Source organism: Pseudomonas sp. NPDC087690, from assembly GCF_044743175.1.
Taxonomy (GTDB): Bacteria; Pseudomonadota; Gammaproteobacteria; order Pseudomonadales; family Pseudomonadaceae; genus Aquipseudomonas.
Window position 1 is genome coordinate 628,057 of record NZ_JBIUVX010000001.1, and the last position, 57,671, is coordinate 685,727.

At 57.8% G+C, this 57,671-nt stretch carries 48 protein-coding genes, 1 tRNA gene and 2 pseudogenes (2 of these 51 only partly in view); 25 read left to right on the plus strand and 26 right to left on the minus strand.

All coding sequences use genetic code 11. The features are described 5' to 3' along the window. The 3 genes from ACIPIZ_RS02850 to ACIPIZ_RS02860 all read right to left on the minus strand — a co-directional run. A protein-coding gene (locus tag ACIPIZ_RS02850; RefSeq protein WP_122660637.1) for a TonB-dependent receptor crosses the window boundary here: on the minus strand, positions 1 to 52 show its beginning. 2,870 nt of this gene lie to the left of the window's left edge; the window shows 52 of its 2,922 coding nt (coding positions 1-52); it begins with the start codon at positions 50 to 52; its stop codon lies off the left edge, out of view. Between the two features lie 139 nt (positions 53 to 191). Next, positions 192 to 1,148 (minus strand): FecR family protein, encoded by a 957-nt coding sequence (locus tag ACIPIZ_RS02855; RefSeq protein ID WP_236430683.1) that lies wholly within the window; start codon positions 1,146 to 1,148, stop codon positions 192 to 194. Then, positions 1,145 to 1,651 (minus strand): sigma-70 family RNA polymerase sigma factor, encoded by a 507-nt coding sequence (locus tag ACIPIZ_RS02860; protein ID WP_064390295.1) that lies wholly within the window; start codon positions 1,649 to 1,651, stop codon positions 1,145 to 1,147. Before ACIPIZ_RS02860 ends, ACIPIZ_RS02855 begins: the two co-directional genes overlap by 4 nt. 297 nt (positions 1,652 to 1,948) lie before the next feature. On the opposite strand from ACIPIZ_RS02860, the gene ACIPIZ_RS02865 reads away from it, so the two are divergent. Beyond that, positions 1,949 to 3,667 (plus strand): hydrogenase maturation protein, encoded by a 1,719-nt coding sequence (locus ACIPIZ_RS02865; protein ID WP_401163846.1) that lies wholly within the window; start codon positions 1,949 to 1,951, stop codon positions 3,665 to 3,667. 112 nt (positions 3,668 to 3,779) lie between these two features. Here the strand turns inward: ACIPIZ_RS02865 and ACIPIZ_RS02870 are convergent. Both ACIPIZ_RS02870 and ACIPIZ_RS02875 read right to left on the minus strand, forming a co-directional pair. Beyond that, a tRNA-Gln gene (locus ACIPIZ_RS02870) sits at positions 3,780 to 3,854 on the minus strand. A gap of 174 nt (positions 3,855 to 4,028) precedes the next feature. Then, on the minus strand, positions 4,029 to 4,481 hold the full coding sequence (locus tag ACIPIZ_RS02875; protein WP_150648215.1) for a hypothetical protein: 453 nt from the start codon (positions 4,479 to 4,481) through the stop codon (positions 4,029 to 4,031). Between the two features lie 52 nt (positions 4,482 to 4,533). Between ACIPIZ_RS02875 and ACIPIZ_RS02880 the strand changes: the two are divergent. Then, positions 4,534 to 4,629 (plus strand): annotated as a pseudogene (locus tag ACIPIZ_RS02880) (AraC family transcriptional regulator); the annotation flags it as partial. A 44-nt stretch (positions 4,630 to 4,673) separates the two neighbouring features. On the opposite strand, the gene ACIPIZ_RS02885 reads toward ACIPIZ_RS02880, so the two are convergent. Further along, the gene (locus tag ACIPIZ_RS02885; RefSeq protein WP_401163848.1) at positions 4,674 to 6,872 is read right to left on the minus strand and encodes an OsmC domain/YcaO domain-containing protein; all 2,199 of its coding nucleotides are present in this window, start codon (positions 6,870 to 6,872) and stop codon (positions 4,674 to 4,676) included. Between the two features lie 221 nt (positions 6,873 to 7,093). On the opposite strand from ACIPIZ_RS02885, the gene ACIPIZ_RS02890 reads away from it, so the two are divergent. Beyond that, the gene (locus tag ACIPIZ_RS02890; protein ID WP_401163851.1) at positions 7,094 to 9,706 is read left to right on the plus strand and encodes an EAL domain-containing protein; all 2,613 of its coding nucleotides are present in this window, start codon (positions 7,094 to 7,096) and stop codon (positions 9,704 to 9,706) included. Positions 9,707 to 9,711: 5 nt separating this feature from the next. On the opposite strand, the gene ACIPIZ_RS02895 is transcribed toward ACIPIZ_RS02890, so the two are convergent. Both ACIPIZ_RS02895 and ppk2 read right to left on the minus strand, forming a co-directional pair. Next, entirely contained in the window at positions 9,712 to 9,927 is a 216-nt protein-coding gene (locus ACIPIZ_RS02895) for a hypothetical protein (protein WP_064390300.1), read from the minus strand. A gap of 264 nt (positions 9,928 to 10,191) precedes the next feature. After that, the gene (gene ppk2 / locus ACIPIZ_RS02900) at positions 10,192 to 11,007 is read right to left on the minus strand and encodes a polyphosphate kinase 2 (protein ID WP_105708953.1); all 816 of its coding nucleotides are present in this window, start codon (positions 11,005 to 11,007) and stop codon (positions 10,192 to 10,194) included. A gap of 190 nt (positions 11,008 to 11,197) precedes the next feature. Between ppk2 and ACIPIZ_RS02905 the strand changes: the two genes are divergently transcribed. The 14 genes from ACIPIZ_RS02905 to ACIPIZ_RS02970 all read left to right on the plus strand — a co-directional run bounded on the left by ACIPIZ_RS02905 (position 11,198) and on the right by ACIPIZ_RS02970 (position 22,432). Then, complete coding sequence (locus ACIPIZ_RS02905) at positions 11,198 to 13,324, plus strand: TonB-dependent receptor domain-containing protein (protein ID WP_105708952.1); 2,127 nt, start codon at positions 11,198 to 11,200, stop codon at positions 13,322 to 13,324. Between the two features lie 24 nt (positions 13,325 to 13,348). Continuing rightward, positions 13,349 to 13,567, plus strand: a complete 219-nt coding sequence (locus tag ACIPIZ_RS02910; protein ID WP_401163855.1) for a hypothetical protein — start codon at positions 13,349 to 13,351, stop codon at positions 13,565 to 13,567. A gap of 29 nt (positions 13,568 to 13,596) precedes the next feature. Then, positions 13,597 to 13,914, plus strand: coding sequence for a DUF6966 domain-containing protein (locus ACIPIZ_RS02915; RefSeq protein ID WP_401163858.1), 318 nt, complete (start codon positions 13,597 to 13,599; stop codon positions 13,912 to 13,914). Positions 13,915 to 13,998: 84 nt separating this feature from the next. Beyond that, positions 13,999 to 14,337 carry a hypothetical protein gene (locus ACIPIZ_RS02920; protein ID WP_150648218.1) on the plus strand — a complete coding sequence of 113 codons (339 nt, stop codon included), beginning with the start codon at positions 13,999 to 14,001 and terminating at the stop codon, positions 14,335 to 14,337. Positions 14,338 to 14,639: 302 nt separating this feature from the next. After that, the gene (locus ACIPIZ_RS02925; protein ID WP_401163860.1) at positions 14,640 to 15,170 is read left to right on the plus strand and encodes a glyoxalase superfamily protein; all 531 of its coding nucleotides are present in this window, start codon (positions 14,640 to 14,642) and stop codon (positions 15,168 to 15,170) included. A 71-nt stretch (positions 15,171 to 15,241) separates the two neighbouring features. Continuing rightward, positions 15,242 to 15,553, plus strand: coding sequence for a hypothetical protein (locus tag ACIPIZ_RS02930; protein WP_401163862.1), 312 nt, complete (start codon positions 15,242 to 15,244; stop codon positions 15,551 to 15,553). 66 nt (positions 15,554 to 15,619) lie between these two features. Further along, entirely contained in the window at positions 15,620 to 16,135 is a 516-nt protein-coding gene (locus ACIPIZ_RS02935; RefSeq protein ID WP_401163864.1) for a hypothetical protein, read from the plus strand. Between the two features lie 51 nt (positions 16,136 to 16,186). Then, positions 16,187 to 16,564 (plus strand): c-type cytochrome, encoded by a 378-nt coding sequence (locus ACIPIZ_RS02940; RefSeq protein WP_401163865.1) that lies wholly within the window; start codon positions 16,187 to 16,189, stop codon positions 16,562 to 16,564. Positions 16,565 to 16,649: 85 nt separating this feature from the next. Next, positions 16,650 to 17,363 (plus strand): DUF695 domain-containing protein, encoded by a 714-nt coding sequence (locus ACIPIZ_RS02945; protein ID WP_401163867.1) that lies wholly within the window; start codon positions 16,650 to 16,652, stop codon positions 17,361 to 17,363. Between the two features lie 319 nt (positions 17,364 to 17,682). After that, a complete protein-coding gene (locus ACIPIZ_RS02950; protein ID WP_401163868.1) occupies positions 17,683 to 19,287 on the plus strand; it encodes a GIY-YIG nuclease family protein in 1,605 nt (534 codons plus the stop codon). Between the two features lie 16 nt (positions 19,288 to 19,303). After that, positions 19,304 to 20,389, plus strand: a complete 1,086-nt coding sequence (locus tag ACIPIZ_RS02955) for a hypothetical protein (RefSeq protein WP_146117571.1) — start codon at positions 19,304 to 19,306, stop codon at positions 20,387 to 20,389. 92 nt (positions 20,390 to 20,481) lie between these two features. Beyond that, complete coding sequence (locus tag ACIPIZ_RS02960; RefSeq protein WP_401163871.1) at positions 20,482 to 21,543, plus strand: alpha/beta hydrolase family protein; 1,062 nt, start codon at positions 20,482 to 20,484, stop codon at positions 21,541 to 21,543. A 156-nt stretch (positions 21,544 to 21,699) separates the two neighbouring features. After that, the gene (locus ACIPIZ_RS02965; RefSeq protein ID WP_105708946.1) at positions 21,700 to 21,921 is read left to right on the plus strand and encodes a hypothetical protein; all 222 of its coding nucleotides are present in this window, start codon (positions 21,700 to 21,702) and stop codon (positions 21,919 to 21,921) included. A 37-nt stretch (positions 21,922 to 21,958) separates the two neighbouring features. Next, a complete protein-coding gene (locus tag ACIPIZ_RS02970) occupies positions 21,959 to 22,432 on the plus strand; it encodes a hypothetical protein (protein WP_401163873.1) in 474 nt (157 codons plus the stop codon). A gap of 211 nt (positions 22,433 to 22,643) precedes the next feature. Here ACIPIZ_RS02970 and ACIPIZ_RS02975 read toward each other — a convergent pair whose 3' ends face one another. Next, a complete protein-coding gene (locus tag ACIPIZ_RS02975) occupies positions 22,644 to 23,861 on the minus strand; it encodes an MFS transporter (protein WP_064390314.1) in 1,218 nt (405 codons plus the stop codon). Positions 23,862 to 23,992: 131 nt separating this feature from the next. On the opposite strand from ACIPIZ_RS02975, the gene ACIPIZ_RS02980 reads away from it, so the two are divergent. Next, positions 23,993 to 24,607 (plus strand): TetR/AcrR family transcriptional regulator, encoded by a 615-nt coding sequence (locus ACIPIZ_RS02980; RefSeq protein WP_401163876.1) that lies wholly within the window; start codon positions 23,993 to 23,995, stop codon positions 24,605 to 24,607. Positions 24,608 to 24,747: 140 nt separating this feature from the next. On the opposite strand, the gene ACIPIZ_RS02985 is transcribed toward ACIPIZ_RS02980, so the two are convergent. Then, positions 24,748 to 25,029, minus strand: coding sequence for a hypothetical protein (locus ACIPIZ_RS02985; protein WP_401163878.1), 282 nt, complete (start codon positions 25,027 to 25,029; stop codon positions 24,748 to 24,750). 63 nt (positions 25,030 to 25,092) lie between these two features. After that, positions 25,093 to 25,458, minus strand: coding sequence for a hypothetical protein (locus ACIPIZ_RS02990; RefSeq protein WP_401163879.1), 366 nt, complete (start codon positions 25,456 to 25,458; stop codon positions 25,093 to 25,095). 190 nt (positions 25,459 to 25,648) lie between these two features. Here ACIPIZ_RS02990 and ACIPIZ_RS02995 point away from each other — a divergent pair. Beyond that, a pseudogene (locus ACIPIZ_RS02995) lies at positions 25,649 to 25,993 on the plus strand (hypothetical protein); the annotation flags it as partial. Between the two features lie 112 nt (positions 25,994 to 26,105). Here the strand turns inward: ACIPIZ_RS02995 and ACIPIZ_RS03000 are convergent. The 6 genes from ACIPIZ_RS03000 to ACIPIZ_RS03025 all read right to left on the minus strand — a co-directional run bounded on the left by ACIPIZ_RS03000 (position 26,106) and on the right by ACIPIZ_RS03025 (position 35,907). After that, positions 26,106 to 26,471 (minus strand): DUF6124 family protein, encoded by a 366-nt coding sequence (locus tag ACIPIZ_RS03000; RefSeq protein ID WP_401163882.1) that lies wholly within the window; start codon positions 26,469 to 26,471, stop codon positions 26,106 to 26,108. A 178-nt stretch (positions 26,472 to 26,649) separates the two neighbouring features. Further along, the gene (locus tag ACIPIZ_RS03005) at positions 26,650 to 27,015 is read right to left on the minus strand and encodes a DUF6124 family protein (RefSeq protein WP_105709488.1); all 366 of its coding nucleotides are present in this window, start codon (positions 27,013 to 27,015) and stop codon (positions 26,650 to 26,652) included. A gap of 428 nt (positions 27,016 to 27,443) precedes the next feature. Next, positions 27,444 to 27,788, minus strand: coding sequence for a hypothetical protein (locus ACIPIZ_RS03010; protein ID WP_401164234.1), 345 nt, complete (start codon positions 27,786 to 27,788; stop codon positions 27,444 to 27,446). Between the two features lie 331 nt (positions 27,789 to 28,119). After that, complete coding sequence (locus ACIPIZ_RS03015) at positions 28,120 to 29,124, minus strand: hypothetical protein (protein ID WP_401163884.1); 1,005 nt, start codon at positions 29,122 to 29,124, stop codon at positions 28,120 to 28,122. A 147-nt stretch (positions 29,125 to 29,271) separates the two neighbouring features. After that, positions 29,272 to 34,416: a hypothetical protein gene (locus tag ACIPIZ_RS03020; RefSeq protein ID WP_401163887.1), complete on the minus strand. Its 5,145-nt coding sequence runs from the start codon at positions 34,414 to 34,416 to the stop codon at positions 29,272 to 29,274. Positions 34,417 to 35,103: 687 nt separating this feature from the next. Continuing rightward, positions 35,104 to 35,907: a 2OG-Fe(II) oxygenase gene (locus tag ACIPIZ_RS03025; RefSeq protein WP_401163889.1), complete on the minus strand. Its 804-nt coding sequence runs from the start codon at positions 35,905 to 35,907 to the stop codon at positions 35,104 to 35,106. Positions 35,908 to 36,174: 267 nt separating this feature from the next. Here ACIPIZ_RS03025 and ACIPIZ_RS03030 point away from each other — a divergent pair, with 267 nt between their 5' ends. After that, the gene (locus ACIPIZ_RS03030; protein ID WP_401163890.1) at positions 36,175 to 37,146 is read left to right on the plus strand and encodes a helix-turn-helix domain-containing protein; all 972 of its coding nucleotides are present in this window, start codon (positions 36,175 to 36,177) and stop codon (positions 37,144 to 37,146) included. Between the two features lie 664 nt (positions 37,147 to 37,810). Here ACIPIZ_RS03030 and ACIPIZ_RS03035 read toward each other — a convergent pair. Further along, complete coding sequence (locus ACIPIZ_RS03035) at positions 37,811 to 39,730, minus strand: tyrosine-protein phosphatase (RefSeq protein WP_401163892.1); 1,920 nt, start codon at positions 39,728 to 39,730, stop codon at positions 37,811 to 37,813. Positions 39,731 to 39,990: 260 nt separating this feature from the next. On the opposite strand from ACIPIZ_RS03035, the gene ACIPIZ_RS03040 reads away from it, so the two are divergent. Together ACIPIZ_RS03040 and ACIPIZ_RS03045 are read left to right on the plus strand one after the other, a co-directional pair. Next, positions 39,991 to 40,242 carry a hypothetical protein gene (locus ACIPIZ_RS03040; RefSeq protein WP_401163895.1) on the plus strand — a complete coding sequence of 84 codons (252 nt, stop codon included), beginning with the start codon at positions 39,991 to 39,993 and terminating at the stop codon, positions 40,240 to 40,242. Between the two features lie 173 nt (positions 40,243 to 40,415). Next, positions 40,416 to 41,924, plus strand: a complete 1,509-nt coding sequence (locus ACIPIZ_RS03045; protein WP_401163898.1) for an EAL domain-containing protein — start codon at positions 40,416 to 40,418, stop codon at positions 41,922 to 41,924. On the opposite strand, the gene ACIPIZ_RS03050 is transcribed toward ACIPIZ_RS03045, so the two are convergent. Both ACIPIZ_RS03050 and ACIPIZ_RS03055 read right to left on the minus strand, forming a co-directional pair. Further along, entirely contained in the window at positions 41,925 to 42,320 is a 396-nt protein-coding gene (locus ACIPIZ_RS03050; protein ID WP_122660613.1) for a hypothetical protein, read from the minus strand. Between the two features lie 80 nt (positions 42,321 to 42,400). Next, positions 42,401 to 42,637 carry a hypothetical protein gene (locus ACIPIZ_RS03055; RefSeq protein ID WP_401163900.1) on the minus strand — a complete coding sequence of 79 codons (237 nt, stop codon included), beginning with the start codon at positions 42,635 to 42,637 and terminating at the stop codon, positions 42,401 to 42,403. Between the two features lie 173 nt (positions 42,638 to 42,810). On the opposite strand from ACIPIZ_RS03055, the gene ACIPIZ_RS03060 reads away from it, so the two are divergent. Both ACIPIZ_RS03060 and ACIPIZ_RS03065 read left to right on the plus strand, forming a co-directional pair. Continuing rightward, positions 42,811 to 43,251 carry a TspO/MBR family protein gene (locus ACIPIZ_RS03060; protein ID WP_064390328.1) on the plus strand — a complete coding sequence of 147 codons (441 nt, stop codon included), beginning with the start codon at positions 42,811 to 42,813 and terminating at the stop codon, positions 43,249 to 43,251. Next, on the plus strand, positions 43,251 to 44,237 hold the full coding sequence (locus tag ACIPIZ_RS03065; protein WP_401163902.1) for an alpha/beta hydrolase: 987 nt from the start codon (positions 43,251 to 43,253) through the stop codon (positions 44,235 to 44,237). The genes ACIPIZ_RS03060 and ACIPIZ_RS03065 overlap by 1 nt, the downstream gene beginning before the upstream one ends. 10 nt (positions 44,238 to 44,247) lie before the next feature. Here the strand turns inward: ACIPIZ_RS03065 and ACIPIZ_RS03070 are convergent, their stop codons facing one another. The 4 genes from ACIPIZ_RS03070 to ACIPIZ_RS03085 all read right to left on the minus strand — a co-directional run bounded on the left by ACIPIZ_RS03070 (position 44,248) and on the right by ACIPIZ_RS03085 (position 50,887). Next, positions 44,248 to 44,442 (minus strand): hypothetical protein, encoded by a 195-nt coding sequence (locus ACIPIZ_RS03070; RefSeq protein ID WP_064390330.1) that lies wholly within the window; start codon positions 44,440 to 44,442, stop codon positions 44,248 to 44,250. Positions 44,443 to 44,628: 186 nt separating this feature from the next. After that, positions 44,629 to 49,008 (minus strand): response regulator, encoded by a 4,380-nt coding sequence (locus ACIPIZ_RS03075; protein WP_401163905.1) that lies wholly within the window; start codon positions 49,006 to 49,008, stop codon positions 44,629 to 44,631. Between the two features lie 43 nt (positions 49,009 to 49,051). Beyond that, the gene (locus tag ACIPIZ_RS03080) at positions 49,052 to 50,209 is read right to left on the minus strand and encodes an HD-GYP domain-containing protein (RefSeq protein ID WP_401163907.1); all 1,158 of its coding nucleotides are present in this window, start codon (positions 50,207 to 50,209) and stop codon (positions 49,052 to 49,054) included. A 264-nt stretch (positions 50,210 to 50,473) separates the two neighbouring features. Beyond that, positions 50,474 to 50,887, minus strand: coding sequence for a PaaI family thioesterase (locus ACIPIZ_RS03085; RefSeq protein WP_236431212.1), 414 nt, complete (start codon positions 50,885 to 50,887; stop codon positions 50,474 to 50,476). 200 nt (positions 50,888 to 51,087) lie between these two features. On the opposite strand from ACIPIZ_RS03085, the gene ACIPIZ_RS03090 reads away from it, so the two are divergent. Next, the gene (locus tag ACIPIZ_RS03090) at positions 51,088 to 51,651 is read left to right on the plus strand and encodes an adenylate kinase (RefSeq protein WP_401163909.1); all 564 of its coding nucleotides are present in this window, start codon (positions 51,088 to 51,090) and stop codon (positions 51,649 to 51,651) included. Between the two features lie 12 nt (positions 51,652 to 51,663). Here ACIPIZ_RS03090 and gabP read toward each other — a convergent pair whose 3' ends face one another. After that, the gene (gene gabP / locus ACIPIZ_RS03095) at positions 51,664 to 53,064 is read right to left on the minus strand and encodes a GABA permease (RefSeq protein ID WP_401163911.1); all 1,401 of its coding nucleotides are present in this window, start codon (positions 53,062 to 53,064) and stop codon (positions 51,664 to 51,666) included. 317 nt (positions 53,065 to 53,381) lie between these two features. Then, positions 53,382 to 57,671: the 3' portion of an AAA family ATPase gene (locus ACIPIZ_RS03100; RefSeq protein WP_401163913.1), read on the minus strand. 1,206 nt of this gene lie beyond the right edge of the window; the window shows 4,290 of its 5,496 coding nt (coding positions 1,207-5,496); its start codon lies beyond the right edge, outside the window; it ends in the stop codon at positions 53,382 to 53,384.

Sequence of the window (57,671 nt, forward strand, 5' to 3'; positions counted from 1 at the left end):
CCAGTGCAGCGGCGAGGGTCAGTCGAGGTAATTGTTGTTTGAATGAGAACATCGAGGGGCTTCCCTGTTGAAGGCATCTGCAGGGAATGAGCAGCGGGCCGGCGCTTTTTATAGGCCGGCATTTAGGCCAAGAAGTCATATCCCTATAACCGAATAGAACGCACCGCGCTGCCGCAGATCTTGAAAGCTGCTTACAGGGGGTTGGCGCGGGGGGCGATGGAGACCCAATAGGGGTTGTGCCAGGTCACGCGGATCGGCAGCGAACGTTCGAGCAATTGCAACGTGCGGTCACTGTCATCCAGCGGATAGAGACCGCTCAGGCGCAGATCGGCGACCTGCGGACTGACATGCAAAATGCCCCGCCGATAGCGACGCAGGCTGTCGATGACTTCACTGAGCGGACGGTCGCGTACCTCCAGCCGACCTTGCGTCCAGGCGCCTTCGTAGCCTCTGCTGCGCTCCATGGACAGCACGCCAGCCGCGTTGAAAGTCAGACTCTCACCCGCACCGACCACCTGCCGCGCGCCACCCGCCGTGAGCACTTCGACCTGCGAATGGAGCATCACCAGACGCGTGGAATCGTCGCCCTGCTGCACCAGAAACTTCGTCCCCAACGCGCGCATGCGACCGTGTTCGGTCTCGACCACAAACGGTCGCGACGGATCCTTGGCGACGTCGACCAGCAACTCACCACTGCGCAGTGCCAGCAACCGCTGAGTGCTGTCGAACAAAGGCACCACCCGGCTGCGCGCATTGAGGGTCAACGCGCTGCCATCCTGCAGGGTGAAATCGCGCCGCTCTCCGGTGCCGGTCGACAGCTCACCCGCTTCGGGCAGCCAGCCGTAACGCCGACCGAGCAAACCGGCCAACACGGCAACACCGAGCACGCTCAAACTGCCGCTGATAAAACGCCGACGACTCGACGGCGCATTCAGACTGTGCAGCAGACTGTTGCGTGGCAATCCACTCAGGCTCGGATTGCGCAACAGTTTCAACCCACCGCCCATTTGCTCGATGATCTGCTGATGCCGTGGATCGGCCGTGCGCCAGGCATCGAACGCCGCCCGCTCGCCGAGGCTGACGTCGCCCGACTGCAACAACGCCATCCATTGCGCCGCCTCATCGACCAGCGTTTCGTCGGGCCTCATGCCTGCATCGCCTGATAGCAACGCTTGAACGCTTCAACCATGTATTGCTGCACGCGACTGGTCGACACGCCGAGACGCTGGCCGATCTCGCTGTAAGTCAAACCGTCGAGCTGGTGATAGAGAAACGCCGCTTTGGCTTTGGCCGACAGACCGTTGAGCAGGCGATCCACCGCCAGCAACGCCTCGATCACCAGCGCGCGTTCTTCTGGCGATGGATGCACCGGTTGCGGCGCCAGTGCCAGACTTTCCAGATAGGCACGTTCGAGATCCTGGCGACGCCAGCCTTCATAGACCAAGCGCCGGGCAATGGTGGTCAACAGTGCGCGCGGCTCAAGAATGGCCGTTGGATCAGGCAGCGCCAGAACCCGCAGAAACGTTTCCGATGCAATGTCCTGCGCACCGTGCGGGCAACCCAACGTGCGGCCGACAGCCGCGCACAGCCAGCGATAGTCCTTTTGGAACATTTGCCCAATGATCTGGTAATGCGGGTTATGCCCACCCATGCCTTGCTCCCTGAAACGGGGTCCACCCGCTGCGAAAAATCATCGTTCTGCCGGGATCGTCCGGCTCTGATCAGGCGCGACTGTGCAATAGCGTCGAAAACATTTGAAGGAATAAAAAATCATCATAAACAAACTATTTTGCATAACACCTTTCATCACCGCAGAAATGCTGGCCAACACAACGTTGACCCTGGTCACGAGTGCACGCCTGGACACTGATTAATCTTCCGGCTCCATCGAAGGCCAGGGACGGCTCACTGGGAGCCCGCGGCTGATCCCATTCAAGGAAGAACATTCATGCGACCACTCAACATCATCCTGCTGTCGTCGGCGTTCAACGGCCTGACGCAACGCGCCTGGCTGGAATTGCGTCAGGCCGGGCACTCGCCCAGCGTCGTCCTGTTCACCGACGAAACCGCGGTATGCGAACAGATTGAACACAGCGGTGCGGACCTGGTGATCTGCCCGTTCCTCAAGGATCGCGTACCGCAAGCGTTATGGCGCAACACGCAACGTCCGGTGGTGATCATTCATCCAGGCATCGTCGGCGATCGTGGTGCCAACGCGCTGGACTGGGCGATCAGCAACGAACTGTCACGCTGGGGTGTCACCGCCCTGCAAGCGGTGGAGGAAATGGACGCTGGCCCGGTCTGGGCGACGTGCGAATTCAATCTGCCGTCGGGGCTGCGCAAATCTGAGCTGTACAACGGTCGGGTCAGCGATGCGGCGATTCGTTGCATTCGCGAGGTGGTGGAGAAATTCGTCGACGGCTTTGTGCCGGTGCCGCTGGATTACGCTAATCCGACCGTCCGCGGCCGCCTGCAACCGAACATGAAACAGGTGGATCGCAGCTTCAGCTGGCACGACTGCGCCCGCTTCATCAAACGCAGCATCGATGCTGCCGATGGCCAGCCGGGGGTGTTGGCAAGCCTCGCCGGCGGCCAGTATTACGTGTACGACGCACATCTGGATACGCGCAGCGGCCTGCCCGGCGAGATTCTCGCTGTGCACGACGATGCGGTACTGGTGGCGGCAGGCGATCACAGCGTGTGGCTCGGTTCGCTACGGCGCAAACCACAACCGGGTGAAGAAACCTTTAAGCAACCGGCGCGGCATGTGCTCGCCGGGCAATTGGCCGATGTGCCGAGACTGGACTGGTCGATCGCCAGCCAGCCGTTCAGCGACGAGGCGTATCAACCGCTGCGTTATCGGGAGTCGGGGCATGTCGGCGAGCTGACCTTCGAGTTCTACAACGGCGCGATGAGCACCGAGCAGTGCCAGCGCATGGTCGAAGCGTTGCGTTGGGCCAAGTCGCGCGACACGCGTGTGCTACTGATCAAGGGCGGGCGTGGCAGCTTTTCCAATGGCGTGCATCTGAATGTGATTCAGGCGGCGCAAGATCCCGGCGCCGAGGCCTGGGCGAATATTCAGGCGATCGATGATGTCTGCGTAGAGCTGTTGAGTGCGCGGCAACTGGTGGTCAGTGGCGTGACCGGTAATGCCGGCGCCGGCGGTGTGATGCTCGCGTTGGCGGCTGATATTGTCTTCGCGCGGGCCGACATCGTGCTCAACCCGCACTACAAGAGCATGGGTTTGTATGGCTCGGAATACTGGACGTACAGCCTGCCCCGCGCAGTCGGACCGGCAATGGCCGAGCAATTGACCCAGGCGTGCCTGCCGGTCAGCGCCCATCAGGCGCTGCAATTGGGCATGGTTCAGGAAGTCGGCCCGCGCTGCCCGGATGAGTTTGCCCTATGGCTGCTGCAACGCGCCAATGCCGTGCTTAGCGATCCGACCTACGCCGCCGTGCGCGAGCGCAAGTCGCGCATTGATCAAGTGCTGATTGAGCAATGCCGCGACAGCGAGCTGCAAGAAATGCAGGAAGACATGCTCTACAACCGCAGCGGGTTTGCCGAGAAATGCCACCACTTCGTCTACAAGCGCAAGGTGTGCGGGACACCGGCGCGGCTGGTGGCGGATTGGGCGCGGGGGCAGAAAGTCGAGTTGGCAGGTTGAATCGACGGTGAATGGGCTGGATCGGCTCGCGATGGCCTCGGCAGATCCAGCATTTAACACATCGCAGGCATAAAAAAACGCCAGTTCTCGCGAACTGGCGTTTTCTTGAATATGGCAGGGGCGGCTGGATTCGAACCAACGCATGGCAGGATCAAAACCTGCTGCCTTACCGCTTGGCGACGCCCCTGTATCTCACACCGTGTAACTGTCTGTGTGCGAATGCGCGGCAATTTACCAACATTCGTTGCATCTGTGAAGCAAAAAATGAAAAAAATTTGTTTTAAAACAGCCAGTTATTATTTTTCAGGGGCTAGAAGGCGCTCTTGGGGCCATTTCGCCCGCCAGGTGATCGCCAAATCTGTCACTGATTTCGATGCATTCCCCGCTTGAGCACCGCCAACGAAACACGCGGCACGATCATCTTTTCGATCAGCGCAACCACTTCCTTCGCGCCAAAACAACGAAACATCACGCACCCGGCATCGGTATCCAGGCGGATGATCCGAGTGATGAAACCGCCGTCGATACACACGCCCTTGATCATTCCGATCGGAATCTCGATGTCCAGCGTGCCGTCCTGCACCAAGCGGTTCATGGCGTTGGCGTTGAGGTGCAGTGCGGTTTTGGTCAATCGCATTCTGCCGCCGACCCACAGGCCACCATAGGCTTGCTGGAACGATTGCATCACCCCGGCCAGCACGTTCACATTGCCGGCGCCGACGCTGTCGTAGAAATTGCCGACCTCTTCGTAATTCACTTCAACGTCGGCCACCAGAAAGTTGACCAGTTTGGATTTGACGATTTTTTCAGGCATTCAGGGATCTCCATGACCTAAGGGTTATTCCATGCACTGCAAACCCAGCGCACTCAGAGATCAGCCGCTGTTTTTCTGTTACCAGAGCGGCTATCCCGAGACGCTTCAAGAGCAATGGCAAACGGACATCTACGTGCCGTTGCAGTGAACGCAAAACCCGTGGTGAAGGCATTCCTCACCACGGGTTTTCATTTACCGGGCGGTAAAACTGGCCCGCGCCGTGTGCAGCTTCTTGTAACTCTCGATCAGGCGCAGATGCCGATCCAGACCTTCCAGCTTCAGGCTGGTCGGCGTCAGGCCGTAGAAGCGCACGCTGCCATTGACCGAACCAATCGCCGCGTCCATGCGCTCGTTGCCGAACATGCGGCGGAAGTTGGCTTCGTAGTCTTCCAGTTGCAGATCCTCGTCCAGTTCCATCTCCAGCACCACGTTGACCGCTTGATAGAACAAGCCGCGCTCGACGGTGTTGTCGTTGTATTGCAGGAAGGCTTCGACGAGGTCTTTGGCCTGATCGTACTTCTGCAAGGCGAGGCAGATCAGCAGGCGCAGTTCCAGAATGGTCAGCTTGCCCCACGGCGTGTTGTCATCGAACTCGATGCCGATCAGCGTAGTGATCTCGGTGTAATCGTCCTGCTCGCTGTTTTCCAGGCCTTGGGCAAGATTGCGCAGGCCGACCTTGCTCAGGTTGTGCAGGTTGAGGATATCGGCACGAAATTGCAGGGCTTTGTTGGTGTTGTCCCAGATCAGGTCTTCGACCGGGTAGATCTCCGAGTAATCCGGCACCAGAATCCGGCAGGCCTTGGCACCGATGTGCTCGTAGACCGCCATGTAGACTTCCTTGCCCATGTCTTCGAGGATGCCGAACAACGTCGCGGCTTCTTCGGCGTTGGAGTTTTCGCCCTGGCCCGAGAAGTCCCACTCGACGAATTCGAAATCAGGTTTGTCACTGAAGAAACGCCACGACACCACACCGCTGGAATCGATGAAGTGCTCAACGAAGTTGTTCGGCTCGGTAACGGCCTGACCGGAGAAGGTCGGCTGCGGCAAGTCATTCAGGCCTTCGAAACTGCGGCCCTGGAGCAATTCAGTGAGGCTGCGTTCCAGCGCCACTTCCAGGCTCGGGTGCGCGCCGAACGAGGCGAACACGCCGCCAGTGCGCGGGTTCATCAGGGTCACGCACATCACCGGGAATTCGCCGCCCAGCGATGCATCCTTGACCAGCACCGGGAAGCCCTGCTCTTCCAGGCCTTTGATGCCGGCGAGGATGCTCGGGTACTTCTCCAGCACTTCTTGCGGCACGTCCGGCAAAGCCATTTCGCCTTCGAGGATTTCGCGTTTGACCGCGCGCTCGAAGATCTCCGACAGACACTGCACCTGCGCTTCGGCGAGGGTGTTGCCAGCGCTCATGCCGTTGCTCAGGTAGAGGTTTTCGATCAGGTTGGACGGGAAGTACACCACTTGATTGTCCGACTGGCGCACGAACGGCAGCGAGCAAATGCCGCGCTGAGTGTTGCCGGAGTTGGTGTCGAACAGGTTCGAGCCGCGTAGCTCGCCATCGCGGTTGTAAATCTTCTGGGTGTACTCGTCGAGGATTTCCGTCGGCAACTCATCTTTCGGGCCAGGCTTGAACCATTGCTCGTCCGGGTAATGCACGAACTCGGCGTTGGCGATCTCTTCGCCCCAGAACTGATCGTTGTAGAAGAAGTTGCAGTTCAGGCGCTCGATGAATTCGCCCAGTGCCGAGGCCAGCGCGCCTTCTTTGGTCGCGCCCTTGCCGTTGGTGAAGCACATCGGCGAATGCGCATCGCGAATGTGCAGCGACCAGACGTTGGGCACGATGTTGCGCCACGAGGCAATTTCAATCTTCATGCCCAGGTCAGCCAGAATCCCCGACATGTTGGCGATGGTCTGCTCCACCGGCAGATCCTTGCCGGCAATGAAAGTACCAGCGTCCGAACCTGCAACCGGCATCAACAGCGCCTGGGCATCGGCGTCGAGGTTGTCGACTTCTTCGATGATGAACTCAGGGCCGGTCTGCACGACCTTCTTCACCGTGCAGCGATCGATCGAGCGCAGGATGCCCAAACGATCTTTCTCGGAAATGTCCGCCGGCAACTCGACCTGAATCTTGAAGATCTGGTTGTAGCGGTTTTCCGGGTCGACGATGTTGTTCTGCGACAGGCGAATATTTTCCGTGGGGATGTTGCGCGTGTCGCAGTACAACTTCACAAAGTAAGCCGCACACAACGCCGACGACGCCAGAAAGTAGTCGAACGGCCCCGGTGCCGAACCATCGCCCTTGTAGCGGATGGGCTGATCGGCGATCACCGTGAAGTCGTCGAACTTGGCTTCAAGTCGAAGGTTGTCGAGAAAGTTGACCTTGATTTCCATGCGGGATTACCAGAATACGGCTAAACGAATGGCCGCCATTATCCGGTTTTTGCGCGGGAAGTCTTGCCCTTTCGGGATTGGCCGCTGATCGGCGTCCTGCACTTGGGGAGGCAATTCGCGCGGGTTTCACTACGCTTTCAGTGCAGTCGCCCAGAAGAATCTGAACATTGCGCCCGTGCCAGGGTTCTAGATTCAGAAGACAGCGGATCAAGGACGAGCACATGGACATTTCCAGCTATGCAGCCCCGCTTCCACCGCGCCAGAGCGCCGTCACTCGCCGCCTGGCCTTCGCGGTCGGAGCGCTGTTCGTCAGTGGCGTGATTGCGGCGGCGGTCGCTTTGCTGGGTATCGCCGAGCGCCTGGACAGCGAAGAGATCAACAAAACCCGCTTTTACTCGGCTCGCGCTCTGGAAAACCGCATCACTGCCTCGAAAAACTACATCACCAGCTACGCCTACTGGACCACCGCCTACGAGCATTTGAGCGGTCAGGTCGACACCGATTGGGCCTACACCGAGCAGAACCTCGGCAAAACCCTGTTCACCAGTGACGGCTATGACGGCGTGTTCGTGCTGAACCGCGAAGGCACCCGTTACGCGGTGGTGCGCGGGCAAATGGTCGATGCCGAGCTGCCCGCGTTCGTTCAGGTGAGCGCCACGGAGTTACTCGATCAAGTGTTGGGCCAAGGTGATCTGACCAAACCGGTCAGCCGCTATTCACTGTTCGAAGGCTGGCCGGCGCTGGTGTCGGCGGCGGCGATCATTCCCAACGATGAGCGGCCCCTTGGCGACCCACAGACCTCATCGGTGCTGGTGTTCGTCGACAAACTCACACCGACCAAGTTGCGTCTGATTGGCAGCGGTTACGGCTTGAACAACCTGACCCTGGCGCCGGACGAGACCATCGACCCGCAGCGCCCTCGGGTGCCGCTGGACAGCACCGGTTACAGCCTGATCGCTGATCTGGAACGGCCCGGGCAACATTTATTGTGGTCATTGCTGCCGCCACTCGGCGCGACGATTGTGGTGCTGATGCTGCTGACCGCGTACTTCTTCCGTCACGCCTTGCGATCATCGCAGTACGTCGACCAGAGTTTTGCCGTCATGCAAACCTCCAATCAAGCGCTTGAAAACGCCAACCGCGAACTGGAAGCCAGTGAAGAACGCTTTCGCGCCGTGGCCGAAGCCGCGTCCGACTGGATCTGGGAGGTCGATCGCGCCCTCGCGCTGACGTACCTGTCGGCGCGCTTCAGCGAAGTGACCGGTTACCCGCAAACCCTGTGGTTGGGGCAAGACATCCGCCACCTGTTGAGTTGTGACACCACGCCACTGGAACTGTGGCTGAGAAACCTCACCGAGGAGAACAGCGCCAGTGACTTGCGTTGCACCTACCGTGACCACTCCGGCCAGCAGCGCCACTGTCGGCTGTCCGCGCGGCCGATCTTCGACAAGCACGCGGTCATTGGCTATCGCGGCACCGCCAGCGACATCACCGACGAAGTCGCCGCCCATGCGCAGATCCAGCACCTGTCGATGCACGACGCCCTCACCGGCCTGCCCAATCGCAACAAACTCGCGCGTTATCTGGATGAAGCGCTGCTGCTCAAGGAGCACGCGCCGCCATTGTCGCTGCTGATGATCGACCTCGATAACTTCAAACCGATCAACGATTCGCTCGGCCACCCGGCCGGTGACGCCGTGCTGCAGGAAGTCGCCGTGCGCCTGCGTGAGTGCACCCGCGAACATGACATCGTCGCGCGACTGGGCGGCGACGAATTCATCGTGGTGCTCAACGGCATGGACAGCCATCATGAAATCGACAAGTTCTGCACCCGCCTGATCGGCAGCCTGCATCAACCGGTGGTCTTCGAGCAGCATCCGTTGCACATCGGCGCCAGCATCGGCATCGCCCTCAGTCGCCGCCACGGCTACATACCCAGCGACCTGATCCGTTACGCCGACATTGCCCTCTATCAAGCCAAATCCGAGGGCAAAAATACCTGGTGCTATTTCGAAGCGCACATGAGCGATCAGATCCAGACCCGCCGGCAGATGGAAGACGACCTGCGCCACGCGCTCAAACACAACGAATTCATCCTGCACTATCAGCCGCGCTACAAGATCGATGGCAAGCACATCGTTTCGGTCGAAGCGCTGGTGCGCTGGCAGCATCCCACCAAGGGATTGCTCGGCCCGGACCTGTTCATCCCGCTGGCGGAGCAGACCGATCTGATTGTCCCGCTCGGCCGCTGGGTGCTGCGCGAGGCCTGCGAAACCGCGCTGGGCTGGCCGGAAGACATTCTGCTCTCGGTCAATCTGTCGCCCGCGCAGTTTGCGGTCAGCGATGTGGTCGAGGATGTTCGCGAAGTGCTGGTGCAAACCCGTTTCCCGGCCAGTCGCCTGGAACTGGAGATCACCGAAAACGTGATGCTCAACGACACCGACGGCGCCCTGACCACCATGAATGCCCTGAAAGAACTCGGCGTGCGCCTGAACATGGATGACTTCGGCACCGGTTATTCATCGCTGGGTTACCTGCGCGCTTATCCTTTTGACGGGATCAAGATCGACAAGCGCTTCATCGCCTCGATCAGCAGCGGCACCAATGATCGCGCGGTGGTGCAGGCGATCATCGGCCTGGGCAAAGCCATGGGCCTGACCGTGACGGCCGAAGGCGTCGAGACCGAAGAGCAATTGGATATTCTCGGGGTCGATCAATGCAACGAGGTGCAGGGGTACTTCATGAGTCGGCCGATCGACAAAATCGCGTTTGCTCGGCTGTTGCAGGACTCCAGAGGTGTACAGCTGAAATCAAAAAAGGGTCGGGTAACCTGAGCGTTTTAGCTGGGTGATCGACCCAATTCGGCGGTAAACACATTGCCCGCATCACGCACCAACTGCCGCCACTCGGCGCTGGTGATCAGACCTTGCTCTTCCATTTCATCGGCGGCCTTGAGCAGTTCGTCGTACTGTTGTTCCGGGTCCAGACGCATCTGCGCTTGCGTCGCCAGTTTTCGCCATGCCGCCAATTTGTCTTGTTTGCGCTGATCGAACATCAGGGATGATCTCGTGAAGGGCTCCACGGGTAGAAAGAAACGAGATCGCGATGGTTCAGCGCAGTCGACGGATGGACTACTTGTTTCCAAAGGGCTTCGCCGATCAGCAATGATGGATACACCACCGCCTCTGTAGGAGTGAGCCTGCCCGCGATAGCGGATTGTCTGTGACGGATGTGTTGGCTGACACACCGCTATCGCGAGCAGGCTCACTCCTACAGGTTTTTTTGCTGGCCAGCCGCCCACTGTGTCTGGCGCAATTCGTCAGAACTTTGCCGCTACGCGTTTATACGGATAATCCGGATCGCGGTACTTGCCCGGCTTCTGCCGTTTCGGCAATTCGACCTTGTCGCGTTTCACATCTTCATAAGGAATGCGGCTGAGCACATCGGTAATGATGTTCAACCGGGCGCGGCGCTTGTCGTTGGAATCGGCCACCAGCCACGGCGCGTGTTCGGTGTCGGAATGCTTGAACATTTCATCCCGCGCCCGTGAGTAGTCGTACCAGCGGCTGTAGGACTTAAGGTCCATCGGCGTCAGTTTCCAGGTTTTGCGTCCGTCGTTGATGCGCGCCTCAAGCCGGCGGGTCTGCTCTTCGGGGCTGACCTCCAGCCAGTACTTGAGCAGGATCACTCCCGATTGAACGATGGCGTGCTCGACCCACGGAATCGATTTGAGGAATTTGTCAGCCTGTTCGTCGGTGCAGAAGCCCATCACCCGCTCGACACCGGCGCGGTTGTACCAACTGCGATCGAAGATCACCACTTCGCCTGCCGCCGGTAGATAAGGCAGATAGCGCTGCACGTGCATCTGGCTTTTCTCGCGATCGGTCGGCGCCGGCAACGCCACCACGCGAAAGACACGCGGGCTGACGCGCTCGGTCAATGCCTTGATGGTCCCGCCCTTGCCAGCGCCGTCGCGGCCTTCGAAAACGATGCAAACCTTAACGCCCTTGGCAATCACCCATTCCTGCAACTTGACCAGTTCGACGTGCAGTTTGCGCAAATGCTCGAGGTAATCCTTGTTTTTCAGCTTCGGACTTTCAGGCGCCGTGGCGGCCTTCTTTTTGCCTTTTGCCATGACCTTGGCCTCTCTCCAATAAATGCAGAAACAGAGTGTTGATTGACGGGACAAACCAGACACGTGAGGTTAGTTCATGACGTGCCGTTTGCCATGACCCGGCAAAAAGCAAAATTGCCATGTGTTTCCTTCGTTCTTTATTGCGTCGCACTGTTCATTGCCTTGCCCTTGTCTGCCTGGAGTTTTTTCGATGCCCGCGTCCAAATCCCTGCCCACCGCCCTGCTGGGCCTGGCCCTCGCCTGCCCGGCAATGGCCGAGACTCAAGGTCTGGAACTGGGGCAAGTGCTGATTTCGGCCGACGAGCAAAGCGGTTCAGACGCAAGCGTCGAAGAAGCCAAAACCCGACTCGAACAGGTGCCCGGCGGCACCAACGTCGTCGATATGCGCCAGCCTTTGCAGGGCCGCGTGGCGAGCAATCAGGATGTGCTGGCGTATCAACCTGGGGTTTATGCGCAGTCGGCGGGTAACGAAGGGGTGAAGATTTCGGTACGTGGCTCGGGCATCAACCGCGCACCGGGCGCCCATGCCTCGGGGCTGTTCACCATGCTCGATGGCCTGCCGTTGACTGGCCCCGGCGGCACACCCTATGAATTGCTCGAACCACTGTGGGTCGATCACGTTGAAGTGTTGCGCGGCGCCAATGGCTTTGATCGCGGCTCGCTGGCACTCGGCGGCGCCATCGATTACGTCAGCCACACCGGTTACAACGCGCCGAAACTGCAAGTGCGTTACGCCACCGGCAGCCATGGTTATCAGCAGCGTCAGGTCAGCTCGGGACAAGTACTGGGCGACTTCGACTATTACGTGTCGCTGACCGACGCCAACGCCGACGGTTATCAGGATCACACCGCCAGCGAAAGCAAAGGCGTGATCGCCAACTTCGGCTATCGCTTCAACCCGAACCTGGAAACGCGCTTCTACATCCGCTACCGCGAAACCGACAACGACCTCGCCGGCCGCGTGACCAAGCACTCTATCGAACACTCGTCGCGAGCGGCGAATCCGTCCTATGTGGCGCGCGACGACAGCCGCAAGCAACCGGGCAGCACGTTCATCGGCAACAAAACCACCTGGTACATCGACGACGACTCGAGCATCCAGACCGGCCTGGTCTATCACGATTACCCGATGGACCTGCGCGAAGGCCCGAACCGCCTGAAAGTCGCCTACACCGACGTCAGCGGTACCTTTGACTACAAACGCCGCGACACGATTTTCGGCATGGAAAGCCGCAGCAATCTCGGCTTGCGCGTGACCAAACATTTGCCCAATGACGGCGCCAGCGAATTCGTGCGAGTTCCGTCCGGCAACACCGCCGGTTATGCGTCGGGCACAAAAATGCGCGACTTCACGTATCAGGGTTCGGACACCGTTCTGCACTTGGGCAATGACCTGGAACTCGCCGACGACCTCTGGCTGACCACCGGGCTTGCCGCCATCTACACCCGTCGAGAAAGTGACGTGACCTACCCGCAGAGCGGCGGCAAAACCAGCATGAACGACTGGGACTATGCCCCGCGTATCGGTCTGCGCTACCAGATCAACCCCGACCTGCAAGTGTTCGGCAACCTTAGCCGCTCGGTCGAAGCACCGCACCCGTGGTCGCTGATCTACAGCACCAACGTGCGCTTCCCGGCCGGCAACGGCGCGGCAACCGGCACGCAAAAGGATCCGGTCAAGCTGCAAAACCAGACAGCGACCACGCTGGAACTGGGTGGCCGCGGCGACAGTGCCGTTGGCGAATGGAGCCTGGCGTGGTACTACGCGCAAGTGCGGCATGAGCTGCTCTCGGTGCTGCCGGATGCCAATGCCGTCACGCCTTATGAGTTGAACGCCAGCCCGACTGTGCACCAAGGTATTGAAGCCAGCCTCAACAGCAAACTCTGGTCGGCTGCCGATGGCCGCCAGTTGAGCCTGCGTCAGGCCTACACCTTCAGCGATTTCCACTACCGCGACGATGATCGCTTCGGTGACAACCGCTTGCCGGGCTTGCCGATGCACTACTACCAGGGTGAATTGCGCTATGACTGGCCGCAAGGTTTCTTCGCCGCGGTAAATACCCAACTGGTTTCCAAAGTTGCCGTGGATTACGCAGACAGTTATTACGCCGATCCTTACGCATTGTTCGGCGCTACCCTTGGCTACAACGCGCCGAAGGGCGACTGGCAAGGTTGGCTGGACATGCGCAATTTGACCAACAAGCACTACGCGGCGACAGTTACGCCGGGTTATGACGACAAAGGACTGGATGCCGCGCGTTCAACGCCGGGTGAAGGGATGGGGGTTTATGTCGGGGTTTCGTGGAGTTTGCTCTGACACTTTTTCGAGACGGTGGCTTGAATGGACAAACCTTTAAGACTTGAAATCGAGAGTGCTGCCTATGCTGACTTTCTCAGTCTTTGGCGTCAGGGCAAGTTCCAGAGTCAGCGGCTTGGGCAAGCGTTTTATAACCATTTCCGCCTGTATCAACTTTCTGATCAGACGCATTTGCACGGACTTTATGAGGCTGATGGGGAAAAAGCATTGAAGCTCATTTCCAGTGTGTTTCAGATAAAGTAAGCGCTAAAACTTCATTGGCGAAGGCAGCAATGGGACCGAAAACAGAAGAGCTGATCGGCACGCTTGAGCAGCTCGCAACGTTGCTTGAGAGCGATGGTGATACTCACTGGAGCTTGTGGATGCGCAACGCCCGAAGCCGATTGTTGCAGTCTGATTATTCAGGGATCGAGTATCTATTGAAGGCCTATGGCGGGATGGGCTCTTTCAACGACGTCGTTCTCGGCCAGCGCTTTGATGGTCGGGTGCTTTCATGGAAGTCAGACCATGTCGAGCTGAACGAAGAATTCAGCAAGTTGCGAGAGAACGCTGCGGGACTGGCCCATGAGATCGAACGCTCCCAGGCTTGAGGGCATCTTGCTGCTGCGCCCCGCAAGCTGAGTACCAACTGCGAAGTCACTCAAACATCTGCACTACCAGGCCAAGGATGCGTTTTGAAAACTACCAGTACGAAACAGTTGGTTCAGGGCCTCCCACAACACAGCAGTCCTCGTGAACTACTCATCCAGGTACTGGAAGCCTCGATCGAGTTGGTATCGCTTCCTGACAATGATTTCAGCTGGTCTTCGTGGGCGGATAAGGATGCGGCAAAAACCGAACTGGAGTTGCTGCTTCATTCGCTCAGAGCTGGCGCGCTACCCGACAAGCTTCACATCGCCGTGCTTTTCGCTCCTACCGGACCGCTTCAAGAGCTCAGTCTCAGCAGCGGATGGGCAGATACATTTTTGAAAGTCGCCGATAAATTCGATGAAGCTGAAGCGCGCCTGTGGTGAGTGAAGGCGCGTCCCGGTCTGGTTTTGCAAACGCTCTTGCAGGAGCTGCGGCACGCTGCGATCTTTTGATCTTGCATTCAAAGATCAAAAGATCGCAACGTGCCGCAGCTCCTACAGGGGCGTGGGAGCGGCTTTCGTTGTGTTGGGCCGCTGTGTATCATCGGCGCAGGCTGATGCTGCCTGCCGCTCGCTTCCGAAAGGAAAGGTGAAAGCATTGCTTCTTTTCCCCAAATCCCTGCGCATTTCTTGAAGTCGAGGTTTGGCAACGCGAGCACCAGAATATCTCGACCACAGGAGATACGATGCTTTCAATCGAACACGCCAAGCAGATGGCCAAACGGCTGCGCGCCGCACTGGAGTCGCGCGATCAAGCGATGACCCATTGCGCAGCACTGGAAACAGTCGCGCAGCAGTTGGGTTACAAGGACTGGAATACCGCATCGGCAATGCTGCCTGCGGCAATACCCGAATCCGCCATCACCTTCGATAAAGCCATTCCTATCCTGCGAATTTTCGACGAAACCAAAGCCCGCGAGTTCTACCTCGACTTTCTCGGTTTCAATGTCGAGTTCGAGCACCGGTTCGAAGCGGATCTACCGCTCTACCTGGGGATCAGCCGCAATGGCCTGCAACTGCATCTTTCCGAACATCATGGCGATGCAAGTCCAGGCTCGACGGTGTTTGTGCCGATGCATAACATCGAATCGTTCGGCGAAGAATTATTGAACAAGCGCTACGGATACGGACGTCCGAGTGTTATGCAACAGGACTGGGGCAAGGTCCTGGAAGTGTACGACCCCTTCGGCAACCGCATCCGCTTCTGCCAGAGCTGATCGTAAAATGCGGACCGGTTGTCCGGTCCGCCCTGAATCACGCGAACCATTGAGCATCACGGAGCAGGCTATTGAGCGAATTCACACATACACCGGGACCTTGGGTTCTGGATGAGACAGCCGAAGTTAGCAGTCCTGGCAGTTTGAACCTTTCGATCTGCTCCATGAGCAGCGTGGACTTGCATGAAGGGCGTTACAGTTTCGGCACGGCGTCAAACGCTAATGCCAGGCTGATTACCGCCGCGCCAGATCTCCTGAAAGCAGCAAAAAGGGTTAAAAACAGTCTCGATGAATGGCTCATCGCCGCTGAAAAACAAGGGCTGCCTACACCCTTGGTGGTTGGACTTGCTGATTTGAAAGCGGCGATTGCCAAAGCCAGTTAATCGCAAATTGCATGAGTCCGTGTTGGCAATACGGATTCACTCATACAATTTTCCATGGATGTCTCGATGCGCATTTCCCCTTCGCTGTTAATGGTTGCCTTGGTCGGTAGCCTGCTCAACGGCTGTGCTTCCCCCTCGACACTACACAACAGTTATTCAAGCACCGCACAAAGTGTCGAGTCCGATCGGGCGGATATGGACTTCAAAGATGGCAGCGTCTATTTCAAGGCACAGAACAACAAACCTTCATCCGCTCAGTTCAGCCAAAGCCTGAATGCCTGCGTTCAATTTCAGGTCGCCAGTTACAACAAGAATGGTCAAGGTGTGCAGGTAAGGCGTTCACTGGGCGACTCCGAAGCGCAAATCATCAATGAAGGCAGTCGTCTGTGCATGGAAAGCAAGGGGTGGGCGCTCTACAAGGTTATCAACGGCCAAGTGAAGCGCATTAACCACAGGGAAGAAAGTTTCGCCTCCATGCCCGAAACTCAACTCAAGAGTTCAAGCGACCTTGTCACTGGTCAACGTCAGTGGTACCTCAAATACGCACCCGCTGTTCTTGCAATCGGTGACTTGGAACAATGATCGTAAAATGCGGACCGAATTGCCCGGTCCGCCACAAGGACACGTGAAAAAATGAAAGTACTGCTCATCGCGGCGCTTGGAATTCTGTCAATCGTTCAAACATCTTTGTCCGTTGCCGATAACGCCAATGGCAAGAATCTTTTTCTACAGCGATGTGCGATGTGCCACGGAGCAGATATCAAAGCAACAGGCCCCTTGGCAAATAAAAGCCAGCCGCCGACACCTGACCTGACTACAACCGCCTTCAAGAAACGCCTGAATGATTATCCGGGGGTCATCGTCTCCTCGATCATCCTTCGCCCCAATGGCGACTTGATTCCGAGAACCCTGCGCGAGAACGGCGTAAAAATAGCGCCGCACGTCTGGAGCGTTGAAGACTTTCGCGACTTGAATCAATACATGAGTAGCGTGATTTCAAAAAGTCGCTGATTTGATAAACGGCATTAATCAGGCATTTCCGGCACGCCTCTCGCCGCCAAACTATTCCCCCGCCCCTCCCAAGGAAGGCACGTTTTTGAATCGCATTAAATCCAACGACCGAAACACCCTTAATCGCACTTTGCCGCTGCTAATGCTGTTGGCATCAACAGCTCTGCTCAACGCTGGATGCTCCCATCCACCGCCGCCGGTCGAACGCGACCCGTGCCTGGATGAAGGCCCAAGCCAGAGTGCCGCTTACGAGGACTGTGTGGTTGACCGTAATGACGAAAGAGATGCGGCACTCAAGGCCATTCTTGGCACTGGTCCTGATCTTTATACACAAGCACGTCTCGCCGATCCGGGGGAGTTCCCTCTACAGGATTCCGACTACCCGGATATCCCAAGCCCCATGAGCTACCACACTGCCAACAAAATTTCTGCGGCGGAGCAGCAAGCGTTGCCGTTCAAGATGAAAATCCGCTGGAACTACACTTCCCGGAAATTCCTGCCGCGACCTCGCGATCTGGTGCGCATGAATGAAATGGAAGCTTTGCTAAAGTCGGCCGCAACGGAAAACGGCCTGGCGAAGTGGGTGTGCACAGTGACCGGTGAGCAACGTCGAGAGTGGGTTTTCTACGGCCGAAGCGACGCTGATTTCATGACTCGAATGCAAACGATACTGGCCCCGACCGGGCCGTATCCCGTCGAGTGGAGCGGTCGTAAAGATCCTGCGCACAATGTCGAAGGGACAAGTAACGCCGACGCTTCCGGGGAAATCCTTATTACCCCGAAACTGTGCGTGGAGTAATCGATAGGGGCACTTGCGGCAGAGCGTGAATAACCTCCGCCGCCATCTATTCAGCACTGCTCATCCCGGCGTTTGCTGATATCGCTAGCGTTTGCTCTGCTATCCAGTCCTCGTGCCGCGCCCGGTTGCGCCCGGCACCATTCGGCTCGTTCGTTCCAGGCGTACGGTCCTGAAGTCACTCTGTTGCTTATTGGACTTGTCGCGCCTGGCGTATCCGGTCACCATCCAAGCATTAGCCAGCTAATTGCCACTATGCGATATGGCTCCACTTCTCTTGTGAAACATCAAACAAAACGCCTCACTAACAAGGACCGAATGCGTGGCCAGCGAACTTCAAGCACCTTTCAGCACGATATTGCCCCCGAATCCTCAGGATGCAGCCTTGGCGACCTTGCCACCCATGGCCAACCTTATAGTCGATCGCGCTATCGATAACGTGACCCGCAAGTTGGTGGCAGGCTACCGTAACAAACGCAACGCCACTCCGAACGCCAACCACACCGATTTCAGTGCTGAGGCCAAAGAAGCTTTGAAAGCGACTTCGGCCCAGTCCGTCATGCAGGTCGCAAATCGCGGCCAGGCGTGGAAAGAGATGATTCAGAAGAGCCTGACGCATGGCATTTCATCGCTGGCAACCTTGAAGTTCGATGGCAAGTTCACGATCGAGAATGGCCAACGACCGGATGATTTCAAGCAGAAAATGCCCAACGCCCCCGGCGTCTATGTTGTCTTCGATAAATACGATAAGCCTGTGTATGTGGGCGACAGCGAGAACATGCAATCGCGCTGGAATGCCGGCCACTTCAACGAATACAAGCAGGGGCAGAAACCTGGAGCAGAGCCTTACAAACTCGCCGATGTGATGGAAGCCGGTTGCACCGTCCGGTTCATCAATATGGAATCCAAAGAGACCGCCGCCGCATTGGAAGCCCATCTGATCAGGGAGAACTTTGCTCAGTTCAAGGACGTGAGCAAGAGCGAGACAAATTCTTCTGCGGACGAAGATGCCAAGCGAGAGCAGGCATTGTCCGACGGTAGGCTTAGGAACAGAAAGGAAGAGCTGGCTACTGAACAGGGCACCCGCAGCAACCAAGAAGCGAAGAAGATCAAAGACACATCGGGGGCGACCATTTCTCTAGCGGCCGGTGCAGCCGGCGAGGCTTTCAAGAATGTTGGTTATGACATCTTCGAGCGACTGACGACGACTGCAATCAAAGCCATCAAAGATGAACTGGTAGACGTGTTGAGTGGCGGCGTCGCCAAGATCAAGGTGCGCGTAGATCGGATGTTGAAGAAGATCCTCGCAGTATTGCGCAATGTATTGGAAAACCCGCTACAGCTCTTGCGTGGTATTGCCGAGTTCATCGTCAACGCCCTGTCCAAGACCATCGGCCAGATCTACAACCTGGCGCGCAACCTTTTCGATTTGGCCAACAACAGCTGGCAGCTCTACAAAGGGGCGCAGACGATGCCCCGTGAGGAGCTCGTCCGCAAAATCAGTGAAACCGTCATCATTAGCGGCTCATTGGTGATATGGGATTCGTTCGACCTGATGCTGGAAAAATGGCTGGTAGCACAGACAGGTGGCACCTTGGCCGCCTTCGCGCCTTACATCTCAGCAGCCGTCGCTGCCGTGGGTTTCGGCATTTCAGCTCATGCCCTGCAGGGCTTCATGACCCGCATTATCAACGCAGTCATCGCCTTCCAGGACGGGCAAGTGGAGGTGCTGAACGCTGAGCGCGCAGCGTGTGAGCAACTCATCATCGTCGCAGAAAACGAACTCGCGCTGATTGGCGATCTGGGTGGCTACATCGAGTCAGAACTGATGGTTCTGGGACAGATGGAAGCTTATACCCGTACGTTGTCGATTCATGAGCCCATTGCCGCGATCGACCCTCTCACTCTGCGTATTATCCGCTCCTGATTCGAGAAGCACGCCTATGAACATGCATAACACCCCCGCCAGGCTTTCTGCTGTAATGCGACGTACCGACTGTATCCTGACAGCCGCCAACCACCAAGAGATCAGGGACTTCACGCGAGCCCTTGAAGAGGCGGTTCTGGACATAGAACGGGCATCACGCCAGAGTTCAGAAGTCAAAGACCAGGCTGGCTCACTGATGAACAGTCTGGAGAGCCGGAACTGGTGGGGCCAGCTCACCTCGGGGTTGTCAGGTAACACCGATAAAGAGCTGGCCATTCTGGTTCAGGGACTGGGCGCCAGTCTCGTGGTCACCCAGAAAGTGCTGCAAGTCATGTTGAAGGTCATGACCCAGAAAAACCAGGTGCTGCAGGGATTCAATGAGGCGCTGGTCAACAAAATCGCGATGGTCACGGCAGATACAAAAACCCTCGATGGCAATCAAAAAGTCGTGGTCAAAGCTTTCCTTGACCAATTGCAGCAGCAGGTCTGCGACCAGTTACAACAGCAAGACATGGTCGATAGTCTGGAACTGCGCATGATTGACTGTGAAGCATGGCGCGAAGAAAAAGAAATCCATGAACAGTTTGTCAATGCACAGTTGACCAGACATGAGCAAAATCAACAGTCGGCGACTTCGCGCACCCAGGAACTGGAAGGCAACGTTAAAGTTCTTACCGATCAGACAGGTCGACTCGCACAGCATCGAACCCTTGATGATGCTCGGATAACTGAACTGTTGCAGAAGACGCAGGCCTTCTCACAGCAACTGCCAGCGCTCGACAATTGCAATCGCGTACTTGCCGGCCGCGTGGATGTTCTGGAAGCTGAGCGTGCTGACTTGGCCAGGCAGATGCATCTATTGACCGACCGCGCCAAGACGGCGGAGGCTGCATTAGCGCAGCAATCTGCAACGATCAGTCAGCTGCAGCAGGTTGATATTGAGCAGAAAACTCTGCTTCGCGCCGTTGAACAGCGGCTGTCGTCACTGGAAACTATCGATAGTTCGTCGCGAACCACAAAGGCGCGAGCCATCCACTATGCACCGGCACTGGTGGCTTGCCTGCTGGGAGCGCTGGCGATTTATCTATCGCTGGCAACGTAAGCAAGCTCCAGCGCAGTGTGCAAACTGTGTTGCACACTGCCAGCGGATTGCAAGTTGCTATCCCCCTCGCCCAATCATGGAAGATCCACTCATTGAAACCAGCTCTCGGTGCCCTGCTTCTAACCTGCCTGACCACCAGCGCTCTCGCTGACGTCAACGCTATCGGTTTCCAGTCCTCGACCCTGCCCGACCCGCACAATGAGCGTGCGCTGGAGATGGTGGTCTGGTATCCCAGCACAACCACCGTCACGCCACAATTGATCGCCGACGATGTGGTGTTTGTCGGCAATGCTGCCGTGCGCGACGCGCCGGCCACCGCAGGCGAGCATCCACTGGTGGTGCTTTCCCACGGTTATCGGGGCAACTGGAGCAATCAGGGCTGGCTGGCGAGTGCGTTGGCCCAGCAGGGTTACATCGTCGCGGCGGTCAACCACCCCGGCACCACCACCCATGACCGTAGCCCGCAAGCTGCCGAGCAGTTGTGGCAGCGGCCGGTCGACCTGAGCCGGGCGATTGCGGCGGTGACCTCGCAGCCGCAGAAGTTTGGCGCCGTCGCACCGCGCCAGATTGCTGTGGTGGGCCATTCGCTCGGCGGCTGGACGGCCATTGAAATCGCCGGGGCGCGGTTCGATCCGCAGCTGTTTGCGCGTGACTGCAAGGTTCATTCACAACTGGCCAGTTGCATCAATTACGACAAGATCAATCCGGCCAGCACGCCCGCACTGAAAACTCAGTTGGCCAGCGACTTGCGCGACAAACGCGTCACCGCCGTGGTTTCCCTTGACCTCGGTTTTTCGCGCGGGATGACCAGTGAAAGCCTGGCGGGACTGCCGGTGCCGGCGCTGGTGATCGCTGCCGGTGCGCCGTCGCAGGATCTGCCTGCGCAACTGGAGTCAGCCGACCTCGCCAAACGCCTGCCGCAGGCGTCAACGCAGTATGTCGAGATCCGCGATGCCAGCCATTTCACTTTCCTGGCCATGTGCAAACCGGGTGCCGTGGCACTGCTTGAAGAAGACGTGCCTGGCGATGGAATCATTTGTGGCGATGGCGACGCTGCGCGTCCTCGGGGGGTTATCCAGCAGCAGGTTGCAACGTTGATCAACGAGTTCTTGCAGCAGGCCTGGAAGCAGCAAGACAGTCTGGTGAAGCGCTGACAGCAAGGCTTTTGCAGACAAGAACAACCGGTTTATCAAGCGCTTGTGTGAGTGAAGCTCAGCGGATGAGTCAGCAACGCCATTGATGTGCCACTACTGAAATAGTATGTTACTCAAAATCCATCCCCTGCTTCACCCCCGCACAAGGAAGACTTCATGTCGCTCAAAGGAAAGATAATCTCCGGTTATCTGCTCATCGGCTTGATCTACGCGCTCTACTCCTGGCTGTTCAGCTCCATCTACTCCCACGCAGGCTTCTTCTACAACCTCGGCCGGGGCCTGATGTGGCCGGCGGCGATGTTCCCTGCGCTCGGCGCATTCATCGGCGGTGTGGTGCTGGTAATCATCGCCGGCGCCTACGCGCTGAGTCGCCGTTAAGCCTCCTGCACTTCAAATCTTTCAAGGAACGATGCTCATGAGCATGAAAAAAGTAACGCTGGCCGTATTGATGGCCATGGCGCTGGCGGGTTGCGGCGGTAGCAAGGACAAGGCAGAGAAACTGGTCGAGTCCAGCGGAATGACCAAGCAATACGGCAACATGATCGAAATGGTGTCCACGGGTTACGCCACCCGCTATCCGATGCTCGAGCGCGAGCAGATCCGTAACGTCGTGCGGGAAAACATCGATCCCGACGACCTGAAGGACATGGTCGTGGAAATCTACGCTGATCACTTCGACAACGATGAACTCGACCTGATGATTCGCGCCAACCAGCACCCCGAGCAGGCCATGGCAATCATCCTCAATTCGAAACAGGGCCGCGATCTGGCGCAAAAAGTCATGACCATCCAGACCACCATCGCCAAAGACATGCAAGACGCGATGGCCGACCGCGATGAGGCGATCGTCGATACGCTGGATGATTTGAAGGATGAAGCGCAGGGCTAGACCACGTTCTTTGTAGGAGTGAGCCTGCTCGCGATAGCATCCGTCCAGCCGACATCAGGCTGACTGAGCCGCCGCCATCGCGAGCAGGCTCACTCCTACATGGGTTTTCACCTCAAACCACAAATCCCAATCCCACCCACATCCCTGTGGGAGCTAGCCCTGTTAGCGATGACGTCAGCCCATCAAAAACACATCAACCTGACACCCAACCTCAGTGCCCGACCACAGCCCCCGCCCCCGCACCACGCGGCCCCGCTTTAAACCCGTGCGCCCGAGCGCTCCAGGCAATCACAAACCCGACCGCGACCAACACCACCATCGCCCACGGAAACGATGCAACCCCCCACCGATCCAGCAACACCCCGCCGACCACGCCGCTGCCGGCAATCGCGCTATTCCATGCCACCACATTCAACGACAACGCCACATCTGCGCCATCGCCCGCCGCATCTGCCAACGCGGTCTGCAACAAAGTCGCCGCGCCACCAAAACTCAATCCCCACAGCAACACGCCGAGGTAAATCACCTCCGGCACACGCCCCCAAAATCCAAACCCCACACACACCACGGCAAACATCACCAGGCTGGCTAACACGGTCTTGCGCAACAGCGGCTCAACCAGTTTGGCCGTCAACCAAATCCCCGCCAACGCCGCAAGACCAAACACCAACAACACCAGATCCACGCGATCCGCCAACCCCGCCGGCGCCACAAACGGGGCGATGTAGGTGTAGAGAATGTTGTGCGCCAGCATCCAGCTGATCACCACCGCCAGCACCGGTCGGACACCCGGCGTGGTCAACACGCGGCGCAACGACAGACGCTGATGCGCAGGCTGCGGCGGATAATCCGGCACCTTCACCAACACCCAAACGATCAGCATCAAGGTCAGGGCCGACATCAACCCGAACGTCGTGCGCCACCCGACCAACCCGCCCAGCCAAGTGCCGAGCGGCACGCCCAATGACAGGGCAATCGGCGTGCCCACCATCGCCAGCGCCAACGCCTTGCCCTGCTGATCCGGCTCGACCATCCGCCGCGCATAACCGGCCAACAAACTCCACGCCAACCCTGCCGCGACACCCGCGAAGAAGCGCGCCACCAGCGTCACGCCATAGTGCGACGACAGCGCCGTGATCGAGTTGAACAGCAGAAACCCAACGATGGTCAGCAACAACACATTGCGCCGCCGCCAGCCGCGCGTGGCGATGGTCATCGGGATCACCGCCAGCACCGAGCCCAGCGCATACGCGGTGACCATCTGCCCGGCCATCGAAGGCGAAATCGCCAAGCCTTCGCTGATCAGCGGCAACAGCCCGGCGGGCAGGGTTTCGGTAACGATGCAAATAAAACCGGTCATGGCCAGCGCCAGCAGCGCGCCGATGGGCAGGCGTTTGGGCGCCGCCGAGAGAGTCAATGAAGGTGTCACGGGAAACTCCTTGAGTTTGGAAATTCAGACTTGCGTACCGATCGATATAAAATACTGGCGGCAGCCGAGGCCCGTTGTCAACGACTTATGTATCGACTAGTATCCAAATCACTTTCCGAGGAGTTTCAGAGATGGCGAGAACCGGTCGCCCCCGCGCCTTTGATCGCGACGACGCCGTCGATCAGGCCATGCAATTGTTCTGGCAACACGGCTACGACGCGACGTCCCTCGCACAGTTGAAGGCTGAACTGGGCGGCGGCATTTCCGCGCCGAGCTTCTACGCCGCGTTCGGCTCTAAAGAAGCCCTGTTCGACGAGTGCGTGCAGCGTTACCTGGCGACCTACGCCCAAGTCACCGAATGCCTGTGGGACGAAACCCTGCCACCACGCCAAGCCATCGAAACCGCCCTGCGCCAATCGGCACGCATGCAATGCGACGACGGCCACCCCAAAGGCTGCATGGTCACCCTCGGCGTCATGAGCGCCCCGAGCCCGGAAAACGCCCACGTCGCCCAAGCCCTCACCCACTCCCGCGCCCGAACCCGCGCCGGGATTGTTGCGTGTGTTGAGCGTGGTGTGAGTGAAGGACTGTTAGCCGACGACGCGAACGCAGCCGCGATGGCGACGGTGTTCGACAGTTTCCTGCAGGGGATTTCCATCCTTGCTCGGGATGACACGCCGCTGGAGAGCATTGATGCGGCGATTACGCAGGTGATGCGGACTTGGGATGTGATGGCGAGCAGTTGACGTCTACGTTGCCTCCACCTAATCTGCGCCCATCTCGCCCAAGGCAGTACGCGGTCCTAACCATCCAGGACACGCCAAACCCTTGGGCGTTTTCTTATCAAAAAAAGTGCCGGCCTAAAGCGGATGAACTGCTTCCCGCCTCACTCATAAAACTTCCCAGCCAACAAAATCGCCGCACACCGCAGCCAGACATTAGAAGCTGCGGCATCCGCCTGAGCATTCCTCGAAGTAGCCACCGCCCAAGCAGCCGCCGCATCAAGAAACGTATCGACCGATCCATTTTCCCAGTCCGACGCCCCCGCCTCACTGGAATTCTCCAGCGCCCGCTCACGGGAGAAATCAGCACCCAGCGCCGCGACGAAATCGATGAACGATTGCTCATCGGTGACACGTTCCAGCAACTCATCAAGATCTACAGACATAGCCATCCTTGCGTTGAAAGGTTAGTGCCAAGCAGCACGCGATAATCACAAGATGCCCCATCGCTAAGCGACCACCTCAACATAACTCGACTCCCCGCCACCCTCGGCCCCCGACAACCAACCCCACACAAACCGCAACGTCGTCCGCCCCGCCTCATCAACCCCCACCACACCCCGCGACCAACCCGCGCGGATCTCGCCATCCGTGGTGATGCACTGATAAAGCAGCTCGATACTGTCAGGCCCGGTCACCCGACCAACCTGGTTGCCCATGCGAATATGGCCACCCGCATAAGTCCCCCAAACCGTCGCGCCTTCGACGAAGTATTCAAACACCGTGCGCGCATCGGACAGCCCCTGAGCGTTGTTCGCCACGGCAAACCGGCGGTTGTTCAAACGCTCGGTGACTTGCGAAAAAGCAGATTCCATAAACCACACATCCTTAGTCGAAAAGATCCATTCCAGCCTTCGCGCATCCTAATCCATTACCTCCGCGCAGCAAGGCGCTACAGGCGTTTTCTGCCAACCCAACCGCACAGCCACGTTTGACGGTCCTACCCGCCCCACCTAGTCTGCCCAAAACACCCTGACAGCCAAAACCGAGTTCACGAGAGGCAAGATGAGCAACTTCCCGATCGTCGCCACCGTCCTCTCAATGATCCTCGGGCTCTCCGTCACCCGTCTGCTGCTCGGCGTATTAACGGTGTTCCGCATCCGCCGCGTCGCCAAGCCAGATTGGGTGGCGCTGGTCTGGGCGGTGATGCTGTTTACCATGCAGCTGCAATTCTGGTGGGCCGTCAACGCACTGTCGGCGGTGAAACAGACCTTCTCGTTTCTCGAATTTCTATTGTTGGTGATGCTGACACTGTCGCTGTTCGTCACGGCGGCGTTGTTGTTGCCGAGCCGCAGTGAGGATGAGCAGAACGGGTTGCGCGTGTACTTCGAGCAGGATGGGCGATACGCTGATTTCCCTCGCAACCTGACGATGCGGCCACGCAAACGAAAATGGGGACGGCGTTATTTTCAAACAATAACGCCGTCCCCATTCTTTTTTGCCACCAAGTGACTTGCCCTTCCTAAGCCGGCGCCTTCAACTCGACGTTATCCAGCGCCTTGTTCACCGCCAACTCCCCCAACATCACCACCTGCGCAATCCCCAACAACGTATTGCGATTCGACCCTTCCAACATCCCGGCAAAATCACCCAGCATCACCGTCGCCGAGGCCAAAGATTCGCAAGCATTGACCAGCAAGGTTTCGGTGTCGGATTGTGGGTTAACCATGAACAAAGTGCTGGGACTGTACGGCGTAGCCATGATCTTCTCAGGCACAAGATAATGATCGAGCGCCCGCTCCGCCGCCGCGTGAAGCTTTCTCGAATCAAACGACTCATACGGCGACGCCGGATCTGTGATCGGCGGATTGTTTGTGGTTTCGGACATCAACTGAATCTCCAGCAAGCACCCAACAAGGCACTCCAAGAAAAACGACTACCAAATGAACACCGCTCCCCCCTGTAGGAGCTGCCGCAGGCTGCGATCTTTTGATCTGCTTTCCAAAATCGCAACCTATGGCAGCCCCTACACAGAGCTCGCGGCATCCCCGTAAACGAGCCAGCAACTAGTGCGGCAAGCGGCGCCCATCCAGGATTCGATTGACCATCAGCTCACTCAGCATGATCACCTGATGCAGCATCAGCATGGCCCGCCGCTGAGAGTGGTCAACGACATCGCCAATATCACGCGCCATGTCACTGGCAGCGGCTAACGACTCGCAGGCTTCGACGAGCAAGGTTTCCTCGTCCACGGCGGGATCGACCAGGAAGATCTTGTTGGACTTGCGGGTAGGGATTGAAAGCTTCAGTGAGCCGGGGTTGAGATAGAAGTTGATGGCGCGGTCGGTCGCCTCTTTTATCTTTTGGGGTTCTAGCGATGGGTCGTACGGGATCGGATCGATGTCCGGTGGGTTTGGCGTTGGTTTGAACATTGATGAAGCTCCTAACACATTTAAAGGAGGCTTCACCCTTTCGCTACCAAACGAAGGGTGGCGGCCATGCAGAGGTTGGTAGACCGGGTGTTAGGATCCGGCGCGCCCTAGGACGCCCTATACATGGCCACCATAATCGAGCGAGAAATCTCGACGACAGTGGGCTGTACAACTAACACCGGGCTACCAAACCCGATCACTGTTTTCAGTGACGGGGAAACGATATAGCCCGCTGCATAGTCGCGTATGCCGGCGGATTCTGGCGTACGCGTAGGCAACGGCGCAAGGCGTTGTAGCCTTTGTGGCGTAACGGGTTGTGTAATTTAAACGCATTTGACTCGCTACGTTTAAGCAAAAGGCTCGCTAATAAAAAAGGCCCTAACGGGCCCTTTTCACTACTTAATCCAAATCCACAATCCCACTGCAAGCTACAGCCTGCTAGCGATTTCCTTCCAGATGTAGGCGTAGTTGTATTTCAACCAGCGAACCAGCACTTTGTCGAACTGCCGACGAAACCAATTCCGCTTTCTCGCAGCCAACCTTTCCTCTATCGACTTTTTGAGAATGTCGGGATCGAACCCTGTCCACACCGGTGGTACAGCGGCCACAAGATTGGTGAAACACACAGGAGCGACCTCTGAATAGAGGATTTCGTAAAGGATTTCAGGATCGACGCCTCTGACCTTCCTCGCGACGTAGTCGTATTCGACGGGGAAGTCGTTGAATGGCTCCGAGAGCGCGGCTCTTACCTTGGTCAGTAGTGGCTCTGTCAAACGTCCCAATGCGAAAAATTCCTCCGTCTTTCATCCAATGAGCGTGAAATTGTTTTGACTGCGAAACCGTTTGCGATTGTTGCGGTGATGAACAGCACTATCACGCAAATTAGCGTGGCAGGGGCGCAAATATGCGGCCCCTCATCCGCAACTGCCGCCACCGGCAATGATGCCTTAGCGCGCCGCTTTCTTTAGGCAAATGGGCACAAATTCATTCTTAGAAAATAAATCCGTCCCCTTTGCGCTCCAAAACCTATTTTCAACGTTCGCATTGGTTCGTTTGCAGTCCTTTCCACAGGCAGAAATCGGCCAACAGCAGCAACTGACGCGATCAGCCTTTATCCTTCGCGTCCTCGCGGATTCCAAGCGTCAACCGCTCGACCAGCGTTAGTGCTTCTGCCACGGACTCCCGCTTGATCACCAATCGCTGCCCAGACTTATACCGCGTGTCACCAGTTTTCCTGATGTAATCATCATCGACGACACCCTGTGTGTGGGCTAATAGATGACGCTGCTGGAATACCGTCGTCAGCTGTTCCAGCTCGACGGTCACAAGGTGCTGATCGTAACCGTGTCCTATGGCAGCAACCCAAAGATCTGAACCCTCCGTAAGGTTCTGAAATGCGTTACGCCGAATCTTGGTTGTCGGCATAACACGAGCGTAAAGCGCTTCTGTATTTCGCTGGAATGCCGTCACAACGTTTTGCAAAGCGCTCTCAACGATAAGACGACACGTGTTCTCCGCAGTGTCCGCATCTGGAATGGCGGCTCTTATGGCGTCAACGGCTTCAAGCGACTGTCGGATGCCTTGGACCGTAAGATCAAAAACGAGCTCAGCTGCGTTTGCTCCACAAGACGGACAGAAATACGCCGCACCGACAACGGCATATCGACACCCACAATCACCACAAGTAATTTTCAGACGCATGGGCGCTGCCGCAGCATAGGGAATCGGTACAAGCTGAGGTCGGCTGTCCACCCTTAAGCTCATCGAGATGAAACCGCCCTTGTTCTGTCTCTGGTTGAATTTCTGCGCATCAATGCGAAGTGCACCACCGATTGCCCCCTCGATACACGCAGCTGCAACACCCCGAACGTGATTGAGCTGTTCTTGCGTCCACCATTTCTGGGCATCGGCGGCGTGGCCGCAAAACGGACAAAAGACCTCCTCGTCCCTGACCTTGTTTTTCCAGTCTTCCATCAACACCTTGAACTGAGCTAAGCATTCTTGCGCGGGACACTCACGATCAAAGTAGTTTTCATCGTCTGCAGAGATTGATACTGCAGACTTTTCGTCGCCAAGCTTTTTCAGTGCGCGGATTGTTTCTTCAAACATCGCCTGCCTCACCCTAAAGATACGTTTCCGTCCGAGGCGCCGCGTGCAGACGCTTCGCTCCAGTTAAGCTAACACCCGTTCAATAACCAAACTGCCAGGGGCCCCTACGTGTATCTGGAGAGAGTGAAGATGGCCTCCCCTTCTACATCAAACAGACAAGCGAGTTTCCCTAAATGCCTCACTGAGCTGTAGCGCGGCGCTTCGCCGGTCGCCCATATCGACTAGCAGGTCAAGTATCCTCAAAAACTTCTGAGCCACGGCCAGCGTCATTGGCGCATCACGATGTGCGAAGTACTGCACTAATTCCGCTATACGCGCCGGAGTTGTCGTTCCGTGCCAACCGATCAGTCTGTCCGGTCCCTCGCTGATGATTGCCAGTACTTGATCCGCGAAGGTCTCGGCGTGGTAGTTAGCTTTTGCGCGTTCACAGAGCGTTAGGAAAGCCACCATCACGGACACAGTCCATCCAGCGGCGCGAATGAAACGATCGATTATAGGCAAAATAAGGCTAATTTCTGACCAATCGCCATTGGCATAGCGAGCCGCCATGCCGGCGTGCTCAACAGAAACAAACATTAATGTACGTACAAGATTGGGCTGATCAAAACCCGAAAGCTCTCCACTTCGATATGCGTCGAGATTGAAAGCAGAACTCCGAAGAAGTCGTCCAAGGCAGAGGTCAAGGGTTACAACTGCGTCGGCTGGAACGACCAGTGCATCGTAAACGTAGGCGCAGACATATGCGCTAGCGAAGGGAGACAGCATTGCCCAGCAGCATTCGTCTTCGACCCCAAAAATCGGTTCTAGGAAGCGAGGCTGGAAATCTTCAAGGGGAATGAGCCCAGACACCTGACCAAGTGTCGACCCTAAGGTGTTGGTCCATTCAAAAATCTGAGTCGTCGGACGATCTCTGTGTCCGGCCTTTGCCCAAGGCGGCGAGTTTTTTTGGACGGTCCAGTCGAGAATCTCTGCCATAAATTCGAGGAGCGTACTACTAGCGCTGCTACCTAGGACCCTATCGAACGGAATGAGATTGAGGATTTCTGCAGCACGCTTTGAGTGCCAGAAAATACGTGGTTCGTCCCACTCTTCAGCCGCGTCGGTTGGTTCACCGTCATCGTATTCTTCCTCGATCTGATAATGACGCTGGCCCTTCCTAGGCTTGACCTTAACCCAAGCTGGAGGCGGCAGAGGCAAGGTGGGCCATCCACTTCCGTTTTGGTAGAACGCGAGTACCGCCTCGACCGCCGCTTTAGATTCAACTGGAGAGTGGTCCGCCAATCCCTGTTGGTTGAGTTGGGCAAGGGGCCGCGGAGGGACATGGCAAAGCGAGAGCGATAATATTAGAGCGGCCCAAGTCAGCTTAGGATCTTTAATCCAAAGCTCGCACGCCTCTTTGAGCGCAGCCAGCGAAACGACTTCTAATGGATGTGCAATCAGGTCTAGCAGGTTGATCGCTACATCGCCTGCTGCTGTACCTTCTCGGATATCCGCTGCTAGGCCCCGTGCAGCGTAGATTGCATGGTGCCAGGGGATGACGGAGCTGGGTGACCACATCACACCGGGATTCTCCGGGAGACGTTTCGCTCGCATTAAGACATCCCGAGCCCATTCAAGGTCTTCTTGAGTTGACGCGTCTCGGAAATTGAGCACGATGGCAGCGATAGCCGCGACTGCGCCTCGATACATGGCCAATTGAGTTTCTTCATACTTATCGTTTGAGTACTCGAACAAATCGTTGGTGAACTCTTCTTTGCTGAGGGTGATGGCGTCTTTGATCGCGAAAGTGTCTTGGATTATTTCCTCTTCAAAGGATTTGGCTGCCCACTGCCAAAGACTAGAAAACTTAAGAAACCTTGAAGCTTCTTCAGCCCTGGCAACGTTTTCAGGCCTCGAGGCTGAAGGGCTGACGTGGACAATCGCTACTTGGTTTGAGTCCTCTTTAGTGCGATACGCGCGATAGTTCTCCGGGTCGACCAACTCCGCATATTCGAGGGCCTGAGCTGTGAGGTGCTCCTGCGCTTCTTGAATGTTGCGGTGCTCTTCATACTCGTAGGGCAAATTATTCTTGAAATTAAGGATCTCATTGCGAATTAGGTCACTAAAAGCGTCTGATACAAAGACGAGCCTGGGTACCATCCAGCTGAGCTGTTTCCCACGTACCCCCCGAGCAGTTGCGGTTTGGATTGCTTCAATATGAATCTTGTCGACGCGATGATTGAAGCCGATTAAACCAACGGTTGAGGATGAGATGTCCTGCTTCATTCGGATATGGTCTGCGGCGAACAACCGCTGTGAAGTAAAAAGCGGCGCCGTTACCTCGGACACCATCTCTGTGTGGAGTACAAGCATCGCCGCTGTCCCCAAAATCGCAATACACTCGTTCCCCTCAACGATTTGCTGAATCAGTTCGTCAAGAGGCCGACCGCGCGCTAGCTCGGCAAAACACCACTCCTCGAGCGCCAAAAAACCGCAACCGATCATTTTCGGTGCCCACGTAGACCGAAACCATAGGTACTCTCGGTTCGTGCCCCAGAACTGCTGAACACCCCAAGGAAATTTCAGCTCTAGTGGTATGGGGGTGCCATTGCGATCTCGTGAGTGTCGGTGCAACTGTCGCCATGCAGCCATCGCGTGATTGCAGAGTTCTCGAAGAAGGTGCAGCGCATAGTCAGGTGAGGATTGAAACAGAGAGTGGAAGGGCTCTCGAAGCGGCGAAGGGGGCCAGAAGCCTCGCAAGGAGTCATTTAGAGATAGTCTTTCCCAGTCGTGGTGACTGAAATCTCTCAAGGATCGAAATAAAGGTGCGTGCGAAAGCGCCATTTTCTCTTGATGGGTGCGATCTGATTCGGGCTTAGCTCGAATGGTCTTTCGCCACTCGGAGCTTGCGCGAAGCTCTCTATCCTCTCTTGCAACCTGATCGTCTGGAAGCTCCTTACAGAAAAACGCGAGTGAAAGCTCAACTACGGAGTTGGGAATTGATTGGGCGAGAACGGGACAGAGAGAAACTATGTCGTTGAAGGTCTTTTCAGGGATATGTTCTGAATTGGTGACCTGATGTACATAATTGACCGCAAGGGTAGGCTCGACTCTTGAAGCCCTCAGGATGAGCCGTCCCAACGACGTTTTGAACGCACTAAGGTCAGGTACCTTTCGCCAGTACTCTGAGTTCTCGTCGGGAGTTTTGACGGTTCTAATCGCGTCGATTGCGGTGAGCCACCTAGCGCATTGTTGCAACATTGCATGTGATGTTGGGTTTCGCAAATCCGCCAAGGCGTTCTGCCAGACTTCGAAAATCGCAACGATTTCCGGATAGAGCCTCTGAGGGATGTCTGAAACCCGCCGTAGAATAAATTCAATAAGGCGTCGCCACGCAGAAAAGTCAGATGGCCAACTGAACAAATCAGCGTACCGTTGACGTTGCTCCTGCGGAAGTGCACCAGAGAGGATGGCTGGATTCGGCGTAGTCTTTTCAGCCTGGAACCACACAAGCGTCTTTCTAAAGAGCCGGAAGTCGTCGGTAAAAACCGTCCTCGCGAACTGGTTGTCCGCGACTTCAAACCCGGCGGTTCCTATGGGCCCGACCAGCCATGCACGCAGCCATTGTGATCTAACGTTTGATGCTTCGATTAGCGCAAGATACGCCTGCCAGTCTTTTCCCTGTGTGTATTCCCATTGGGAAGCAAGTTCGACAACGCGTGCGACTGCAGGTGGCTCGCCGCTGGCCTTAATCTCTTCCATCCATTGGTCTGCGCGATCGGCAAGAACGTGGAAGAACGCCCATTCAAAGAAGATGTCGTGAGCGAAGCGGACAGAAATTCCTTCACGAGCGTATTGGAGGATTCCGTCTGATCTCAGGTCATCTATGTGAGCTACCGAGTTGAGTTGGCCAAGGCTAATCGGTTGGCTTAGTTGGCGGGAACGAATACGCGCCAAATCGAGTAATGCGCGCCGACGCTCAACTGCGCTTTGGCCTGTCTCGTTATACCCACCACGCAACCACCAATTTGCAATCAGATCGACTTCAGATTGGGGCGCGAATTTAGCGGTTTTTGGGTCTGCCACGTAACTCTGGTTTAGAACTTTCGCGAAAAATGGGCGCCGAACGACATCTTGTACCTGAGCTGATCCGAATAGAAGTGGCCTTAGGTGAGGTTTGGCTATCGCGAGCGTCTCCGCTTCTTCATCACTTAGCTGTTCAACGCTAACCGTTTCGACCTTTAGCGTATCAAGAAAGCCACCTAACCAATTACGAAGTACCTCAATGCCGGTATCACGAAGTGAGACGACAACGCGCCATTCACTAAGGCAGGGCGACTCCACAATGGCACGAATTATGTCGAGGATTATGGGCTGCTGTTCTTTTTCGACGCGATCGATAGCATCGATGAAAAGTATCGAAGTTCCGACCGCTCCAACTTCGATGAGCAATTTTTCCAACGGCGTACCCGAGAGACCTTGTGAGGTCGCATAGCTAATCCAACTGGTACCTTCGAGTTGTTCCGCTTTCAGGAAGAGGGCTGGCCCACGTTCTAGCGCACGCTTGACTATGTGCTTCACCAAGACAGACTTGCCACTTCCGGGCAACCCACGGACTTGTACCACGCGAGCCACGGCGAGCTTGGAGTCAAGTGCCTCAAAGAGCGAAGGTCGGTCTAGGTAAGTACCGCCAATATCATCTGGAATGAGATCCGCATAGCTCTTGGCGAGCTCCGCCAGTTTTTTGAGGTCTACAGGTTCAATAGCCTTCATTTTTTCATCAAGGGCCATCAATAGATCTCGTTGATCTGCCGAGGCGGTCTGGACTATTGCTGCAATGCCCGTATCACGGACTGCACCCTTAATACTGGCCTTGAGCACGGCTACTGCAAGCGTAACTATTGATTCCGCATGCTGACGATCCTCGAAAGAGTTCGTCATGTAGCTTGTGATGAGCGCCTCATAATCATCTCGGTGAGGCCCAGCCCCACTCAGATCAGACTTAGCAACCGCCTTGAGAAGACGCTGAACATCCGTTTGAGAGAGCCATTGCTGAACGTGCGGCTTTTTGAACCAAATCGGTTGAGTTGCAGTTGCGCCCAAATCCACTAGAGCACGCCGCCACCACTGGTGCTCCACATCGACGGCACCCAGCCGGCCGAGCGCTTCGTCGAGTATTTCCTCTGCGAAATCAACTGAATAGGAGTCTGGAGACTTTCCGGCAGAACGCTCGGCATAAAGTTGCTTACCTTTCGGCAGCAAAGCTCCAACAAGTGAGCCGAGTAACCGAAGCGCAGTTGCTGAAATACTCATATGCTGACGTTATCCGACTGGGGTGAATGGATGATTTGGGTGATTTGGGTGATTTGGGTGATTTGATCAAAAAGTTGTCCAGAAGGCATCAGTCTAGAGCAAATACTTTTTGGCCGGCTCGGTGGTAGTGTGTGAGGGGTATCGCAAACGTTGAGTTGGGCAGTATGCACTGTAATTTTTGAGAACGACGTCCGAGTCAGGCCGGTTGCTGTTGATCATGACCTAACTTTTGGTCAGGTGCAGTAGACGCTTGGTATGCCACTGGAATCCGGAACTCACGGAGATTGTTTTTGATTCTCACCGATGATTGTTTAATGGCTAGGTTGAATGATTGCGATGAGTAGGGCAGGAAAACCCATAAAGAAGGCGCGCGCAGCTGCCGCTAAACAACGACCAATCGCCGAAAATGGGTAATATATAGCGAAGATAACTAACCGAATTACCCCCTGCCCCACGCCCTCGGGAGCTCCTCTGTTTTTTCTTCATGATCCGTCAAACGCGTATGGCTTTAGAGCTGCTGATGCTGTAGTTCAGCACCTATCAGCCGTCAAGCAGACTGTTCAGCGACGGCTAGTGGCCGAAAGCCGCCCTTCGAGCTTGGCCGCTTCTAACCGAAAGCAACAGACCTCACTCAATCAACCCGATCATCACCCATTACGCAAAAAGCTGAATTTAAGAGTAAAAATCTTACCCCTTCTTCCTAAACACCTTCTCCACGTAATACCCCAAACTCCACCGATCCTTCGGCCGCGGCTTATAGTGCGTTTTATTCCTCTGTCCCGGCTCCCCGCCCACCCCACTCGCCGTGTAGTAATAAAGCGCAATCGACCGCCGAGTGATGTGTTCCGGCGTAGTCAACGGCTCCGGATGCCCATGATTGCTGTCCTTGTCCGTATTAAAAATCACACACCGGTTATAAACCGGCAGAACCTTCTTCAGGCACTTTTTCATCCCCACATCCCAAAGCTCCAGGTTGCCACCGTACGCTTCCTGCCAGTCCTCGGTCAGGTAAATGATCACGTTCAGCCGACGCTCAACATTGAGCTTTTTATTCAGCCGAAAATCCGAATGCACGCCGAGGAAGCCGCCGGTTTTGGTTTCGTGCAGGCCGCCGCCGGCGAAATAAGGGTCGGGGATCAGACCTTGGATGCCGGTGAGTTTTTCGAGGAACTCCAGCATTGGTGCGGAGTTGAAGGTGTTGAAGACGTTCTTCAGGTAGGGGCTGCAGGCGTTGGGGCTGATCTGCCGTTTGAGTTGGCCTTTGTAGCCGCGTTCGTAGATTTGTTCGTTGTTGGTCGGTTCGACCGGGAAGTGTTCGCGGATGCTGGCGATGACGTCGGCTTGCAGGAAGTTGTCGATGACGATGTGCGGGAATGGCGTGGCCTGGGTGTATTCGTGGGTCAGCGATTCGCCGAAAGCGCTGGCGGCGTTTTGGTCGAAGTCGAGTTCCGGGGCCAGGGTGATGGGGAGTGTTTGCGTGTTGGCTTGCATTGCCGCTCCAATTTACTTGAATGCTTTCAGGTCTCGGTAAACAAGGCTGGGCGCTCGGCGCGATGCCTTTGTTTTTTTGCTGAGTACGGATGCGAGCAGGTTGCCATGTCGGGCATGGCCTGCCGAGTGTCCGTTGCTCAAACGTGTTGCGGCGCTGTAACGACATGTTTCTGACTGTCACAAACGCGTCATATTGCCTCTGCTAATCTGCTCGGCGCCCTGCCCTACACCCCAGTCCTAGAGCCCCCAACCGAAGGTGCCGCCAAGGTGTTTCCGACTCCTGTTCGCCAGCCAATCATCCTGCGCTCCGACAATCTTCGTTCCGATGACTTCGGCGCGTTGTTCTCCCGATTCTTCGGTAACCGTTATTCCGACTCCCCGCCGCTGCCGTCGAACATCATCATCGGCGGCGTTTATGGGCGGCACGATGGCGTCAGTTTCCGGCGCATGCATTACCACGGCGATTTCAGCGTTTCGTTTCCCGATCCGCAGGATGAGATCACGTTTGTGATCCCCACGGCGGGCAAGATTGTTTTCAACCACGCGACCGAGTCCATCGGTGTGACGCAGGTGGGTCTGGCGATTGATAAGGCCGATATTCGTTCGATGCGCTTTGTTGATGATCATGCGCATCACGGCATGTCGATCAATCGTCATCAGCTTACCGAGCGGTTGTCGATGCTGTTGGATAAACCGATTCTGCAGAAGATCGTTTTTGCACCCAGCGTGGACCTGAACACTGCAGCGTTTCAGGGGATTCGGGCGTTGATTGACCTGGCGACGGGGGCTGAGTTTGATTTGTTGCTCAACAGCGGGACGTTGATGCCGTCGCGGTTGCGCGAGATGTTGATTGATGCGGTGCTGGAGGCGTGGCCGCATAATTTTTCCGAGGCATTGCGGCGGCCGGCGCCGATGGTTGCGCCAAGGCATGTGAAGCTGGCGGTGGAGTTTATTCAGGCGCATCCGGAGCAGTTGGTCAGTGGTGTGGATCTGGCGCGGTTGAGCCATGTCAGTCAGCGCGCGTTGCAGGAGGGGTTTCGGCGGTTTGTCGGGATGTCGATTGTGGCGTATCAGCGGCAGGTTCGGCTGGAGCGGGCTTATGAGGTTTTGAAGCGGCGGGGTTCGGGGTCGGTGACCGAGGTGGCGTTGCGGTTTGGGTTTAGTAATGTGGGGCGGTTTTGTCAGTATTTTCAGGGGGCTTTTGGGGTGAGTCCGGCGGATTTGCGCGGGCGGGGTTGATCGGTTCTTAGGCTGGAATGCTAATTGTGGGAGCGAGCTTGCTTGCGAAGGCGGTGGGTCAGTCGACAGTGATGTTGATTGTGCTGGCCTAATCGCTAGCAGGGCTAGCTCCCACATTTTTTTTGAGGTGTCTTTGGGATTGATGGCATGCCACAAAACTGTGGGAGCTGGCTTGCCAGCGATGGCGGTGGGTCAGTCGATGGTGATGTTGGCTGGGGTGGCCCAATCGCTGGCAAGCCAGCTCCCACAAGGATTTCTGGTGTGCCTGAGATTGTCGGCATCCCACAAAACCTGTGGGAGCTAGCCCTGCTGGCGATGGCGGTCGGTCAGTCGACAGTGATGTTGATTGTGCTGGCCTAATCGCTAGCAGGGCTAGCTCCCACATTTTTTTTAGGTGTCTTTGGGATTGATGGCATGCCACAAAACTGTGGGAGCTGGCTTGCCAGCGATGGCGGTGGGTCAGTCGATGGTGATGTTGGCTGGGCTGGCCCAATCGCTGGCAAGCCAGCTCCCACAAGGATTTCTGGTGTGCCGGAGATTGTCGGTATTCCACAAAACCTGTGGGAGCTAGCCCTGCTGGCGATGGCGGTCGGTCAGTCTACTTTGGTGTTGGCTGATCTGGCGCTTTCGCGAGCAGGCTCGCTCCTACAGTTTTTTGTGTGTTTTAGAACGCGTAACTGGCCTTGAGGCCGCCGTTGAAGCCATGGCTGTCGCCACCGCCGTTGGCGCCCACTTCTGCGCCGAGGCTGAGGGCGCCGAGGTTGGCCATGAGGTTGACGCCGCCGCTGAATTGGTCGCGGTTGTCGAAGGCGGCGCGTTGTTCGATGTCGAGGCCTAGCAGGTGGCTTTGGCTGTCGACTTCGTTGTCGCCCAGTGTGCGTTCGTAACCCACTTGTACGCCCGGCACCAGTTGCCATGCGCCCATGGCCACGGGGGCGAAGGCGACGTTGAGGTTGGCGACGGCGCTGCGGCGGGTGGCGCTGATGTCGTCGACGTCGAGGGAGAGTTCGCTGCCCTTCTCTTTGAAGCCGTTGAGGTCGAGGTGGCTGACGCGCAAACCCAGGCTTGGCTCGAAGGTCATGCCGTTGACCGGGGCGCGGTAGCCGAGGGCGACGGTGGCGCCGCTGAGGTTGCCGTGGGTTTCACCTTTTGCGGTGCCGAGGCCGCCGCCGAGGTCGCGTTTGCTGTCGTAGTCGATGTAGCCGGCGCTGGCGTTGGCGTCGAGGAACAGGCCTTGTTCGAGGCTGGTGAAGCCGTAGCGGGCGCCGACGTTGAGGAAGGTGAAGTCGGTGTCGGCTTCGCCACCCGCGCCGCCGACAGTGCCTTTGCTGTAGCCGAAGCCGCCGCGTGCGCTGAGTTGTTCGCTGAAGCGTTGGGTGATGCCGACCATCAGGCCTTGGCTGTGTTCATTGCTGCTGTCGGCTTGGGCCGAACCGTCGGTGCCGAGGTAGCCGGCGAGCGCGGTGGTCCAGAGGCGATATTGGCCGACTTTGAGGTCGCTGCCGCTGGCGAATGGTGCGGCGGCTTGTTCGATCATCGCGTTTTGCCGCAGCAGGTAGCTGGCGGCGTCGGCGTGGACCTGACCGCCGACCTGGGATTCGACACCGCCGAGAGTGCCGGCATCAATGGCCGATTGCAGGTAGTAGTTGTAGGCGCTGTAGGTGCCGGACAGGTTGGTGTTCTGCAATTGGCGGAGCAATTCTGCACCGGCTGCGGCGTTGCCGATCAGCCCGGCCTGGCCCGGCAGGCTGTTGTATTCGACCAGTTTGCCGCGCAGGACGTAGATGGTTTCCTGCGACAGACCGAGGCCTTGTTTGAGGTAGTTGTCCATGCTGCCGTATTGCGCGGTGACTTCGTCGAGGCCGGCCTGCAGGTAGCTGGCCTGCACGCCGAGCAGTGGCTCATACACGGCGGCCATACTGGCGGGCATCGCTTTCAACGTGGCGGCGACGCGGGCGGCGGTGTAGTCGTTGGTGGCGAGGTAGTTGGCCATGATGGTCGCGTTGTCGACACCGGCGATGCTCTGCAACACGGCGGCGGTCCAGCCGGTGCGGTCCTTGCCGGCAGTGCAGTGGAACAGTTGCGCGGCATCGACGCTGGCGAGTTCATTGAACAGCTTGCCGAACTGGCCGCGCATGCCGGCGTCGCTGACGAAGGCACGGTTGGTCTGCTCCATCATGGCGATGGCGTCGGCGGCGCTTTTGAACGAGACGGTGGTGATGTTCGCGCCGGAGGTGGTGCTGCCGATGATGTCGATGTTCTGCCAGGTCGCTCCGCTGATCATTGTGTCCGGCGTGGCGGCGATTTCGCTCGGGGTGCGCAGGTCGTAGACGGCTTTGATGCCAAGGCTGTTGAGGGTCGCCAAGTCAGAGGCAGTTGGAGTTACCGCGTTGGCGCGGTAGAACACGCCAGCGCGCATGGTGCCGTCGTGAGCGGTGGAATACGCGGTGGTGGTGCCGGCGACATCGCGGAAATTGTCCATGCCTTTCAGGCGCGGGGTGTCCAGCGGCACTGTTTCGGCAGCATGGGCGGCGGTGATGGACAGGCTCAGTACGGACAGCGAACACAGCAGACGTTGGAACACGGTGCAGCCTCATTTCGGTTAGCGTTGGGCTGCCTACTATCTGCACCGGATTTAGACCGAATATGACAAATTCGCGCTGCACGGAAATGCCTGCGCGAATGGGCCGTGGGGTGCGTGAATTGTCCATCGGGTCGGATGGTGGAGTTCGAGCGGCGACACTGTGGGAGCGAGCTTGCTCGCGAATGCGGCAGGTCAGTTAATGTGAGGTTGGCTGACAGGGCCCCTTCGCGAGCAAGCTCGCTCCCACAGGGTTCTTCGGGATGCTGGATATCTGGGTTTTCACACAAAAACTGCAGGAGTTCGGGATTGCTGGATATCCTGGATTTGACACAAATTTTGTAGGAGTGAGCCTGCTCGCGATAGCGGTGGGTCATTTAGCAATGATGTGGCTGATAGACCGCGATCGCGAGCAGGCTCACTCCTACAGGGTTCTTTGGTCTATTAGAGATCTGTGGTTTGCCGCAAACCTGTGGCAAACCACAGGGATTGAAGGCCGGCAGTGGAATAGTTGATCTATAACAATATCCGCCGATTCCGGCGGCGTTATTGTGCAGTGGCTGAAAACAGCCGTGCTGTGCGCACGTCACAGGCCTTGTGGCCAAGGTGGCGCCAAATGAACAAAAAACGCATTGTCTGGGGGAGCATTCTCCTGGGCCTTCCGTGTGTCTTGCTTCCGCTCCTTTTGATGGGTTACGTCGCCTGGATGTTGAATCTGGCGGCGGCGCAGCAGCGCCTGGAAACCCTCGCGGCGGTGGCCTCCAGCCGCGCCAATGGCACCTTCAGCGAAGCGGCCGGTGCGCTGAAGAGCATCGCCGGTTCGAACCTCGCCCCCTGCACGCCCGAGAGCATCGACGAGATGCGGCTGCTGACCATCAACACCCTGTCAGTGAAGTCGATCGGTTACGTCGAAGAAGAGATTTACGCCTGCGGTTCGTGGGGTACGGTCGGCCAGCATGCGGCGCCGTGGCAGGAAGACTTCATCACCTCCGACGGTGTGCGCGTATCCCTCGGTGTGCAGTCGCGCATCGTCGCGGCCAAACCGATGATGGCCCTGCAATACGCCGCGTTCAATGTGCTGGTCGATCCACAGCAGTTCCTGCATGTAACGCTCGATGAGGATCTGCATCTGGCCGTCGGCACCGCTGCCGGGCAACTGGTCAGCGCCTCGCGCCCCGGCGCGGAACACTTTCTCGCTCGGGTGCATTCTGGTCCGCACTCGGGGCTCGACGACGGCTACCTCTACACCCTCGTGCACAGCGGCGACTGGGTGGCGATCGCCGCGCTGTCCCGCCATGAGCTGATGCAGGGCTTGGTTCGCCGGGAAATGCTGATGCTGCCCATCGGCGGTTTACTCGCCGGCGTGCTGGTGTTGCGGATCGTGCGCCGCACTCGCCAACGCCTGTCGCCGCTGGCCGAATTGCAATTGGCGGTGCGCAACCGTGAGTTCGTCGTTCACTATCAACCGATTATTCGCTTGGACGACGGCGCCTGCGTTGGCGCTGAGGCACTGGTGCGTTGGCAGCACCCGGACGGTACGCGGGTCTGCCCCGATGCGTTTATCCCCATGGCCGAGCACAGCGGTTTGATTTTGCCGATCACCGATCAGGTCATCGACAATGTGATGCATGACCTCGGCCCGTTGCTGGTCAAGGAGCGCGGCTTGCACGTGGCAATCAACCTGGCTGCCAAAGACGTCAGCAGCGGCCGCTTTCTGCCGAAGCTGGAGGCCGCATTACGCCGCGCCGATGTGCAGCAACAGCAGATCTGGCTGGAAGCCACCGAACGCGGTTTCGTCGAGATCGACGCCGCGCGCACGACAGTCAATCGCGCCCGCGAGCTGGGCTATCTCGCAGCCATCGACGATTTCGGCACCGGTTTTTCCAGTCTTCAGCATTTGCAGCAATTGCCGCTGGATGTGCTGAAGATCGACAAGTCGTTCGTCGATAACATCGAGCAAGACGCGGCCACCGGATCAGTGACCGGCCACATCATCGAAATGGCCAAGAGTCTGCGTCTGCAGATCGTTGCCGAAGGCATTGAGACCGAAGCCCAGCGCGATTACCTGCGCGGTCACGGTGTGCAGTTTGGTCAGGGCTGGCTGTTCGGCAAAGCGATGCCGGCGCAGGAGTTTTTGCGGTTCTATCAAGAGCGGGCAAACCTGCTTGTCGACCACCCAGCGCTAGAGAGCGTGTAACTATCGACGAGCCTCGGACAAGCTACCCGTCAGCCGATCAAGAATCTGCACGAGCTCAGGTCGCGTCCATTTTTCCCACGGTACGACCTCCTCGTTATCACCGGTGTGCCTATGCTCTCCGGAATCAAACGCGAGGTAGATGGAAAAAGCCGGCTCGGGCATTTCGGCATCCATGCCGACATTAACGATATCGCCGAACAACAGATTCATCACCTCGTCGCATGCGTGAAAATCGCGCTCACCGCTAAGGAACTGATCGGCCATGGCAATCGCGACTTGATTCAACAGGTCGCGAGGATTCATCTGCACAGCCTGACAAATAAGGCTCAGGTCGTGAATCGTGTCTTGCTCCAGGACTTGCAGAACGTAAGCAAGATCAGCGCGGCTCAAGGTCAAGGCGTGTCCTCCGGGCGTACAGTGAAGTGGGCACACAGCATGCGATGGATCACCGCCGTTGCCAACGTCTGCTGTGCACTTCAATTGGTTTGGCTGACAACCTTGATGTCTGTAATCCCTACCCGCTCTGCATGCTCGAGAATCTCCTCGGCCGTCGAATCCGCAGTGGGCATGATCAGGCCATTTTCCGCGTCGCCCAGGTGCAACTCGAGCAGATGCATCGCGGCCTCGTGCTCGGCTAGCTGCTGTTCTTTGAGTTCAAGCAGAAAGGTGCGAGGCTCGCCGTTGAATCGGTAATCGATGTGATAGGTGTACATGATGTCATCCGCGTCAGTAGAAAAAGGCGACTGATTATCCTGACGCGGTGGTCAGTTTTTAGTTCAAATTGAATAGCCTCTCCGGTCAATCTGGATTTCATAGCAAACTTTTCGCGCGCCGGGACGTCCTTTTCTTAAACCCCTTACCGGCTGCTTGCAGCCAAGGATCGGCGATGACCTTTTTTATTTTTCTTCTGGCCTGCGCAGCAGCGGCAGCCACCGGCGTGATGTTCAAACCGGGGCCGTGGTACGAAACACTGAACAAACCCGGTTTTACCCCGCCCAACTGGGCGTTCCCGGTGGCCTGGACGATTATCTACCTGCTGCTGGCCTGGGCCGGTTACCGTTTGAGCCTGATCCCCGGCAGCCAGACTGTGCTGGCGCTGTGGGCGGCGCAGATTGCGTTGAACACACTGTGGACGCCGGTGTTCTTCGGCGCGCATCAGGTGCTGGCGGCGATGGTGATTCTCACGGTGCTGTGGCTGGTGGTTGCGGCAATGGTGGTGCTGGCGATACAACTGGACCTGATCACTGGCTTGATCCTGTTTCCGTATCTGGCGTGGCTGTGTGTGGCCGCCGCGTTGAATTTCTCCATCCTGATCAAGAACCGCTGATGACCAATGCCAATTGGGGGACCGAAACACCGTGGCCGCAAGGCCAGCGCGAGTTGGCGCAGGTGCGCGCCTTCAACCGCAAACTCGCCTGGCTGCCGCGTTTCAAGATCCGCAATCGCCTGACGCCGCGCTTGATTCAGGCACTGTTGCGCGTCAGTCAGGTCGGCGGTGCAAGGAAGTTGCGCGAGCATGGTCTGACGGCTGAGCAGAAGATGCTGGGGAATGTACCGGTGCGGATCATCCGCCCCAAAGGTCCGGCAAAAGGCGTGGTGCTGGACTTCCACGGTGGCGGCTGGGTGATCGGCAATGCGCAGATGGACGACAATTTCAACATCGCCATCGTCAACACCTGCCAGGTGACGGTGGTCTCGGTCGATTATCGCTTAGCGGTGTCGACACCGATTGAAGGTCTGCTGGAAGACTGCCTCAGCGCCACTCGCGGGGTATTGAGTGATGCCGAATTTGCCGGTCTACCCGTGGTGGTGGTCGGTGAATCGGCGGGCGGTCATCTGGCCGCGGCGACCTTGCTGGCGCTCAAGCAGTGGCCGGAGTTGCTGCAACGCATCAGCGCCGCGCTGCTGTATTACGGCGTCTACGACCTGACCGGAACCCCAAGCGTACGCAGCGCGCCTGCCGACACACTGGTGCTGGACGGCCCCGGCATGGTCGAGGCACTGCGCCTGCTCACCCCGGAGATGACTGACGAACAGCGCCGTCAGCCACCGTTATCACCTCTGTACGGCGACTTCAGCGGTTTCCCGCCCGCCCTGCTGTTTGCCGGTGAACTCGATCCACTGCGCGACGACACCCTCGACATGGCCAAACGCTGGGCGCAATCGGCGCCGGTCGACATGTACCTGCTGCCCTCCTCGCCCCACGGCTTTATCCACTTCCCCACGGCCCTCGCTCAGGGCGTTCTGGCCTACAGTCGGCAATGGATTTCGGCGCGCATCGAGGCCGTTAAGGTGCCTGACGAACTGGCATAAACGTTCAGGCTCAGGCGAGGTAAAAGAAGTACAGCGCCAAACCCAGCAACTGCATGATCAGCAGGATCGCAAGCACGTGATTGCAACCTTTCCACGCCTTGCTCACCGGGCGGTTTTTTGCCACTCGGTAACGCAGATAACTGTCGAGTGAAAGTGACGCCGTGGGGATCAACACGAACAAAAACGTCAAAAAGAAATTAAACATTTCCTTTGCCCGTCGACTCCCAACATGAAAGCGGATTTGTTCGCTGCATCGTGCACTGCTCAAGTCGTCTGAGCAGACAGCTTAGCTGATCGGCATGTACCCGGGATCCTTGGGGTTCCAGGTATTGGCCTGGACTGGGTCGAGTCGATAATCGCAGTTAATGGTTAGCGGCTACCTGCTACCCGCTCATTTATCCTGAATGAGCTGCAAGGCGCGATCAAAGTCGAACAGTTCCACCTGCGCCGCGGCGAGTGCCAGCCGTTCTGCCATCGCTCGATCGAGTGGCATATTGCGCAGTGCCACCAGCACGTCCGAAGCCGCCGTATCACCTTCGTCCAAAAGAACAATAAGCCTGTTCAGTTGCTCGCTGATTGCCGAGTCGTCCAGCGGGTAGCCATCCATGGAGGCCGGTGTGTTTGTTTTAAGGTTGGCCAGAGCCGCCAGGGTCGGGAGCAAGCAATGTTCGACCTGCATCGCTAGCGCTTGCACTACCATAGCCGGCTCGCCGTTCTGGCAGGCCTGTTCTAACAACGTGCAAGCCTGCGCCACAGCCTTGGCGCCGATGTTGCCGGCGGTGCCGCGCAAACTGTGCGCCAGCCGTCCCGCGGCACCAGGATCCGGATCGATTCGTGCGGCCTGGAATTGCCCGGCAAAGTCTGTCTGAGTATCGCGAAACTTGCAGAGCAGACGTAAGTAGAGATCCCGCCGCCCCATGCAGGTGGCGAGACCCGCCGCCAGATCAATGCCCTCAAGACGATCTGGCAAGCCATCGGCGAAGACTGCGTTCAGTGGTGCTTGAGCGGCTCGTGGCTTGATCCACTTTGCCATTGTGGCGAACATCGTTTCGACATTCAGTGGCTTGGAGATATGGTCGTTCATGCCGCATTCGAGCGCACGCTCGCGGTCACCGTCCATAGCGTTGGCGGTCATGGCGATCACCGGCAGAGTGCTGAAGCGCGGTTGCTGGCGAATTTGCCGGGTGGCGGTGTAGCCATCCATCACTGGCATCTGGCAGTCCATCAGCACGCCATCGAAGTCGTCATCCTCGCCGAGGATATCCAAGGCCTCTTGGCCGTGCGTGGCGAGTCGCAAGCGTATTCCGACACTTTCCAGCAGCTCGCTGGCCAATTCCTGATTCAGTTCGTTATCTTCGACCAGAAGCAGCCGCGCTCCCTTGAGACTGGCGACGGTATCGGCATTCTGTAGGGAGCGTTCGCCAGCCCGAGTATCGCTGTTCGTGTCTCTGCCCAGCACGACACCGATGGCTTCGAGTAACGAGGACGGCGTAACGGGTTTGGTCAGTATCACCGGCAACTGGAGGCCCTGGCGTTCGGCTTCTTCGCGGGCTTCTTCGCGGCCAAAAGCGGTCACCATGATGACCGATGGTGTGCGCATCAGACTGGCGGAATGCATTCTGCTCACGGCCTCCATGCCATCCATGCCGGGCATCCGCCAGTCCATCAAGACCAGATCGTAAGGCAATACCTTGTGCTCGGCGTCGGCCAACATGCGCAGCGCCAGACTACCGCTCTGCGCGACATCCACTTCCAGGCCAAAGCTGCGTGCCATGCCCGAGAGAATTTCACGGGCACTGGTGTTGTCATCCACGACCAGTACCCGCATACCAAGCAGTTCGCCGGCCTTGAACATACGGCGCGGCTGCACGTTTTGCTGCACGCCGAGTTGCACCTGGAAATGGAATGTAGAGCCGATCCCCGGTTCACTTTCGACCCAGATTCGGCCGGCCATCAGCTCCACCAGTTTCTTCGAGATAGACAGCCCCAACCCGGTGCCACCGTATTTGCGGGTGATCGAACTGTCCGCCTGGCTGAATGACTGAAACAGGCGTGAACACTGCTCGACGGTCATGCCAATGCCTGTGTCGCGGACCCAGAAATGCAGTTGCACACTGTCCGTGTGCGCCCCCACTTCTTCCACTCCGACCACGATCTCACCGTGCTCGGTGAATTTGGCTGCGTTGTTGCCCAGGTTGATCAGCACTTGCCCCAACCGCAGAGGATCGCCCAGCAGTGCCGTGGGCAAGTCGGGCGGGATCTGGAACAACAACTCCAGGCCCTTGTCCTCGGTCTTCAGGCCAATCATCGAGGTGAAGCTGTCGAATACGTCCTCCAGGCGGAAAGGCACGTGTTCGAGGCTCATCCTGCCGGCCTCGATCTTGGAGAAGTCGAGGATGTCGTTGATGATTCCCAGCAGGTTCTCCGCTGATCGGTGCACCTTTTCAATGTAGTTGCGCTGGCGTTTATCCAGTTCTGTACGCAGCGCCAAGTGGCTCATGCCGATAATGGCGTTCATCGGTGTTCGGATCTCATGGCTCATGTTGGCGAGGAACTCGCTCTTGGCCAGCGTGGCCTCTTCCGCTGCAGCCCTAGCCTCTGCCAGTGCGGTGACGTCGATGTTGATGCCGGTTGCGCGCAATGGCTTGCCGTCAGGTGTGCGTGAGAAGCGATTCAGCGAGCGGAACGTGCGCACCTGCCCGTCGTTTTTACGCACGATCCGGAAGTCGAACTCGACGCGATCATCGCCACTCTGAACGGCGCTCTCGAAGGTGCTGCTGACTCGCGCCACATCCTCGGGATGCACCAGCGCCTTCCAGTGCGCCAACGAACCACCGAAGCCGCCAGGCTCAAGTCCGAACAGTGTTTCAAGCTGGGGAGTCCAATAGTTGGTGCCGCTGACCAGATCGACGTCGAATAGCCCGATGTCACCGGCCTCTTGTGCCAGGTTCAGGCGATCGCTGGCAGTTCGCAGCCTGGCTTCCATCGCCCGGCGCTCACTGACGTCGCGCACCGAGGCACACACACAGACGCCACGCCCCTCGAGGCGGGGCAAATGGGAAAGGCCGATTTCCACGGAGAACAGGCTGCCGTCTTTGCGTACTCCGCTCAAATCGTCCAGATCGCCGCCCATCTGCCGGGTTCCGCCACTGGCAATGAAGCCGTCGCGTAACCTGACATGCCGCTCGCGGGCAGCCTGCGGTACCAGACGCTCGATGCTGGCGCCAATCAGCTCGCCGGGGGCGTAACCAAACAAGGTGTCCATTTGCGGGTTGGTCATCAGGATGCGGCCGTCGGCTCCCAGCACCAGCATGCCGTCCGGTGCTGCCTCGATGATGCCGCGGTACCAGGCCTCGGTGGCGCGCAGTTCTGCCTGCTGGGCCTCCAGCTCTCTGGCCTGGTGTTCCAGCAGCAAGGTTTGCGCGCCCATTTCGTCAGCCTGGCGCCGTGTTTCCTGCAGCAGCGCCTGGGCTGCCTCGCTGCGTTCCATAATGGCCATCGCACCGGCCAGCCTGGGCAGGACTTCTTGCAAGAGCAACGCCTCTTTCTCCTCCAGCGAGTGAAAGCCAGCCATTTCCACAACCCCGAGCAGGCGCTCGCCACGCAGCACCGGCTGCACCATCAGATGGCTGGCGGCGGCTGCGCCCAACTGCGCGCGCACATGCCAGAACGATTCGGGCAGATCCTCAAGCTGACGGGGTTGGCGATCCAGTGCGCACTGGCCAAGCAACCCCTCACCGAGTTCAAGCTCGGCGGGCAACGGGTGCTCACTGTCCACCGCATAACCGCCGACTAATTGCAGGCGCGACGCGCCCTCATAAAGCACGTAAAGCGCCCCTTGGCACATGCCCAAACGGGGCGCGATGCGGCTGAAAAAAGCCTGGGCCAACTGCTGTGGCGTCTCAGCCTGTTGCAGATCCACTTGCAGGAGCGAGGCATGGCCTTTCACCCAACGCTGGCGTTCAAGTTGACAAGCCTCCACTTGCAGCGTGGCAATGGCCCGCGCCAGGTCGCCGGTTTCGTTGCGCAGGTCGGTGTGGGGGATCTGGCCGTCCAGCTTGCCCGACGCCAATTCATCAACCGCCACGCGGACACGGTTGAGCGGCACACGAATGGAATAGCTGACCAGCCAGGTCAACAGCAAAGCCAGCGTTGAACCGCCCAACAGCAAGACATAGGTGATCATGCTGCTGCGCTGGGCGTACTCAGCGAGGTTCTTCGCCGTATCGTGGATGTCGGCTTCCTTGTTTTTCTCGATCTGGTTGAGCAACCCGTCGCCGCCCTGTTCCAACGCAAGAAAATCCTTACTGTTGAGCAACATCAAGGCCTGACCCAAGGACCCCTTGCCGGCGAACTCCAACGCTTCATCGCCATCTTTTTGCAGACGCTGTAATACCCGTTCGAATTCCAGCAGGCTGCTGATGCTGCTCTGTCTGCGCAGTGTTGGACGCACCTGCGCCAACGCTTCGAGGAGGCGCTCTTGGGCGCGGTCCATCTGCGCCCTGGCGCTGATGCGGATGTCGGCGTTATTGGTCGCGATCGCCCGTTGCATGGCCAGCAACAGATGCGGTAGTTGCACCCGAACTTCCTGCACATGCTGGATACCGGCAAGATCCTGTTGGTACAGCTGCTGCATTTCATGCCTGAGCGAATACTGGGTGCGCAGGCTTTGCACGCCGAGTATCAGGATCAATGTCATCAACGCCGCGAAGCCGATGATCAATTTGCTGCGCAGGGACAGGCGCTCGAGCATCTCGAACAGTCTGTTCATAAACGGCCTCTTTCAGCTGGATGTGCAGAGTGATGCGCGGGGCTCAGGGACGATCAGCAATTTGCTCAAGCAGGGCTAACTGCCTGGCCATGTCCTGGTCGCTGTCGGCAAATTGCTCGGCAATTGCGCGAAACTGTTCGGCATTGGCGAGAAACGCGTCACAGATGTCCGGATCAAAATGCGAGCCCCGGCCTTCGCGGATGATTTTCACCGCCTGCTCGTGGGGCATGCCGGGCTTGTACACGCGGCGACTGATCAGCGCATCGTAGACATCCGCCACGGCCATCAATCGGGCGCTGATCGGGATGTCATCGGTGGCCACACCCTGTGGATAGCCACTGCCATCCCATTTTTCCTGGTGGCCGTAGGCAATTTCCTTGGCCAGATGAAGGAAGTCGACGTTTATTCCCAACTGATCCTCGGCGTGCTGGATGGCGTCGCGTCCCAATGTGGTGTGGGTTTTCATGATCTCGAACTCTTCGGCGGTCAGCCGTCCCGGTTTCAGCAGGATGCGATCAGGAATGCCAATCTTGCCGATATCGTGCAGCGGTGCCGATTTGAAGAGCAGTTTGATGGTGTCCTCGTCGAGGAAGTCCCGGAAGCGCGGGTGATTGCGCAACAGTTCAGCCAGGCGTTTGATGTAGTGCTGGGTGCGGCGAATGTGGTTGCCGGTTTCGTTATCACGGGTTTCAGCCAGCGAGGCCATGGCGTGGATCGTGACATCCTGGATGGCGATCACCTCGCGGGTGCGCCGTTGCACTTCCTGCTCCAGAAAATCGTTCTGATTGCGCAGGAAATCGGCAACGGCCTTGAGCTTGATCTGAATCTCGACCCGGGCCATCAGAACCGGGGGAATGATCGGCTTGGTGATGTAATCCGCAGCACCGAGGCTCAAGCCGCGAATCTCGTCCTGCGTAGCGGTCATGGCGGTCAGGAAAATGATCGGTATGTGACGAATGCGAGCGTCAAGCTTGAGCTGCTCGGCAACGTCATAACCGGACAGGCCCGGCATCATGATGTCCAGCAGGATCAGGTCGGGAAGCGGGTCTGCCTGTAGCAGGCGCAGGGCCTTTTCGCCGCTGTTGGCGGCCTTGACCCGATATTTGTCCTTGAGCAACTCTGCGATCAGCATCAGGTTATCGGGTGTATCGTCGACCACCAGAACGGTCGCTGATGGGTAAACGTCCTGCATGCTATCCATGTATGTTGGCTCCCGAGTCCGCAATTCAAGAGCTGGCGTACTTACGCCAGTCTCTTGCTGGCAAGCGTAGCTAGAAACGCCGCAATCGCTAGGTGAAGATCGGCAGTTTGGTTCGAAGAGGCACTCAATCGAATGTCTGCTATTGGCCGAAAGCAGTGGTTGGCAAGCCACTACCGACTACATGCCGTCATTCCACTGGACCACACTCATTCGATCAGCATCATGCTGTGGTCTGTGGACCAACGCCTTGATGGCCCTGCCTTTTCAACCCATCGGCACCGCAAACACCGCACTGGCCCGCGCCACCGTTCGCTCCCCGACATGCAAGCTGACGGCGGCGAACGCCAGTTGGCGTCCTTTTTTCGAGTATTCCAGACGCACTTGCAGCCACTCGTTCATTTTTACCGCGCCGAGATAATCCAGGGTCATGCTCGCGGTGATCAATGGCTGTGGCGGGTCGCAGGAAAAGGCCATGGCGTAACCCATACCGACATCGGCCAACGTCGCCAACACGCCGCCATGCAAGGTGCCCCGGCCATTGGCATGGCGTGAGTCGGTCAGCAATCCCAGTTCCAGTTGTAGGCCGCTGCCCTTCGCGTAGATCGGACCAAGCAGATCAAGCAGCGGACTGCTGCGGGTAAACGGGGCGAAACCTTCGGGAATTGCGCTGGCGTCCATGATTCCTCCTTGTGCCGGTGACTCACCGGCTTCATTGACCTGAACAGGAGGGTTTATGGCCAATCGCCTGATGGAGCAAGAACTATACGGATGCGGAATCGGCAGTGATAAACCGTGAGTCCTGAATAGCGGCACTGACACGCAAGGAGATCTTGATATATTGCTGCCCCCGAAACCGGCCAAGACTCAAGGAGGAAGAATTGCGGATCTACATTACAGGCGCTTCGTGTGCGGGCGTGACGACTTTGGGTCAGCACCTCGCCCTTCTACTGGGCATACGCCAGGTCGATGTCGACGATTTCTTCTGGATGCCTACCAATCCTCCGTTCACAACCAAGCGTTCGGTCAGTGAGCGTGTTTCATTGATGCAGCAAGAACTCGGTGACGACGATTGGGTGCTGACGGGTTCTTGTATTGATTGGGGGGATGCGTTGATTGCCCATGCCGATCTGATTGTGTTCGTTGTCACACCAACGTCCGTTCGCCTCGAACGGCTGGCGGCACGGGAAAAGCAACGCTTTGGAGAGCGGATTGCACCGGGTGGCGACATGCATGAGATACATGTCGCCTTTCGAGAATGGGCCTCGCAGTACGACAATCCGGACTTTTCAGGACGCAATCGCGCCTGGCACGAGGCGTGGTTATCAGCGCAAACGGCCTCGGTGTTGCGATTGGACGGGACGATCAGTCCTGAAAAAATGGCAGCCAATGTCGTTCAGGCTTTGACGCAAATCCGGGCGCCAGCGAAAGGTTCAGCGCAATGAGCTGCCGATTTTTTACCCCACCGACGTGACCGTCGCCGCCGGCGCAGGGTGACGCGACGTCACCAGGCCGATAAAGGAAATCGCCAGTGCCAGTCCGATGGTGGTGGTGACTTCGGTGCGATGCTCCGGGGTGATCATCATCACCGCCAGCGCGGCGCAGATGAACACGATCACCAGCCAGGTCAGCCACGGAAACAGCCACATGCGAAAGGTCAGCTCGACATTGCGCTGACGCAAAATCCGCCGCATGCGCAACTGCGATACCGCGATCGCCAGATACACCAGCAAGGCAATCGCGCCGGAGCTGGCCAGCAGGAATTGAAACAGCCCGGCGGGCATGAAGTAGCTCCACACGGTGATCAACGCGCCGAGCACGGTACTGGCAATCACTGCTGCTCGAGGCACGCCTGCCGAGGAAGTCGCCTTGAGCATTTTCGGCGCATCGCCTCGCCGGCCCAGCGAGTACAGCATGCGCGAGGCAATGTAGATCGAGGAGTTCATGCAACTGGCCACTGCAATCAGTACGACGATGTCGACCATGAACTTGGCGTGGGGAATGTTCATGATTTCCAGCGCGCGCTGATAAGAGCCGACCGAGGCCAGCAACGGATCATTCCACGGCACCACGGAGATCACCACGAAGATCGACAGCAGGTAAAACACGCCGATGCGCCAGATCACTGAGCGCGTGGCCTTGGCAATGTTTCGCGAGGGGTCGTTGGATTCGGCAGCGGCAATGGTCACCGCTTCGGTACCGATGAAACTGAACATGATGGTGATGAACGCGCCGACAACCGCCGACAGACCGTTGGGCGAAAATCCGCCGTGGTCGGCCATCAACCCGCTCAAGCCGCTGACTTGCCTGTCGGGAATCCAGCCCATCAACACCGCAAAACCGAGACCGATAAAACCGATGATCGCCACAACCTTGGCCATGGCGAACCAGAATTCGAACTCCCCATACTTGGACACGCTGAACAGGTTGGTCACCACCAGTGCAATGATCGAGCCCAAGGCGAACAACCAGGCATCCACCTGTGGAAACCATTGATTCAGCACATGCCCGGCCGCCAGCGCTTCGATGGGAATCACCAACACCCAGAACCACCAGTAGAGCCAACCGATGGTAAAACCGGCCCAGCGCCCGATCGCCTGATCGGCATAGGTCGAGAATGAGCCGGTATCCGGATTGGCCACCGCCATCTCACCGAGCATGCGCATGACCAGCACCACCAGCAAACCGGAGAACAGATAAGCCAGCAGAACCGCCGGCCCCGCTGCGGCAATGGCATGCCCTGAACCTACGAACAAACCGGCGCCGATGATCCCGGCGATGGACAGCATGGTGACGTGACGAGGCTTGAAGCCCTGCGCCAATTGGCTACTCGAATCCATGGAGTTAGGGCTGATCATTGGTTTTTTTATTCTCTGCTGATCGACATTCAAGCTAATTGATGCGGGCAAACGATCATCATCGTTGCCTGCAGGACTTCCCGAAAGAAGCCCCCTTCAACCGCCGCAGTTCTTATCAACCCCATGATCTTTATGAGGTTATCTTGACTTAAAGACACCTCACCTTACCCGGCCTGCCCGATGAGTCAGTAGCCTGATTGCGCCATGATCGTGTCTGATATCGACATTCGAGAACTATGTGTTCACGATAAACACCGACTGGTCACCTCGCGCACATTGCAACCTATGTTCGCTGCAGTGCCTCATAACTCGGCAACTCAATCGCATCCGCCTTCGGCGAAAGGACTTTGCTTATACCCCGGCAACGCCAACACAACCCGCGCCCCACAAGGCGCATTCGCCTCCGCCCACAAGCGTCCGCCATGCGCCTCAATGATCGTGCGGCAGATCGACAGGCCCATCCCCAGTCCGGTGGGTTTGGTGGTGTAGAACGCGGTGAAGACTTCTTCCGCGCGCTCGCAGGCAAATCCCGGCCCGGAGTCGCTGACGGTAATCCGCACGTTTCCACCGGCAACATCGCTGGTGATGGACAGCCGACGCACGCCCTCCGCCATCACCGCCATGGCTTCGAGGCCGTTGACGATCAGATTGAGCAGAACCTGTTGCAACTCAACCCGGTCGGCCAATACCGCCGGCAAGTCGCTGGCCAGTTGCACGGACACCATCGCCCCATATCGAGTCGCCTCACTGCGCGTAAACCCGACCATCTCCTCCACCACCGCATTGAGATCCAGCGCTTGCCGTTGCGGTGGTGTCTTGCGGATCAGCGCGCGGATGCGACCGAGCACGTCGGCCGCGCGGTTACCATCGTTGATGATGCGCTTGAGCCCCAGTTCGACTTCACCGGTGTTCGGTGGTTGTGCGCCGAGCCAGCGCAACGCGGCGTTGGCATTGGTCACGGTGGCGGCGATCGGCTGGTTGACTTCGTGAGCGATTGACGCCGCCAGCTGGCCCATGGTCGCCACGCGGTTGGCGTGGGCCAGTTCCGCTTGTACCTGGCGGTAACGGCGCTCGCCTTCGCGTACTTGTTCTTCCGCTTGTTTGCGTTCGCTGAGATCAAGGACAAACGCCACGCCCTGTTGCTGACTGGCTTCGAATGCGGCCAGACCGACGATCACCGGCAGGCGGCTGCCGTCTTTGCGGATGTATTCCTTTTCGAACGGCTGGGCACGCCCGGTGCGGATCGCCGTCGCGAGCGCCGCTTCGCTTTCGGCGCGCCGAGCCGGTGGGGTCATGTCGCGCCAATGCACTTTCCCCGAAAGCAGATCATCTCGTTGATAGCCGACCATGCGCAGGAAAGCGTCGTTGGCCTCGATGATTTCTCCTTCGACACTCCAGACAATGATGCCGATGATGTTGGCGTCGACCAGCCGGCGAATCTTTGCTTCACGCTCGGCGACGTCGCGATACAGCCGCGCGTTGTCCAGCGAGATTGCCGCTTGTGAAGCGACCAGCCGCAAAACGGCAATGCGCACCGGGCTGAACACGCCGGCCGACAGATTGTTTTCCAGGTACAGCGCCCCAGCGACCCGACCTTGATTCATCAATGGCAGGCACAGAATCGAGCGGGCGCCGTGCTGGTGCATGTAGGGATCGGCGGCGAATGCCGGATCGGCGACGGCATCGTCCAGACATAGGTTTTCGCCGGTGCGCAGGGTCTGGTAGAGCACCGATTCGGCCAGCGCCGCGGCATTGACGGGCTCATTGCACAGTAATGTGGCGCTGTCGCCAATGCGCGTTCGCGCGGCGATATACGGCGTCTCGCCTTCGGTGAGAATCAGCACACCCTGCTCGGCGCCGGCCTGTTCGATGGCGGTGCGCATGACCGTTTCAATCAACCGGTCGAGAACAATTTCGCCAGACACGGCCTGGGACACCTTGAGCACTGTGGCCAGATCCAGATGCTCAACGGCGGTGATGATGGTCGCAGTCGCGCTCGGCTGCGCGTCTTCCTGGCGCAGAAAACGGTGCCGCCGCTCCAGTTGCCGCACCTTGCCATCGGCGCCCCAACGCAAGTAACCGTAGCGTGCGTCTTGCAAGTAGACGCGGGCGATTTTCGCCAGACCGCGAGCGCCGTAGAAACGCGCCGCCAGTTCGTTGGCCAAAGCCTCGATGTGGACAAAACCGCTATCCACCGCCAATTGAATCGCCCGCTCGTACAGCAACTCTGCTTCGATCATTTGCCCCGCAACCCGCGCGATTTCGGCGCCGACCAGCGCCACATGGCTGGCAAAGGTTTCGGCACACTGCTGTGCCCAGATTTGCAGTTGATCGTGGTGCTCTGCCAAGCGTTGCAGTGGATCGGTATCGGCGTCGCTATGAACAGCCAACGTCAGTGCTGCGTAGAAGTGGTATTCGGCCTCCTCGAAAAACGAAGAAATTACCCACATCAATTCCCGGGCCTGAGCCGCGCAATCAGCCGCTGCCGCGTAATCCCCGGCCAGATAGCGCGCCTGCAACTTGCGCACCCAATATTTGCCACGGGCCAACGCCAGATCAGGCGCAGCGAGTTTCGCCTCGAAGCGCGTTTCATCAAATTGTTCATCGTTGAAACTGCCAAATTCCACAGTCTGCCCGCGCAGCATGCGGATCAATGCTCGTTGGCAACTCATGAAGTTCACCACCAGCCCGAAGCGGATTTTCTGCGCGTAGGCCAGCCCCGCTTCGGCCTGAACCTGCACCTCCGCCAGCGGTTCGCCAATAAACAGCAGGTCAGAAATCAGGCTGTTGCCGGCATACGCCGCGTAGGGCAAATCGCCGATGCGGTTGGCGGCGCTGAGTGCACGGCGCAGCAATTCGCGGCACTCGCGCACCGGGCGCATCCAGCGCACCACGAAGATCGAGAAGCACAGATAAGTGCTCGCCTCGTAGCGTGTCAGGCCACGTCGGTCGACCAGATCACACCCCAAACGGCCAAAGTGGTAGCCAGCGGCATAGTCGCCGAAGCGCCGCCCGGCGACGCGGGCGACGTTGGCATAAAGCACGCAAGAGGCATCGCAATTGCCATGTTGCAGGCTCAGGCTGACCGCTTTGCAAATGGTCAGGCAGGCAAGGTTGGCGTCCGACTGCAACGCCGGTGCGAACAGCTTGCTCAACGCATCCAGCGTCACCAGTGAGGCCGGATCTTCCATCAACGGCAAGTCGATCAGTTGTTCGATGCTGCGCTCACCCAGTTGCACCCAGATCTGCTGGTATTCCCGGCGTACTTGCTGATCGTCCGGATGTGCCGTCCAGTCGATGCCAACCTGACGCAGATAGGCCAGGCAGACGGCAACCGCGCGGTCGCTGCGATCGAGCAAAAGGTAGACATCCATGTGCAGACAGGTCACCGCCGCGCGCTCCACTGTGGTTGCCGCGCGCTCGGCCAGAACCTGCAGTCGGGCGTCGGCCAGCGCCAATTGTCCGGTAAGAAATTCGCACTCGGCGCGGTTCAGCTCCAGGGCAAACGCCAACTCATGGCGGCTGTCATAGCCTTGTTCGCCAAGCACCGTCGCGCCCGCGCCCAAATAGGTCAACGCAGAGGTGTAAGCGGTCGAAGCCTTGGCGCGCTGACCGGCGAGCAGGTTGAATTCGGCCAACTGCTCACGTTCGGCACGGGCGCTGATCAGGCTGGCGCCGCGATTGAGCTGGCCGACAATTTCAAAGATTGCCTCTTCGCGGCCTTCGTCCGACGTTTGCAGCGCCAACAGCCGGCCAATGCGCAAATGCGTCTGCGCACGTTCGGCTTCGGCGATCAGCGAGTAAGCCGCCTCGTGCACACGGTCGTGAGCAAACGCACAGGCACCGTCCAGACGTTCAACCAGATCCTGGCGCACCGCCGGCCACAGCGCCGCGTGCACGCGAGCCGGGGACAGATCGAGCACAGTGGCCAGCGTGTCGATCCGCGCGACGTTCCCCAGACACGCCAGCTGTTGCAGGGCCTGCCGGGTTTCCAGTGGCAAACGCGCAAGCTTGCCGACCATCAGATCGACAACGTTGTCGGTGTAGCCTTTGCCGTTGATCAGCTCCAGATCCCAGCGCCAACGGTTGAATTGATGGTCGTAAATCAGCAGTTCCTCCTCGGCGAGGGCCTGGAGAAACTGGATGACGAAAAACGGATTACCGCCGGTCTTGTCCAGCACCAGCCGCGCCAGGGTGACGATGCTCGCGGGTGGGCAGCGCAAGGATTCGGCGATCAGTTGTTCGATGTGCACACCGGCAAGCGGGGTCAGGCGAATCTCGTCGATGTGCGCGCCGGCACTACGAATGGCTTTGAGTTTGCTGCTGAGCGGATGGTCGGCATCGACCTCGTTATTGCGGTAGGCGCCGACCAACAGCAGGTGGCCAACCTCGGCACGGGTCAGCAGTTCTTCGAGCAGATCCAGCGTCGCCGCATCCAGCCATTGCAGGTCATCGAGGAACAGCGCCAACGGGTGTTCCGGTCGGGCAAACACGCTGATAAAGCGCTGCAACACTCGCATGAAACGTTGCTGCGCCTGTTGCGGTTCAAGCTCCGGCACCGGTGGTGGCTCGCCGATAATCAGCTTGAGTTCGGGGATCAATTCGGT

What these genes read in the sequence shown, in the direction of transcription:
- ACIPIZ_RS02855 (WP_236430683.1), bottom strand. Translation starts at nt 1,148, where the DNA reads ATGAGGCCCGACGAAACGCTGGTCGATGAGGCGGCGCAATGGATGGCG.
- ACIPIZ_RS02860 (WP_064390295.1), bottom strand. Translation starts at nt 1,651, where the DNA reads ATGGGTGGGCATAACCCGCATTACCAGATCATTGGGCAAATGTTCCAA.
- ACIPIZ_RS02865 (WP_401163846.1), top strand. Translation starts at nt 1,949, where the DNA reads ATGCGACCACTCAACATCATCCTGCTGTCGTCGGCGTTCAACGGCCTG.
- ACIPIZ_RS02875 (WP_150648215.1), bottom strand. Translation starts at nt 4,481, where the DNA reads ATGCCTGAAAAAATCGTCAAATCCAAACTGGTCAACTTTCTGGTGGCC.
- ACIPIZ_RS02885 (WP_401163848.1), bottom strand. Translation starts at nt 6,872, where the DNA reads ATGGAAATCAAGGTCAACTTTCTCGACAACCTTCGACTTGAAGCCAAG.
- ACIPIZ_RS02890 (WP_401163851.1), top strand. Translation starts at nt 7,094, where the DNA reads ATGGACATTTCCAGCTATGCAGCCCCGCTTCCACCGCGCCAGAGCGCC.
- ACIPIZ_RS02895 (WP_064390300.1), bottom strand. Translation starts at nt 9,927, where the DNA reads ATGTTCGATCAGCGCAAACAAGACAAATTGGCGGCATGGCGAAAACTG.
- ppk2 (WP_105708953.1), bottom strand. Translation starts at nt 11,007, where the DNA reads ATGGCAAAAGGCAAAAAGAAGGCCGCCACGGCGCCTGAAAGTCCGAAG.
- ACIPIZ_RS02905 (WP_105708952.1), top strand. Translation starts at nt 11,198, where the DNA reads ATGCCCGCGTCCAAATCCCTGCCCACCGCCCTGCTGGGCCTGGCCCTC.
- ACIPIZ_RS02910 (WP_401163855.1), top strand. Translation starts at nt 13,349, where the DNA reads ATGGACAAACCTTTAAGACTTGAAATCGAGAGTGCTGCCTATGCTGAC.
- ACIPIZ_RS02915 (WP_401163858.1), top strand. Translation starts at nt 13,597, where the DNA reads ATGGGACCGAAAACAGAAGAGCTGATCGGCACGCTTGAGCAGCTCGCA.
- ACIPIZ_RS02925 (WP_401163860.1), top strand. Translation starts at nt 14,640, where the DNA reads ATGCTTTCAATCGAACACGCCAAGCAGATGGCCAAACGGCTGCGCGCC.
- ACIPIZ_RS02935 (WP_401163864.1), top strand. Translation starts at nt 15,620, where the DNA reads ATGCGCATTTCCCCTTCGCTGTTAATGGTTGCCTTGGTCGGTAGCCTG.
- ACIPIZ_RS02940 (WP_401163865.1), top strand. Translation starts at nt 16,187, where the DNA reads ATGAAAGTACTGCTCATCGCGGCGCTTGGAATTCTGTCAATCGTTCAA.
- ACIPIZ_RS02955 (WP_146117571.1), top strand. Translation starts at nt 19,304, where the DNA reads ATGAACATGCATAACACCCCCGCCAGGCTTTCTGCTGTAATGCGACGT.
- ACIPIZ_RS02965 (WP_105708946.1), top strand. Translation starts at nt 21,700, where the DNA reads ATGTCGCTCAAAGGAAAGATAATCTCCGGTTATCTGCTCATCGGCTTG.
- ACIPIZ_RS02970 (WP_401163873.1), top strand. Translation starts at nt 21,959, where the DNA reads ATGAGCATGAAAAAAGTAACGCTGGCCGTATTGATGGCCATGGCGCTG.
- ACIPIZ_RS02980 (WP_401163876.1), top strand. Translation starts at nt 23,993, where the DNA reads ATGGCGAGAACCGGTCGCCCCCGCGCCTTTGATCGCGACGACGCCGTC.
- ACIPIZ_RS02985 (WP_401163878.1), bottom strand. Translation starts at nt 25,029, where the DNA reads ATGTCTGTAGATCTTGATGAGTTGCTGGAACGTGTCACCGATGAGCAA.
- ACIPIZ_RS02990 (WP_401163879.1), bottom strand. Translation starts at nt 25,458, where the DNA reads ATGGAATCTGCTTTTTCGCAAGTCACCGAGCGTTTGAACAACCGCCGG.
- ACIPIZ_RS03000 (WP_401163882.1), bottom strand. Translation starts at nt 26,471, where the DNA reads ATGTCCGAAACCACAAACAATCCGCCGATCACAGATCCGGCGTCGCCG.
- ACIPIZ_RS03005 (WP_105709488.1), bottom strand. Translation starts at nt 27,015, where the DNA reads ATGTTCAAACCAACGCCAAACCCACCGGACATCGATCCGATCCCGTAC.
- ACIPIZ_RS03015 (WP_401163884.1), bottom strand. Translation starts at nt 29,124, where the DNA reads ATGTTTGAAGAAACAATCCGCGCACTGAAAAAGCTTGGCGACGAAAAG.
- ACIPIZ_RS03020 (WP_401163887.1), bottom strand. Translation starts at nt 34,416, where the DNA reads ATGAGTATTTCAGCAACTGCGCTTCGGTTACTCGGCTCACTTGTTGGA.
- ACIPIZ_RS03025 (WP_401163889.1), bottom strand. Translation starts at nt 35,907, where the DNA reads ATGCAAGCCAACACGCAAACACTCCCCATCACCCTGGCCCCGGAACTC.
- ACIPIZ_RS03040 (WP_401163895.1), top strand. Translation starts at nt 39,991, where the DNA reads ATGCTGGATATCTGGGTTTTCACACAAAAACTGCAGGAGTTCGGGATT.
- ACIPIZ_RS03045 (WP_401163898.1), top strand. Translation starts at nt 40,416, where the DNA reads ATGGGTTACGTCGCCTGGATGTTGAATCTGGCGGCGGCGCAGCAGCGC.
- ACIPIZ_RS03055 (WP_401163900.1), bottom strand. Translation starts at nt 42,637, where the DNA reads ATGTACACCTATCACATCGATTACCGATTCAACGGCGAGCCTCGCACC.
- ACIPIZ_RS03060 (WP_064390328.1), top strand. Translation starts at nt 42,811, where the DNA reads ATGACCTTTTTTATTTTTCTTCTGGCCTGCGCAGCAGCGGCAGCCACC.
- ACIPIZ_RS03065 (WP_401163902.1), top strand. Translation starts at nt 43,251, where the DNA reads ATGACCAATGCCAATTGGGGGACCGAAACACCGTGGCCGCAAGGCCAG.
- ACIPIZ_RS03070 (WP_064390330.1), bottom strand. Translation starts at nt 44,442, where the DNA reads ATGTTTAATTTCTTTTTGACGTTTTTGTTCGTGTTGATCCCCACGGCG.
- ACIPIZ_RS03075 (WP_401163905.1), bottom strand. Translation starts at nt 49,008, where the DNA reads ATGAACAGACTGTTCGAGATGCTCGAGCGCCTGTCCCTGCGCAGCAAA.
- ACIPIZ_RS03080 (WP_401163907.1), bottom strand. Translation starts at nt 50,209, where the DNA reads ATGGATAGCATGCAGGACGTTTACCCATCAGCGACCGTTCTGGTGGTC.
- ACIPIZ_RS03085 (WP_236431212.1), bottom strand. Translation starts at nt 50,887, where the DNA reads ATGGACGCCAGCGCAATTCCCGAAGGTTTCGCCCCGTTTACCCGCAGC.
- gabP (WP_401163911.1), bottom strand. Translation starts at nt 53,064, where the DNA reads ATGATCAGCCCTAACTCCATGGATTCGAGTAGCCAATTGGCGCAGGGC.